Source organism: Streptomyces sp. NPDC003456 (assembly GCF_042878735.1).
Lineage (GTDB): Bacteria > Actinomycetota > Actinomycetes > Streptomycetales > Streptomycetaceae > Streptomyces.
This window is the reverse complement of sequence record NZ_JBIAOK010000006.1, coordinates 451,190-508,038: the sequence shown is the minus strand read 5'-3', so window position 1 is coordinate 508,038 and position 56,849 is coordinate 451,190. Positions and strand designations below refer to the sequence as shown.

The window sequence follows — 56,849 nt, the reverse complement described above, 5'->3', positions numbered from 1 at the left end:
TCCGTCACCGGCTCGGGGCCCAGCGCCGTCGCGGCGATGGGACGGCTGCGGGCGTCACTGCGCGCCTACGCCGTGATGGAGGGGGAGGACCCGGTCGCGGTCCTGTCCGACCTGGAGCTGCTGCTGCGCCTGACCGAACCGGCCCGTACCGCCACCGCCCTGTTCGGCTACTGCGAACCGGCCGCCCGCAAGATCACGCTGGCCGGTGCCGGGCACAGCCCGCCGCTGCTCATCGGCCCGCACCGCACCGAGTTCGTCGAGACGTCGGTCTCCGCACCGCTGGGCATGCTCGCCTGCTGGGAGGCGCCGAGCGTGGAGATCCTCGCCGAGCCGGGCGAGACCGTGCTGCTCTACACCGACGGCCTGCTGCACCGCACCGGCGAGGCCACCGACCGTGCCTTCGCCCGGCTGCACGCGGCGGCCGCCGGAGTGCCCCGGGCGCTGCGCGGCGACCCCGGGGCGGTCGCCGACCACGTCCTGCGCAGCGTCCTGCCGGACGGCACGGACGCGCAGGAGGGCGCCGAGGACGTCGTGCTGCTGGCCGCGTACTTCGAGTAACGCTCCTCGTCACCGGCCCCGGGCCCTCTTCCACGCCGCCGTACAGTGGAGGGGGTCCAGTGCCGTACCGAGGAGGATGACCGTGGCCGAGGAGCTCACCCCGGAGACCCCGGAAGAGAGCGAAGAGCCGATCAAGCAGCGGAAGAACGGGCTGTACCCGGGCGTGTCCGACGAGCTGGCCGAGAACATGAAGAGCGGCTGGGCCGACACCGAGCTGCGCGACCTCGAGCCCGTCCCCCAGGCCGCCGAGACCGCGGCCCGCCGGGCCGCTCTGTCCGCGCGCTTCCCCGGCGAGCGCCTGGTGATCCCCGCGGGCAACCTGAAGACCCGCTCGAACGACACCGAGTACGCCTTCCGCGCCTCCGTCGAGTACGCCTACCTCACCGGCAACCAGACCGAGGACGGCGTCCTGGTCCTGGAGCCCAAGGGCGACGGCCACGAGGCGACGATCTACCTCCTGCCGCGCTCGAACCGCGAGAACGGCGAGTTCTGGCTGGACGGCCAGGGCGAGCTGTGGGTCGGCCGCCGCCACTCCCTCACCGAGGCCGAGAAGCTGTACGGCATCCCCGCCTCCGACGTGCGCGAGCTGCCCGACGCGCTGCGCGAGGCCACCGGCCCGGTCCGGGTCGTGCGCGGGTACGACGCCGCCGTCGAGGCCGCGCTGACCGACAAGGTCACCGCCGAGCGCGACGAGGAGCTGCGGGTCTTCCTGTCCGAGGCCCGGCTGGTCAAGGACGCGTTCGAGGTCGGCGAGCTGCAGAAGGCGGTCGACTCGACCGTGCGCGGCTTCGAGGACGTCGTGAAGGTCCTCGACAAGGCACAGGCGACCTCCGAGCGCTACATCGAGGGCACCTTCTTCCTCCGCGCGCGCGTGGAGGGCAACGACGTCGGCTACGGCACCATCGCCGCGGCCGGACCGCACGCCTGCACGCTCCACTGGGTGCGCAACGACGGCCCCGTGCGCGCGGGCGACCTGCTGCTGCTCGACGCGGGTGTGGAGACGCACACCTACTACACGGCCGACGTGACGCGCACGCTGCCGATCGACGGCCGCTTCACCGACATCCAGCGCAAGATCTACGACGCCGTGTACGAGGCCCAGGAGGCCGGGATCGCGGCCGTGAAGCCCGGCGCCAAGTACCGCGACTTCCACGACGCGGCGCAGCGGGTGCTGGCCGAGAAGCTCGTCGAGTGGGGTCTGGTCGAGGGACCGGTGGAGCGGGTGCTGGAGCTGGGTCTCCAGCGGCGCTGGACGCTACACGGTACCGGGCACATGCTCGGCATGGACGTGCACGACTGCGCGGCGGCCCGGGTCGAGGCCTACGTCGACGGCACGCTGGAGCCGGGGATGTGCCTCACCGTCGAGCCCGGACTGTACTTCCAGGCCGACGACCTGACCGTGCCGGAGGAGTACCGCGGCATCGGTGTCCGCATCGAGGACGACATCCTCGTGACCGAGGACGGCAACCGGAACCTCAGTGCCGCGCTGCCCCGGCGCTCCGACGAGGTCGAGGCGTGGATGGCCGCCGTCCAGGGCTGACGACGCCCCGGTGTGCGGGGGAGCCGGCCGCGTGGCTCCCCCGCCTGCCGCAGTGCCTCCGCGCCCGTTCCGGCAGGTCACGAAAGAGCAGGTCAGCGCTGGTTGACGTGTGAGATCATGGCCGACCTTGCCGGGCCGACTCGGGGAACGGGCGCGATCACCATGAAGAACGTTCAGACGGCACTGACCATGCAGGACGCCATCCTCACCCTGCAGAAGTACTGGAGCGACAACGGCTGCATGATCACGCAGCCGCTGAACACCGAGGTCGGAGCCGGTACGGCCAATCCCTCCACCGCCCTGCGCGTGCTCGGCCCCGAGCCGTGGAGCGTGGCCTACGTCGAGCCCAGCGTGCGGCCGGACGACTCGCGCTACGGCGAGAACCCCAACCGGCTGCAGACCCACACCCAGTTCCAGGTGATCCTCAAGCCCGACCCGGGCAACCCGCAGGAGCTGTACCTCGGCAGCCTGCGCGCCCTCGGCGTCGACCTCAACGCCCACGACGTGCGGTTCGTCGAGGACAACTGGGCCTCACCCGCGCTCGGCGCCTGGGGCCTGGGCTGGGAAGTGTGGCTCGACGGCATGGAGATCACCCAGTTCACCTACTTCCAGCAGGTCGGCGGAGTCGCGCTGGACCCGGTGTCGGTGGAGATCACCTACGGTCTCGAACGCATCCTGATGAACCTTCAGGGTGTGGCCCACTTCAAGGACATCGCGTACGCGCCGGGCATCACCTACGGCGAGGTGTTCGGGCAGAACGAGTACGAGATGAGCCGCTACTACCTCGACGACGCGGACATCGACACCAACCACCGGCTGTTCGAGTCGTACGCCGCAGAGGCCCGGCGCCTGCTCGACCTGGAACTGCCCGTCCCCGCCTACCTGTACGTGCTCAAGTGCAGCCACACCTTCAACGTGCTCGACGCGCGCGGCGCCATCAGCACCACCGAGCGGGCCAAGGCGTTCTCCCTCATGCGCGGGCTGACGCACGAGACCGCGAAGCTGTGGGAGCAGCGCCGGGCGGCGCTGGAGCACCCGCTGGGCGTGGCGGCCGCGCCGGCCCCGGCCGCGCGGGCGCCGCTGCCCAAGGTGCCCGGCGCCGAGACCCTGCTGTTCGAGATCGGCGTGGAGGAACTGCCGTACGCGGACGTGCCCGCCACCACCGAGGCCGTGCGGGAGTCGGTCACCGCGAAGCTGGCCGAGACGCGGCTGGGGCACGGGACGATCACCGTGATGGCGACGCCCCGCCGCATCGTGATCACGATCGACGGTGTGCAGCCCCGCGAGCGCGACACCATGCGGACCGTGCGCGGACCCAAGGTCGCCGCCGCCTACAAGGAGGGTGCCCCCACCCCCGCGCTGCTCGGCTTCGCCCGCAGCCAGGGCGCCGAGCCCGCCGATGTGCGCACGGTCGAGGTCAACGGCACCGAGTACGTGGCGGTCACCCGGCACGAGGAGGGCCGCCCGGCCGTCGAGGTGCTCAGCGATCTGCTGGCCGAGGTGGTCGCCGGGCTGCGGGCCGGGCGCAACATGCGCTGGAGCGACCCCGGCCTGTCGTTCTCCCGGCCGGTGCGCTGGCTGCTGGCACTGCTGGGCCGCACTCCCCTGCCCGTGGTGGTCTCCTCGCTGTCCTCGGGCGACACCACGCGGGTCCAGCGCCAGGCCCCCTACCCGGAGGTCCGGGTGACCTCCGCCGAGGGCTACCCGCACTTCCTGCACATGCACGGCATCCTGCTCGACCGGGAGGCCCGGCGCGGTGCCGTCGTGCGGGGTGCCGTGGAGGCGGCCGCCGAGGTGGGCGGGCGGATCGACGTGGAGGGCCAGGCCGGGCTGATCGACGAGATCACGGACATCCTGGAGTTCCCCTACGCCGTGCGCGGGTCCTTCGACGAGCGCTACCTCGACCTGCCCGCGAGCGTCCTGACCACCGTGATGCGCAAGCACCAGCGCTATTTGCCCGTGCTGGACGGCGACCGCCTGATGCCGCACTTCGTCACCTTCGCCAACGCCCTGTGCGACGACGACGTGGTGCGGGCGGGCAACGAGGCCGTGCTGCGGGCCCGCTACGAGGACGCCGCGTTCTTCTGGCGGGCGGACCTGAAGGTGGCGCCGGAGGAGTTCCGGCGGCGCCTGGACAAGCTGACCTTCGAGGACCGGCTGGGCACGGTCGCCGACCGCTCCGACCGGCTGGCCAAGCTCGCCCTGGACCTGGCCGGGCGGGCCGGGCTTCAGGAGGAGGCCGTGGCGGTGGTCCGGCGGGCGGGTGCGCTCGCCAAGTTCGACCTGGCCTCGCAGATGGTGATCGAGTTCTCCGGGCTGGCCGGTGTGATGGCCGAGGAGTACGCCCGCCACGCCGGGGAGTCCGCCGAGGTCGCCCGGGCCCTCGCAGAGATGGAGCTGCCGCGTTCGGCCGGCGGGGAGCTGCCCGCCTCGGACGCGGGTGCCGTCCTGTCGCTGGCCGACCGGTTCGACCTGGTGACGGGCATGTTCATCATCGGTGCCGCACCGACCGGCAGCTCCGATCCGTACGGGGTGCGCCGGGCCGCGATCGGGCTGCTCAACGTGTTGCGCAGCCTGCCCGCCGTGGCCGGAGTCCGGGTGCGCGAGGGGCTGCGCGCGGCGGCCGTGCGCTACGCCGCACAGGGCGTCGAAGTGCCCGCCGAGCGGGTCGCCGAGGCCGCGGAGCTGATCACCCGGCGCTACGAGCAGCAGCTCACGGACGCCGGGCACGAGCACCGGCTGGTCCAAGCCGTGCTGGTGTGGGCCGACCGGCCGGCCCACGGCGACCGCACGCTGGCGACGCTGGAGCGGCATGTCGGCAGCGAGGCGTTCGATGCCCTGGTGGCCGCGTTCCAGCGGGTCGTGCGCATCCTGCCCGAGGGCGGTGTCGAGGGGGCCGACCTCTCCCTGCTGACCGCCCCCGCCGAACTGCGCCTCGCCGAGAGCGCCCGGGCCGTGCGGGAGGCCCTGCAGGGCCGGGAGGACGACCTCGGCGCGCTGATCGAGGTCTCCGCCCCGCTGGTCGAGGCGATCAGCGCCTTCTTCGAGGAGGTGCTGGTGATGGATCCGGACCCGGCGGTCCGGGCGGCGCGGCTGGCGCTGCTCACCGAGGTGGCGGGGCTGGCGCGGACGACCCTGGACTGGGGAGCGCTTTAGGGCGACGCCGTGGCAGGGCAGAGGAGCGGTGTTTCACGTGAAACACCGCTCTGCCGCTCGGTCAGGCGCGGTCAGACCGCCATCAGCGGCGCGTTCTCGCGCCACTTCAGCACCTTGTCGAAGCTCACCACGGCTCCGCCCCGGCCCGGCTTGTTGCCGATGTGCACGTGGTCGGCCAGCTCCTCGATCAGGCACAGGCCCCGGCCGTGCTCGGCGTCGGAACAGGCCGGCCTGATCTGCGGCCGGGACCGTTCGGGGGAGGCTCCCGGAAAGCCCGGGCCCGCGTCCGCCACCTCGATCCGGCAGGTCTCTCCGTCGAGGTAGGCGGTGACCCGGTAGGCCTCCGATCCCGGGCCGCACCCGTGCTCCCCGCCGTGCTCGACGGCGTTCGCGCAGGCCTCGGTGAGGGCCACGGACAGGTCGTAGGAGATGTCGGGGTCGACGCCCGCGGTCTCCATCGTGCCGATCAGCAGGCGCCGGGCGAGGGGCACGCTCGCGGCGTCGCGCCGCAGATGGAGTGACCACCAGATGCTCATGCTCCAGCCTCCTGGCTGTGCCTCGACATACCGTTACGTATTGCCCTCAGTCCCCGGGTGTAAGCGTGAAGTTGGGGTGAGGCCGCCCATTTGGCGGATGCGGGCTGGTCCTGATCGGTGTATGTGGGGGCGGTCGGGGCCAGAGGGTGACGTTCCGGTCGTACGGCATCTTGTGGACCTGCCGTACGGGGCCCACGGGGCCAGTGCGATGATGAGCCCGCCATGACTGCCCCCCACGCGCGCGTGAAACGCTCCGGAGATCCGCTCCGGATCCTGCGGGCCGCGGTGTTCGCCGCGGTCTGCGTCGTGCTGGCCGGGGCAGGTCACACGCTCGCCTCCTGCGACGGGGTCCCGCTGTGGACGCTGGGCGCCGGATTCCTCGGAGTGGCCCTCGTGGCGGTTCCGTTCGCCGGGCGGGTGCGCTCGCTGGCGGCGGTAGCGGCCCTGCTCGCGACCGGTCAGACGGTGCTGCACACCCTGTTCGGCCTCGGCCAGCACGGTACGGCCGCCGTCACGGCCTCCGCCCCGGCGGGTGGGAGCGATGCGGCACTGGTGGAGCAGGCGGCACGCCTCGTCTGCGGCACGACGGCCGCGGCGATCAGCCCGGCCCAGGCGCAGAAGATCCTCACCGACGCCCGGATCGACCCGGTCGCCGGTACGCACACGCACCTGGCCGGGGAGGTCGCGTCCGGGTCGTCGGCCTCACTGTGGCCGTCCCTGCCGATGCTGCTCGGCCACGTCCTCGCGGCCCTCGCGTCCGGGTGGCTGCTGCGCCGCGGCGACCTGGCGCTGCTGCGGCTGACCGAACTGTCGGCGCAGGGCGTCGCCGAAGGGGCGCTGATGCGCTCGCTGCGAGGTGCGCTCGCCCTGGTGCGCGCCCTGCGCGCCGGTCTTCCGGGCGCCCCCGAGGCCGGCCTCCGCCCGGTGCACACCGAGCGGCCCGCCGCGTCGATGCCGGGTGCGCTCGCCCTGCAGCACTCGGTGATCCGGCGTGGCCCGCCGGCCGGTGCGGCTTCCCTGTCCGCACTCGCCCTGGCCGCCTGACGACGCGACCACCCCTCCACTGCTCCGCTCCCGCGCACCCGCGTGCACCGGACGGCCCGGAGAGGCTGCCGCCGTCGTGCGGCACGCGCGCGTGCGCGTATCCCTCTTCCACAGTCGTACCGACTCTCACAGCGGAGTGCTTCCTTCCATGAAGGTTTCCCGTATCGCCGCGGCCGGTGCCGCCGCCGGTGTCACCGTTCTCGCCCTGTCCGCCCCCGCCTTCGCGCACGTCACCGTGCAGCCCGAGGGCACGGCCGCCAAGGGCGGCTACGCGGTGGTGGACTTCAAGGTCCCCAACGAGCGCGACGACGCCTCGACCACCAAGCTCGAGGTCAACTTCCCGACCGACCACCCGCTGGCCTCCGTCATGCCGCAGCCGGTCCCGGGCTGGAAGGTCGAGGTCACCAAGTCCAAGCTCGACAAGCCGCTGGAGCTGCACGGCGAGAAGATCTCCGAGGCCGTCTCCAAGGTCACCTGGACCGCCGAGGGCAAGGGCATCCAGCCCGGGTACTTCCAGAAGTTCCCCGTCTCCCTGGGCCAGCTGCCCGAGGACACCGACACCCTCGCCTTCAAGGCCCTGCAGACGTACTCCAACAAGGAGGTCGTCCGCTGGATCGAGGTGCCGCAGGAGGGCAAGGAGGAGCCCGACAACCCGGCTCCGGTGCTGGAACTGTCCGCCGCCGCCGAGGACGGGCACCACGGCTCGTCGGCCGGGTCGGACTCCGGCAAGGAGACGGCCGAGAAGGCCTCCGCCCACACCGCCGCCGACTCCGGCTCCTCCGACGGCACCGACACCACCGCCCGCGTCCTCGGCATCGTGGGCATCGTGGTCGGCGCCGCCGGCGTCGCCTACGGCGTGCTCGCCGGGCGCCGGCGCACCACCGCCTGAGGCTGCTTCCGTACGGCACGCACCGGGGCACCGCCCCCCACCCGCGGGGGCACCCCCGGTGCGTGCCGGGACACCGACATCTGGGACATTTTTCTATGCGCACCACAACCTTCGCCGCGGCCGCCCTGTTCGCCGCCGCTTCCCTGACCCTGACCGCGTGCGGCAGCGGCGACGACAACGGCAAGCCCGTGTCCGTGGTCTCCGAGGAGGCCGGCACCAAGAGGGCCGCCACCGTCCTCGACAAGCCCTTCGAGAAGCCGGACCTGGTCCTGACCGACACGCAGGGCAAGAAGTACGACCTCCGCGAGGAGACCGCGGGCAAGCCCACGCTGATCTACTTCGGCTACACCCACTGCCCCGACGTGTGCCCGCTGACGATGAACAACATCGCCGTCGCCAAGAAGCAGCTGCCCAAGGCCGAACAGGACGAGCTGCGCGTGGTGTTCGTCACCACCGACCCGCAGCGCGACACCTCGGCCGAACTCGGCACCTGGCTGAAGGGCATCGACCCGTCCTTCGTCGGCCTCACCGGTGACTTCTCCACCATCCAGGCCGGCGCGCGCACCCTGGGCATCAGCATCGAGCCGACGCGCAAGGACAAGAACGGCAAGCTCGTCTCGGAACACGGCACCCAGGTCATCGCGTTCTCGCCGAAGACCGACAGCGGTTACGTGCTCTACGGCGAGGACGCCACCGTCGACGACTACACCAAGGACCTTCCCGCCCTCGTCGAGGGGGCGAAGCCGTGAGGCGTACCGGTCCGGCGGCCCTCGCCATAGCCGGGGCGCTCGCGCTGGCCGGCTGCGGCGGCGGCGAGTCCGGCTCCGACTCCGGCTCCGGAAAGGCGGACCTCTCCGTGGGGTCGGCCTACATCCCGCAGCCGATGTCCGGCGACATGGCGGCCGGCTTCCTCACCGTCACCAACGAGGGCGGCGCCGACGACGAACTGACCGGGGTCACCAGCGACATCGGCCGGGTCACCGTGCACCGGACCGTCGACGGGGCGATGCGGGAGGTCGAGAGCCTGGAGATCCCCGCGGGCGGCCGGCTGGAGCTGCGCAGCGGAGGCGACCACCTGATGTTCGAGCAGTTGAAGCGCAAGCCGAAGGAAGGCCAGACGGTCTCCGTCGAACTGCGTTTCGCCCGTTCCGCACCCGTCACGGTGCGGATGCCGGTGAAGCCCGCGACCTACACCCCGAAGACCGGACACTGAGGGAGGGACCCCTGTGACGCAGACCATCGCCCCCCGCCGCGTCCGGATCCTGGTGCTGCTGCTCCTGGCCGCCGTCTGCGCCCTGCTCGCCGGGGCCGGGCCGGCCTCCGCGCACGCCGCGGTGACCGGCAGCGACCCCGGGCAGGGGGCGGTGGTCGACCAGGCCCCCGCCCGGATCTCGCTCACCTTCTCCGAGCAGGTCGCGGTGTCCGACGACTCGCTGCGCGTCCTCGATCCCGAGGGCAAGCGCGTCGACACGGGCGAGCCGTCCGACGTCGGCGGCACCACGTACGCCGTGCGGCTGCACTCGGGCCTGCCCGACGGCACCTACACCGTGGCGTACCAGGTCGTGTCGGCCGACAGCCACCCCGTCGCGGGCGCCTACACCTTCTCCATCGGCGCCCCCTCCAAGACGTCCGTGTCCGTCTCCGGGCAGACCACCGACGACGGGGTGGTGGGCTGGCTCTACGGCTTCGGCCGGTACGTGTCCTACGCCGGGTTCCTCGTGATGGCGGGCGGTGCCGCCTTCGTGCTGGCCTGCTGGCCGCGCGGCTCCGGGGTGCGGCCGGTGCAGCGTTTCGTCGTCTCCGGGTGGGTCGCCCTCACCGCGGCGACCCTGGCCCTGCTGCTCCTGCGCGGGTCCTTCACCGGCTCCGGGAAGGTCGCCGACGTCTTCGACCTCTCCCTGCTCGGGCAGGTGCTCCAGACCAAGACCGGCGCGGCCCTGGTCTCCCGGCTGCTGCTGCTCGCCGCGGCGGCGCTGTTCATCGCCGTGCTGTTCGGGGCGTACGACAAGCGGGAGGACCCGCAGGAGCGGCGGGACCTCACCTTCGGGCTCTCGATCGGCGGTGCCGTCGTGGCGGCCGGGCTCGCGGCGAGCTGGGCGATGTCCGAGCACGCCTCGGTCGGGCTGCAGGCAGGGATCTCCATGCCGGTGGACGTGCTGCACCTGCTGGCCGCCGCTGCCTGGCTCGGTGGCCTGGGCGCGCTGCTGGTCGCTTTGTACCGGGCGCCCGCCGGCACACCCGTCGACGCCCGGCCCGTCCACCGGTTCTCCCGGCTGGCGTTCGGCAGCGTGCTGGCCCTGATCGCCACCGGCACCTACCAGTCGTGGCGCCAGCTCGGCTCCTGGACGGCCTTCACCGGCACCCGGTACGGCCAGCTCCTGCTGGCCAAGATCGCGCTCGTCGTGGTGCTCGTCGGGGTCGCGTGGATCTCCCGTCGGTGGACGGGCCGGCTGGCGCAGGCGGTGCCGGCCTCTCCGGATACGCGAGAGCGAGAGACGGTGCGGGTGGGCGCGGGTCCGGAGGTCTCGGCGGCCGCGGACGGCTCGGCCGGCCGGAACAAGGAGCCGGCCACCGAGGGCGCCTCGGTCGCCGGCGAGCACGCGGACTCCGCCGGTGCCTCGGACACCGCTGACGCCTCGGAGTCCGCCGACGCGACGGACTCCCGCGCCGGGGACACCGTCGGCGCCCCGGATTCCGGGGACGCGGGCGGCTCCGCGCCCGCCGACGCCGAGCGGGCCGCCCAGCTCGCCCGGCAGCGGGCCGCGCGGGACACCGCCCGGCAGAAGAAGATCCGGGACGCCGACCCGAACCGCTTCGGCCTGCGCCGCTCCGTGCTGGCCGAGGCCGGCGTCGCCGTCGTCCTGCTCGCCGTGACCACCGTGCTGACGCAGACCGAGCCGGGACGCACGGAGGAGGAGGCCAAGGCGGCCACGCAGTCCTCCGCGGCCGCCTCCGCCGAGGACGGCTCGGCCGGGGCGCTCACCCTGAACATGCCGTTCGACACCGGCGGCGAGGACGGCAAGGGCGTCGTCACGATCGACCTCGACCCCGCACGCGTGGGCGACAACGAGATGCACGTCTACGTGGAGCGGCCCAACGGCCGGGCGTTCGACATCCCCGAGGTCAAGGTCGACTTCACCCTCAAGGCCAAGGACATCGGGCCGCTGCCCGTCGTCCCGGACCACATCGCTACCGGACACTGGTCGGCGAACGGAGTACAGATCCCCATGGCCGGCGACTGGCAGGTCGACGTGACCGTGCGGACCTCCGACATCGACGAGGTGACCGTCACCAAGAACGCGCAGATCGGCTGAACCAGCATGGCTGACCACTCCATCCCGCAGGCCCGCACTCCCGGCACCGCACCGGGGGAGAACGCGGCGGCCCCGGCCGGTGAGGGCATCTCCCGGCGGCGTCTGCTCGGCACCGCCGGTGCCACCGGGCTCGTGCTCGGCACCGCGGGCGCCGGCGTGGGCTACGCCGCCGCCCCGTCCGAAGCGGCCGCACCCCTCACCGCGCTCGGCACCGGCCGGGCGATGTTTCACGGGAAACATCAGCCCGGCATCACCGACGGACTGCAGGCCCGCGGCCACCTCGTCGCCTTCGACCTGGCCGCGGGCGCGGGCCGCAAGGAGGCCGCGGCCCTGCTGCGCCGCTGGTCGGAGACGGCCCGGCGGCTGATGGCGGGCGAGCCGAGCGCGGAGGGCGACACGGATGTGGCCCGCGACGCGGGCCCGTCCTCGCTGACGGTCACCTTCGGGTTCGGGCACAGCTTCTTCGCGCGGACCGGACTGGCGGAGCAGCGGCCCGTCGCCCTGGACCCGCTGCCCGAGTTCTCCTCCGACCGCCTCGACAAGAACCGCAGCAACGGCGACCTGTGGGTGCAGATCGGCGCGAATGACGCGCTGGTCGCCTTCCACGCCCTGCGCGCGATCCAGAAGGACGCGGGCCGGGCCGCCAAGGTGCGCTGGCAGATGAACGGCTTCAACCGCTCGCCCGGCGCCACCGCCCACCCCATGACGGCCCGCAACCTGATGGGCCAGGTCGACGGCACGCGGAACCCGAAGCCGGACGAACCCGACTTCGACCGGCGGATCTTCGTCCCCGAAACGGGTGATCCCGCCTGGATGGCGAACGGCTCCTACGCCGTCGTCCGCCGGATCCGGATGCTCCTCGACGACTGGGAGAAGCTCTCGCTGAAGGCCCAGGAGGACGTCATCGGGCGCCGCAAGTCCGACGGGGCGGCGCTGTCCGGGGGGACCGAGACGACCGCGATGGACCTGGAGAAGACCGACGACCAGGGCAATCTCGTGGTGCCGATCAACGCCCACGCCCGGATCACCCGGCCCGACCAGAACGGCGGTGCCGCCATGCTGCGCCGCCCGTTCTCCTTCCACGACGGCATCGATCCCGACGGGACGCCCGACGCGGGCCTGCTCTTCATCTGCTGGCAGGCCGATCCCCTGCGCGGCTTCGTGCCGGTGCAGCGCAAGCTCGACCGGGGCGACGCCCTGTCGCAGTTCGTCCGGCACGAGTCGAGCGGGCTGTTCGCGGTGCCGGGCGGCGCCGCGGAAGGCGAGTACGTGGGGCAGCGGCTGCTGGAGGGGTGAGGGCCGGACGGACTGCTCGTTCGGGGAGAAGGCGCTTCCGCGGGCCCATTAGGGTGAGGTCATGCCAGCGAGCTATGCGTATCTCGGCCCCGAGGGCACCTTCACCGAAGTCGCCCTGCGCACGCTTCCCGAGGCCGCCACCCGGGAGCTCATCCCGTACGTGTCCGTCCAGTCCGCGCTCGACGCGGTGCGGGCCGGCGAGGCCGAGGCCGCGTTCGTGCCCATCGAGAACTCGGTCGAGGGCGGCATCACCACCACCCTCGACGAGCTGGTCGCCGGCGCCCCGCTGATGATCTACCGCGAGGTGCTGCTGTCCATCACCTTCGCGCTGCTCGTCCGTCCGGGCACCGGGCTGACGGACATCAAGACGGTCTCCGCGCACCCGGCCGCCCAGCCCCAGGTGCGCAACTGGCTGCGCAAGCACCTGCCGGACGCCCACTGGGAATCGGCCGCCTCCAACGCCGACGCCGCCCGGCTGGTCCAGGAGGGTCAGTACGACGCCGCCTTCGCCGGTGAGTTCGCGGCCGCCCGCTACGGCCTGGAAGCCCTGGAGACCGGCATCCACGACGCCGAGAACGCCCAGACGCGGTTCGTGCTGGTCGGCCGTCCCGCCCGGCCCGCGGCACCGACCGGCGCGGACAAGACCTCCGTCGTGCTGTGGCAGCGCGACGACCACCCCGGCGGCCTGCGCGACCTGCTGGGCGAGTTCGCCACCCGCGGCATCAACCTGATGCTGCTCCAGTCCCGGCCCACCGGTGCGGGCATCGGCAACTACTGCTTCTGCATCGACGCCGAGGGGCACATCTCCGACCGCCGGGTCGCCGAGGCGCTGATGGGCCTGAAGCGCATCTGCCTGCAGGTGCGCTACCTCGGCTCCTACCCGCGTGCGGACGTGCGCCCGGGAGACCTGCACCCACCGCGGCCGGGCACCTCGGACGACGAGTTCGGAGCGGCGGCCGACTGGGTGGCGCGCTGCCAGGACGGCCGCTTCTAGGTTCCGGTCGTACCTGTTCCAGGTTCCGCTCGTCCTGTTCCAGGTTCCGGTCGTACCTGCAGACCGTCGTTGTCCACAGAAGTTATCCACAGGTCCGCTTCTCGACCTGGGGACAAGTCGACAACGATCTGTGCGTCAGTCGACAAATCGCCCTCCGAGCCCTCGATGCGGTCATCGCCGGGCAGGTCACCCTTCGTCCACCGTTTCCCCATGCGTCACTCTTCGAGGTGACCTCTTTCCACCCGAAAGTGAGGGTAGGGAGGGTTTGTCTTGGGCATTTCCCGGAGGGGCGCGCGCTTGCGGAGTGATCCATTCCGAAGTCCACAGATCTTGCACACACCCTGTGGATAACTTTTCCGACCGCGTGGACCGCTGTGGACAACCAGGCCCCAAGTCCCGTTCCCCGCAAGGAAATCGAGTCAATACGGCGGGTGCGGGTTGCCTCGTTCCGGGGGGCGGCGCCGCCCATATTGACACGCCGCGCAAATCGTCCATAACCGGTCGTAAAGGGCGCGCTGCATAGTGAGTCGTAGGTGGTCACCCCACACCGGTAGCCTTGGGCGCGTGATTGACCTTCGCCTGCTCCGTGAGGACCCCGACCGTGTGCGCGCGTCGCAGCGTGCCCGTGGAGAGGACGTCGCGCTCGTCGACTCCCTCCTGTCTGCCGACGAGCGGCGCAGGTCGTCCGGCGTCCGCTTCGACGAGCTGCGCGCCGAGCAGAAGGCGCTCGGCAAGCTCATCCCCAAGGCGAGCGGGGACGAGAAGGCCGAACTGCTGAAGAAGGCAGGTCAGCTGGCCGCGGACGTCAAGGCCGCCGACGCCGACCGGGACGCGGCAGCCGCCGAGACCCAGGAACTCCTCCTCCGCCTCGGCAACCTCGTCCACCCGGACGTGCCGGTGGGCGGCGAGGAGGACTTCGTCACCCTGGAGACGCACGGCACGATCCGCGACTTCGCCGCCGAGGGCTTCGAGCCCAAGGACCACCTGCAGCTCGGGCAGATCCTCGGCGCGATCGACGTCGAGCGCGGCGCCAAGGTCTCCGGCTCGCGCTTCTACTTCCTGACGGGCGTCGGCGCCCTGCTGGAGCTCGCCCTGGTGAACGCGGCGATCGCGCAGGCCACCGCGGCCGGCTTCACCCCGATGCTGACCCCGGCCCTGGTCCGCCCCCAGTCCATGGCGGGCACGGGCTTCCTCGGCCAGGCGGCCCAGGACGTGTACCACCTCGCCGACGACGACCTCTACCTGGTCGGCACCTCCGAGGTGCCGCTCGCGGCGTACCACATGGACGAGATCCTCGACGCCGACCGCCTCCCCCTGCGCTACGCGGGCTTCTCGCCCTGCTTCCGCCGCGAGGCCGGTTCGCACGGCAAGGACACCCGGGGCATCTTCCGCGTGCACCAGTTCGACAAGGTCGAGATGTTCTCCTACGTCTCCCCCGAGGACTCCCAGGCCGAGCACCAGCGCCTGCTGGAGTGGGAGAAGCAGTGGCTGACCTCGCTGGAGCTGCCGTACCGCGTGATCGACGTGGCGAGCGCCGACCTCGGTGCCTCGGCCGCCCGCAAGTTCGACTGCGAGGCGTGGATCCCGACGCAGGGCAAGTACCGCGAGCTGACCTCCACCTCGGACTGCACCGAGTTCCAGTCCCGCCGGCTGTCGATCCGCGTCCGTGACGGCAAGCAGGTCAAGCCGCTGGCCACGCTCAACGGCACGCTCTGCGCCGTCCCGCGCACGATCGTGGCGCTCCTGGAGAACCACCAGCAGGCCGACGGTTCGGTGCGCGTCCCGGAGGTGCTGCGCCCGTACCTCGGCGGCCGGGAGGTCCTGGAGCCGGTGGCGAAGTGACCACCGCCCTTCCGTACAGGCTGGTCGCGACCGACCTCGACGGGACGCTGCTGCGCTCCGACGACTCGGTCTCCCGGCGTACCCGTGACGCGCTCGCCGCCGCCACCGCGGCGGGCGCCGCGCACATCGTCGTCACCGGCCGCGCGGTCCCCTGGACCCGGCACATCCTCGACGACCTCGGCTACCAGGGGCTGGCCGTCTGCGGCCAGGGCGCGCAGGTCTACGACGCCGGCGCGCACCGCCTGCTGACGTCGGTCACGCTGGACCGGCAGCTCGCCGGGGTGGCGCTCGCCAAGATCGAGGCGGAGGTCGGCCCGCTGCACATCGCGGCGAGCCGCGACGGCCTGGACGGCGAGGTGCTGGTCGGGCCCGGCTACGCGGTGCAGGGCACCCTGCCGGCCACGCCGTTCACGGACGCCTCCGATCTGTGGAGCGCGCCCCTGAACAAGCTGTACATCCAGCACCCGACGCTCTCGGACGACGAACTGTGCGAGGTCGCCACGCGTACGGCCGGCGGCTTCGTCACCGTCGTCGTGGCGGGCGAGGGGATCGTCGAGCTCCTGCCGCTCGGGCTGTCCAAGGCGACCGGGCTGTCGCTGGCGGCCCGCCGGCTCGGGGTGAAGGCGGCCGACACGATCGCCTTCGGCGACATGCCCAACGACATACCGATGTTCGGGTGGGCCGCCTACGGCGTCGCGATGGCGGACGCCCACGACGACCTCAAGGCGGTCGCCGACGAGGTGACGTCCTCCAACGACGAGGACGGCATCGCGGTGGTGCTGGAGCGGATGCTGGGCTGAGCACCGGGCCGGGCGCGAGGCGCGCGGCCGGTCGCCGCGTTGCATGCTCTGGGTGCGTTCGGCGCGTTCGGCGCGTTCGGTGCGTTCGGTGCGTTCGGTGCGTTCGGTGCGTTCGGTGCGTTCGGTGCGTTCGGCGGAGGATGCACGGATCGAACGTGCGCGGGCCTTCCGGCCCGACCATGGCTCAGCGAGCCAGTGCCTTCCCACTCGGCCAATCCTCCGGGTGGGCGGCCCACGCGACGTGCGGATCGCGTGCTCGAAGCGGCCGCCCCGGGCAGCTCCCCGTGCGGTGCGGGCTCCACGGAGGGGTGGTGCCTACTCCGGAACCGGCCGCGGGCTGCCCTGAAGGGAGCTGGACGTACTGCCGTGCATGGGCATCGTCCCGCTCCTCTCCCGGACCACGACGCCGGGCATCTCGCCCGGCGGGGACACGACCACTGTGCCCGCCGGGCGAATCGGGCGCCACTGAATAAACCGGCGGTCGCCCGGCTCAGCGCCGGCGCCACCTCCGCCGGCGGACCTTGCTGAAGAACCAGCCCGCGGGCGGCTCGTCGGAGCGCCAGGGCTGGGGCTCCGGTTCCTCGCGGCGCCAGCGCGCGGCGAGCATCCGGGCCCGGGCCGAGGGCTCGGAGGCCCCGGCGGCACGGACGAAGTCCTCGTCCAGCACGACGTCGTCGATGTGGTCGATGCCGACGCTCTCGTCCTTCTCGTCCTGTTCGTCCCTCTTTCCCGCCATCTCCGCCTCCCCGGCCGTCAGAACTCCCGTGCTTCCCCGCCGCGCGTCCGTCAGTGTGCCTCGACGGGGGTGAGGCCCCCGTCAAGGCACGGGCACGTCACTCCTCGCCGGCGAGGGTGAGGGAGCGCAGCTTCTGGCCCGCGTACCAGGTGGCCAGCACGGTGACGGCCACCAGCAGCACCGTCGCCGTGGTCAGGCCGACGTCGGAGGAGACCAGGTCCCCGCCGGACACCTTCTGGGCGACGGCCAGCGACCACTGCTGGACGCTGAGCGTGCGCGCCCCCGGCACCAGGGAGCCGAAGAGGGCCTCCCAGACCAGGGCGTAGACAAGGCCGAACACCACCGCGTGCCGGGAGACCGTGCCCAGCAGCAGGAACAGGGCCGCGTAGGCGATGGACGCGACCAGCGCCGCCACCGTGTAGGCGACCGCGACCTGCTGGCCGTTGCCGTTCAGGATGAACCCGGCGACGAGTGTCGGCACCGCGGAGAACACCATGGTCACCGCGACGGCCACGATCAGTTTGGTGAAGATGATCGTCGGCCGCTTGATCGGCTTGGACAGCAGGTACACCACCGAGCCGTCGTCGATCTCCGGGCCGATCGCTCCGGTGCCCGCGATGACGCCGATGATCGGCACCATCGTGGCGAGCGCGAGCCCGCCCAGCAGGTCGGCCGCGGTCTGGTCGTCCGCTCCGGCCAGAGCGCGCACCGCCACGGCGATCACGATCAGCAGCAGCGGCAAGGCGCCCAGGATGAGGGCCCGGCGCCGGCCGAGCAGGGCCCGGTAGGTGAGCCGGGCGACTGTGGGGTCGTACATCAGGGCCTCCTACGCCGCGACCAGGTACGAGAAGACGGACTCGAGGGACTCGTCGGACGGCGAGACCGTGAGCAGCCGGATGCCGTGGTCCCTGGCGACCTTGGGCAGCAGCGCGGTGAAGCGGCCGAAGTCGACGGCCTGGATGCGCAGGGCGCCCTCGGCGTGGTCGACCTCGATGCCGGACGTCGACGGGTCGGCGATGAGCGCGGCCGCGAGGGCGCGGTCGTCGCTGGAGCGCACCAGGTAGCGGTGCGGCCGGTCGGTCATCAGGCGGCGGATCTTGCGGAAGTCGCCGCTGGCGGCGTGCCGGCCGGCGACGACGACCTCGATGTGCCAGGCGAGCTGTTCGACCTCTTCGAGGATGTGGGACGAGAACAGCACCGTGCGGCCCTCGTCGCCCATGCGCCGCAGCAGGTCCATCAGCTGCATGCGCTGACGCGGGTCCATGCCGTTGAAGGGCTCGTCGAGCAGCAGCAGCGAGGGGTCGTGGACGAGGGCGCTCGCCATCTTCACGCGCTGGCGCATGCCTTTGGAGTACGTCTGGATCTTGCGGTCCTGCGCGTACTCCATCTCCACGGTGGCCAGGGCCTTCTGGGCCGCCTTGGCGCCCAGCCCGTGCAGTTCCGCGTTGGCGAGGACGAACTCCTTGCCGGTGAGGAAGTCGTACATGGCCTCGCGCTCGGGGACGACGCCGATGTGCTTGTAGATCTCCTCGTTGCGCCAGACCGGCTTCCCGTCGAGGGTGACCGTGCCGGTGGAGGGGGCGAGGAAGCCGCCCATCATGTTGATGAGGGTGGACTTCCCGGCGCCGTTGGGACCGAGCAGGCCCGTGACGCCGGGGCCGATGGTCATGGTGATGTCGTTGACGGCGACCACGTTGCCGAACCAGCGGGAGACGTGGTCGATGCTGAGCGTGGTCACAGTCCCACCTTCTTGTAGCGGCGCATCAGGAGGGCATGGCTCGCCGCGATCAGGCCGAGGGCGACGAGCAGGAAGACGGCGCCCTCGCCGGTGCTCGGGCCCACCCCGCCGGGGAAGGCGGAGGTCGCGCCGAGGAACGCGGACTGCACACCGTCGATCAGAGTGATCGGCGAGAAGAGCCCGATCCACGGCACGGCGTCGCTGCTGCCCTGCGCGTCGGCGATGGCCTGGAGGGTGGAGACGGCGCCGTAGGTGATGGTCAGCACGGCGATCACCGCCGCGATGCCGAAGCCGCGGCGCGGCGTGAAGGACGCGATGACCAGGCCGATGCCGGCGAAGAGCAGTGAGAGCAGTGCCACGGACACCAGTCCCTGTCCGAATCCCTTGGTCTGGTCGGCGAAATCGAGCTTGGCCAGCAGCGCACCCACGTACAGCACCAGCAGCGGGGCGGCGGTCAGGATGAACAGCGCCGAGGCCAGGGCCGCGAACTTGGCGCGGACGTAGTCGGCGGTCTCGATGGGCCGCGAGAAGTACAGCGGTACGGTCCTGAAGCGCAGGTCGCGCGAGACCGACTGGGGTGCCTGCGAGGCGACGTACAGGCTGATGACCGCCTGCATGACGATCGCGTAGCGCGTGTAGTCCAGCGGCAGTTCCTTGGCCTTGGTGGCGACCGCGACGGCGACCATGATGGCCGCGGGCACGCACATCACCACGAACAGCAGCATGGGCAGCACCTTGGACTTCACCGAGCGGCCGAGGCCGTAGGAGCCGCGCAGGGACTGCGAGTACAGCGAGCGGCGGGCGTAGGCGCGGCCGAGGCGCGGCCCGTCGTAGCTGCGGTAGCCGATGTTGTGGATGCGGGTCTGGTCACCCGGTGCCGGGGTGGACGCCCCCGTGGAGTGCTCAACCGCCATGGCCGACCGCCTCCTTCCGCTGCTCGTTCCGGTCGCCGGTCGTGAAGACCTCGGAGATGTGGTGCCGGCGCTGCTCCATGCGCACCAGGCCCAGTCCGAGATCGGCGATCACGTCCCTGACCAGGTCGTACGTCTCCTCGCCCTGCGCGGTGAGCAACAGGATGTGGCCGGCGCCCGGCAGGCCGCTGCCGTCCTCGACGCTCACCCCGCGCGCGTGCAGCGCCTCACGGACCGCGCGGGTGCCGTCCGGGTGCTCGTCGGTGTCGGTGACCTCGATGGCCAGGGTGGTCGTGGTCTGGGTGAAGTCCCGGGTGGAGCTGGAGCGCAGGAGCTTGCCGCCGTCCACCACGACGACGTGGTCGCAGGTGCGCTCCAGTTCGCCCAGCAGGTGCGAGGTGACCAGCACCGAGATGCCGAAGTCGGTGTGGATCCGGCGGATCAGGCCGAGCATCTCGTCGCGGCCGACCGGGTCGAGGCCGTTGGTCGGCTCGTCCAGGAACACCAGCTGCGGATCGTGCACCAGGGCCTGCGCGAGCTTCACGCGCTGCTTCATGCCGGTGGAGTAGCCGCCGATGGGGCGGTAGCGCTCCTCGTACAGGCCGACGTGGCGCAGGGTGTCGGCGGTGCGCTCGCGCGCGGCCGTGGGCGGCAGGCCGGACATGCGCGCCATGTGGACGACGAACTCGGTGGCCGAGACGTCCGGCGGCAGGCAGTCGTGCTCGGGCATGTACCCGACGCGTTCGCGGATGGCGGCGCCCTGGGTGGCGACGTCGAGGCCGAGCACCTCGGCGCGGCCCTCCGTGGCGGGGGACAGACCCAGCAGGATCTTGATCAGTGTGGACTTGCCGGCCCCGTTGGCTCCGACGAGTCCGGTCACACCGGGCCCGACGTCCACGGAGAGCCGGTCAAGCGCGGTCACCCGGGGGAACCGCTTGCTCAGGCTTTCGGTCGCGATCACAGTCACGCTTCGACGGTAGGGGCCGTGCGCGTGGCGGTCGTCACTCCGCAGGTCTGTCTTGGGTCAGCCTGGAGTATTAGGGGCCCTTAGGGGACCTGGTTCTCCAGGGGTAGCGGGGCCCGGGAGGTCCTATTGACGAACTCTCTAACAACTGCCAGATTCGCCGGATGACGTTGCTCAGGGGCGCGCGCGAGCGCAGGGTGCGGACCGGCGGAGTCGAACTGTGCGTGGCCGAGCTGGGGGACCCGGGGCGGCCCACGGTCGTCCTGGTGCACGGCTACCCCGACACCAAGGAGGTGTGGTCGGAGGTCGCCGCACGGCTCGCCGGCGACTTCCACGTGGTGGCGTACGACGTCCGCGGCCACGGCCGGTCGACGGCGCCGCGGCCGCTGCGGGGAGGATTCACGCTGGAGAAGCTGACGGACGACTTCCTCGCCGTCGCGGACGCGGTGAGCCCCGATCGGCCGGTGCATCTGGTCGGGCACGACTGGGGGTCGGTGCAGGCCTGGGAGTTCACCACCGTGCGGCGCACGGAGGGGCGCATCGCCTCGTTCACGTCGATCTCCGGTCCCTCCCTCGATCACTTCGGCCACTGGATCGGCAGGCGCCTGCAACGGCCCACCCCGCGCCGGATCGGCCAGCTGCTCGGGCAGGGCGCCCGGTCCTGGTACGTCTACCTGCTGCAGACGCCCCTGCTGCCGGAGCTGGCCTGGCGCGGTCCGCTCGGCAGGCGCTGGCCGAAGGTCCTGGAGCGCGTCGAGAAGGTGCCCGTGGGCGACTACCCGCGGCCCTCCCTGCCCTCGGACGCGGCGCACGGCGCCTGGCTGTACCGGGACAACGTCCGGTCCCGGCTGCGGGTTCCCCGCCCCGACGCCCACGCCCACGCGCCCGTGCAGCTCGTGACACCGCTGGAGGACCGGTTCCTCTCGGAGCGGCTCAACGATGACCTGGAGCAGTGGGTTCCGCGGCTGACGCGCCGCACCGTGCAGGCGGGGCACTGGCTCCCGCGGACCCGTCCGGAGCAGCTCGCCGCGTGGATCGGGGAGTTCGCGACCTCCGTCGAGGCGGGGCGCTCACCGGCGCCGGCGAGCGGGGAGCACGCCGAGCGCTTCGCGGGGCAGCTCGTCCTGGTCACCGGTGCGGGCAGCGGCATCGGGCGCGCCACGGCGCTCGCGTTCGCCGCAGCGGGAGCGCGGGTGGTGGCGGTCGACCGGAACGCACAGGCGGCCCTCCGCACGGCCGAGTCGGCCCGCCTGGCGGGCGCGGCCGGAGCCTGGGCGGAGACGGCCGACGTCTCGGACGAGCAGGCCATGGAGAAGCTCGCCGAGAAGGTCGACGCCGACCACGGTGTGGTGGACGTGCTGGTGAACAACGCCGGGATCGGACTGTCCGGTTCCTTCTTCGACACCACGCCGGAGGACTGGAGGAAGGTCCTCGACGTCAACCTGTGGGGTGTCATCCACGGGTGCCGGGTCTTCGGGCGGCGGATGGCCGAGCGCGGGCAGGGCGGCCACATCGTGAACGTGGCGTCGGCCGCCGCCTACCAGCCCTCCCGCGCGCTTCCCGCGTACAGCACCTCGAAGGCGGCCGTGCTCATGCTGAGCGAGTGCCTGCGGGCGGAACTCGCCGGGCAGGGGATCGGCGTGACGGCGGTCTGCCCCGGTTTCGTCAACACGTCCATCACGTCCACGGCGCACTTCGCCGGGGTCGACGCCCGGGAGGAGCAGCGGCTCCAGCAGCGCGCGGCCCGCCTGTACGGACTGCGCAACTATCCCCCGGAGAAGGTGGCCCGCGCGATCCTGCGGGCGGTGGCACGCGACCTGGCCGTGGCGCCGGTGACGCCGGAGGCGCGGGTCGCCCGGCTGCTCTCGCGGGTCGCCCCGGGACTGCTGCGCGGCATCGCCCGGATCAAGCCGCCTGTGTGAGAAGCGGCCAACGTCCGCACGGGCCACGCCAGTTGTCCACAGTGGAACCCCTTCTTCCTGTGGATAACACCCCTTGGCTGTGGACCAAACCCGAAGTGTGAAACTCGATCGCGTGATTCACGTCTCTTGCAGCACCCTGGGGGGATGGACGAAAGACGCACCGTGAAGGTGTCGAAGTACCTCTCCAAGCACCTGCGCCACCAGCCCGAGCGCATCGGTCTCACACTCGACGATGCCGGCTGGGTGGAGATCGACACCCTGATCGCCGCGGCCGCCGCACACGGCTTCCGGTTCAGCCGGGACGAGTTGGATCAGGTCGTGGCCACCAACGACAAGCGGCGCTTCGCCGTGGAGGGCAGCCGGATCCGCGCCAGCCAGGGGCACAGCGTCGAGGTCGACCTCGGACTGCCCTCGGCGACCCCGCCCGCCCACCTCTACCACGGCACCGTCGCCCGCAACCTGGAGGCGATCCGGGCCGAAGGGCTCCGGCCGATGAACCGGCACGCCGTCCACCTGTCGCCCGACCGCGAGACGGCCACCCGTGTGGGCGCCCGCCGTGGGCAGCCTGTCGTGCTGGGCGTGGACGCGGCCGCCATGCACCGCGACGGGCACGTCTTCCGGGTGAGCGAGAACGGCGTGTGGCTGACCGAGGCGGTGCCGCCGGGTTATCTCCGGTACCCGGGATCCCGTTGACGGACTGTGCGCGGTCCGGCACGGCAGGTGCCTGTTTCACGTGAAACATGGCTGCCCCGCCCGTCTCCTTTAGGCTCGACGGCATGAGTCTGCGTCTGAGCACCGTGATCCTCCCCTACCGCCGCTGGCACGAAGGCGGCGGTGCGGCCTGGACCCGGGCGGAGCAGCTCGGCTTCCACGCCGCCTACACCTATGACCACCTGTCCTGGCGCACCTTCCGGGACGGGCCCTGGTTCGGTGCCCTGCCGACCCTCACCGCCGCCGCGGCCGTCACCGACCGGATGCGGCTGGGCACCCTGGTGACCTCCCCGAACTTCCGGCATCCGGTCACCCTCGCCAAGGAGCTGATCTCCCTCGACGACATCTCCGGAGGGCGGATCACCCTGGGGATCGGCGCGGGCGGCTCCGGCTTCGACGCCACCGCCCTCGGCCAGGAGCCCTGGACGCCGCGCGAGCGCGCCGACCGCTTCGCCGAGTTCGTCCCGCTGCTCGACCGGCTGCTCAACGAGGCCGCCGTGTCGTACGAGGGCGACTTCTACTCGGCCCACGAGGCGCGGAACATTCCCGGCTGCGTGCAGCGCCCCCGGCTGCCGTTCGCGGTGGCCGCGACCGGTCCGCGCGGGCTGCGGCTCGCCGCCCGGCACGGGCAGGCCTGGGTGACGACGGGCGACCCCAAGCTGTTCGAGAACGGCACTCCCGAGCAGTCGCTTCAGGCCATTCGCGGGCAGGTCGAGAAGCTGACCGACATCTGCGCCGAGACCGGCCGGGACGTGAGCGGCCTCGACAAGATCCTGCTCACCGGGTTCACCCCGGACCGCCAGGGCCCGCTGCAGTCCCTGGACGCCTTCGTCGACTTCGCCGGCCGGCACGCGGAGCTGGGCTTCACGGAGCTCGTGATCCACTGGCCGATCCCCGACTCGCAGTTCGCGGCGGAGGACAAGGTCTTCGAGGAGATCGCGATGGAGGCACCGGCGCAGTTGCGCTGAGCCGGAAGGACTCCTGGTGGGAGCGGTATCCACTCACCTGTGCACGCACCCGCCCGTCCGTGCAGGCATATGCGGGACAATGGCCGGGTGACTTCAGCGACCCGACAGCCCGAGATCGCGGCCGAGACCGTCCCGCCGCGACTGATCGCCACCGACCTCGACGGCACCCTGCTGCGCGACGACAAGTCGGTCTCCCCGCGTACGGTCGCGGCCCTGGCCGCCGCCGAGGAGGCGGGCATCGAGGTCTTCTTCGTCACCGGCCGCCCGGCCCGCTGGATGGACGTCGTCAGCGAGCACGTGCACGGCCACGGCCTGGCGATCTGCGGGAACGGCGCCGCCGTGGTCGACCTGCACGGCGGCCCCGGCGCCCACCGCTTCGTGAAGGTCCGCGAGCTGGCCCGGGACAACGCCCTGGACGCCGTCCGGCTGCTGCGCGACGCCGCGCCCGGCACGGTCTACGCGGTAGAGCAGACCTACGGCTTCTACCAGGAGCCGGCCTATCCGAAGCTGCACATGGAGATACCGGACAGCCTCGCCCCCGCGGAGGAGCTGCTCTCGGCGGACCACCGCGCCGCCGCCGAGCCGGTGCTGAAGATCCTGGCCTACCACCCCGAGATCGACCCCGACGCCTTTCTGACCCTGGCCCGCCTCGCCATCGGCGACCGCGCCAACGTCACCCGCTCCAGCCCCAGCGCCCTGCTGGAGATCAGCGGCCCCGAGGTGTCCAAGGCCAGCACGCTCGCCCTGTGCTGCGCCGAGCGCGGCATCTCCCACGAGGAGGTCGTCGCCTTCGGCGACATGCCGAACGACGTGGAGATGCTGACCTGGGCCGGCCGGTCCTACGCGATGGGCAACGCCCACCCGGATGTGGTCGCCGCCGCCTCCGGCCGCACGGTCGCGAACAACGAGGACGGCGTCGCGGTCGTGATCGAGCGCCTGCTGGCCGAACGGCTGTAGCCGACACAGCAGCCGCGCGGCGGCCCGGGCGGGCGGGCCAGAGGCGTCCCGGAGCCGTGCGCGTGCTCCGGCGGACGCCCCCCTGCGGGTCACAGTGACACGCCGCGGGCGTCCAGCCAGGAGACCGGGTTCACCGCCGAGCCCGTCTCGGGTGTGACCCGGGCCTCGAAGTGCAGGTGGGGGCCCGTGGAGTTGCCGGTGGTGCCGGACTGCCCGATCCACTGGCCGGGTTCGACCAGCTCGCCCTGGTCGACGGCGACGGCCGAGAGGTGGGCGTACTGCGTGTAGTAGCCGCCCGCGTGCTTCAGCACGACCTGGATGCCGAAGGCCCCGCCGCAGGACACGCTCACCACCCGGCCCGCACCCACGGCCCGCACGGGCGTCCCGATCGGGACGGCGAAGTCCTGCCCGGTGTGCCGGTTCGACCACCGCGCCCCACCGCTGCCGTAGGACGCGGACAGCTCGTACGTCTCGACGGGCGCGACCCAGGCGCTGGTGAAGCCCGTCGCCGGCTGGTCGAGCCGGACCGCTCCCGGGCAGGACCCCGCGGCGACGGCGGCGTCCGCCTGCCCCTGGAGCTGCTCGCGGGCCGACGCGAGCTTCTCCTCGATGCCCGCTTTGAGGGCGGCGAGCTGGGCATTGCGCTTCTCCAGCCTCTCCCACAGTGCCGCCGCCCTGGCCTCGTCCGCCGCGAGTCGTGCCTCGGCGCGGCTGCTCTTGTCGATGGCGTTGTTCAGGGCCAGGTCCGCCTGGGAGAAGGCGTGCTGACCGCGCATCAGGGCGTCCGGGCTGTCGGCGAGGATCATCTGCGCGGCCACGGGCAGCCCTCCGCTGCCCCGGTACTGGGCCCGGGCGATCCGGCCCAGGTCCTCGTGCAGCGCCGCGATGTGCTGCCGCTGGGCGTCCAGCAGTGCCTCCGCCCGGCGGGCCTTGGCCCGCTGCTCCTCGGCCTCGGCGCGTCCCGTCTCGTACTGCCGGGTCGCGAAAGCGGCTTCCTCGTACAGCCGGACCACCTCGGCGCTGAGCCCGCCCGAGGCCGATTCCGCACCGCCGGTGCCGATGCCGGGGCCGGTGCCGTACTCCTCGTCGGCCGAGCCGGGCCGGGCCGCGAGGACGGCCAGCCCGCACAGCAGGACCGGAACCAGCAGGCGATGGCGGCGATATGAGCGCATGTCAGCGATCGTGACCCGCGCCGGCCGCCCGGTCCTGTTCTCGTCGTACGGCCGGGGGACCGGCTGCCCCGAACGGCCCAGGACGGGCCCGCCGGGAGCCCCTTCGACGGTGCGAGGGAGCTACCCCACGGCGACGAGCGACTCCACCGCCGCCTCCCGCTCCGCCATCCTCCGCAACGGACCCTCCACGGCCATGAGTTCGGCGTACGTGCCGCGCTGCACGACCTGTCCCGCGTCGAGCACGATGACCTCGTCCACGGCGTCCAGTCCGGCTAGCCGGTGCGTGATGAGCAGCGTCGTACGGCCCTCGGTGGCCGCCAGCAGGTCGGCCGTGAGCGCGTCGGCGGTCGGCAGGTCGAGGTGCTCGGCCGGCTCGTCCAGCACCAGGACGGGGAAGTCCGCGAGCAGGGCCCGCGCGAGCGCCAGCCGCTGCCGCTGCCCACCCGACAGCCGCGCCCCGTGCTCACCGACCAGCGTGTCGAGCCCGTCCGGCAGGGAGCCGGCCCAGTCCAGCAGCCGGACCCGCGCCAGTACCGCGCGCAGGTCCTCCTCGTCGGCGTCCCTCCTGGCGAGCAGCAGGTTCTCGCGCAGCGAGCTGTCGAAGAGGTGCGCGTCCTGTGCGCACAGCCCGACCATCGCCCGCACGTCGTCCCCGGCCAGGCCGTAAGCGTCGGCACCCGCCAGCATGTACGCGCCGGCCCGCGCGTCGAGGAACCGCAGCAGCACCTGCGCCAGGGTCGTCTTGCCCGAACCGGAGGGCCCGACCACAGCGATCCGGCGGCCTTCCTCCAGGGTCAGGTCCACCCCGTCGACGGCGTCCCGGTCCTGGCCCGCGTGCCGTGCCACCAGTCCCCTGACGACGACCGGGAAGGGGGATGCGGGCGCCTGCCCGGGCTGCTCCGGTTCCCGCACGGGGTCCGGGGCGTCCAGGACCTCGTGGACCCGCTCGGCGCTGCGGTGGACCCGCTGCCGGTACTGCACGGCGAGCGGCAGCCCGAGCACGGCCTCGAAGGCGGCCAGCGGGGTGAGGACGACCACGGCCAGGGCCACGCCGTCCAGCCGTCCGGCCGCGACCGCCTGCACACCGGCCAGGGCGGCCGCCGTGACGGTCAGGCCCGACACCAGCGCGGTGAGCCCGTCTCCGAGGGCCGTGGCGGTGGCGGCGCGCGAGGCGATCCGCGTCAGCGTCCGGTCGGCCTCGCGCGCCCGGCCGAGCCGCGCCGGGAGGGCGCCTGCGACGGTGAGCTCGGCGGTACCGGTCAGCAGGTCGGTCACCCGCGTGGCGAGCACCCCACGGGCCGGGGCCAGCCGGTGCTCGGCCCGCCGGGCGACCGCCCCGGTGACCAGCGGCACGCCCACACCCGCGGCGAGCAGCCCGGCCGCGAGCACCGCCCCGGCCTCGGGCAGCAGCCACGCCGTGAAGCCGACGGACACGGCCGAGACGACGAGCGCCGCCCCGGCCGGCAGCAGCCAGCGCAGCCAGTAGTCCTGCAACGCGTCCACGTCGGCGACCAGCCGGGAGAGCAGGTCGCCCCGGCGGAGGCGGTACAGCCCGGCCGGCGCCAGCCGTTCCAGCCTGCGGAACACCGCGACCCTGGTGTCCGCCAGCATCCGCAGCACGGCGTCGTGCGACACCAGCCGCTCGGCGTACCGGAACACGGCCCGCCCGATGCCGAACGCGCGCGTCGCCGTCACGGCCATCATCAGATACAGCACGGGCGGCTGCTGCGACGCCCGCGAGATCAGCCATCCCGACGTGGCCATGAGCCCGACGGCGCTGCCCAGCGCGAGCGAGCCGAGCAGCAGCGCGAGCCCCAGCCGGCCGCGCCGGGCCCCGGACATGGCACGGACCCGGGCGAGGACCCCGCCCGACGCGGGCCGGACGGACGTGTCCGGGGCAGCGGGCGGCTGCGCGCCGTCGACCACAGCCGTCCCGCCCTGCCTGAGAGCGGGGCGAACCGCGGGCACGGCGGCCGTCTCCGGCTCCCCCAGGCGCACCACCCGGTCCGCCACCTCCAGCAGCGCGGGCCGGTGCACCACGAGCAGCACCGTCCGCCCGGCCGCCAACCGCCGCACCGCCGACACGACCTCGGCCTCGGTGGCCCCGTCGAGCGCCGCGGTCGGCTCGTCGAGCAGCAGCACGGGCCGGTCCGCGAGGAACGCCCGCGCCAGGGCCAGCCGCTGCCGCTGTCCGGCGGACAGTCCGGCCCCGCCTTCCCCGAGCACCGTGCCGGCCCCCTCGGGCAGCGCGCTGACGAACTCCAGCGCCCCGGCGTCCCGCAGCGCCCGCCGTACGGCGTCGTCGTCCGCGTCGGGCCGCGCGAGCCGCACGTTCTCGGCGATCGTCCCGGCGTACAGGTGCGGCCGCTGCGGGACCCAGGCGATCTGGGAGCGCCACTGCTCCAGGTCGGCGTCCGCGAGGTCGGTTCCGCCGACCGTGACCCGTCCCCCGGCGGGCCGGACGAACCCCAGGAGCGCGTCCAGCAGGGTCGACTTGCCCGCACCGCTGGGTCCGACCAGCGCGACGGTCTCCCCGGGCTCGACGGTGAAGCAGACGCGTGAGACGGCGTCCGCGGAGCGGCCCGGGTACCGGACGGTCACGTCCTCGAAGGACAGCGTGCCGCCCTCGGGCACGCTCGCGGAACCCGTCGCCGGCGAAGGCGTCTCCAGGACCTCGAAGATCTCCTCGGCAGCCGCCAGCCCCTCAGCGGCCGCGTGGTACTGCGCGCCGACCTGCCGCAGCGGGAGATACGCCTCGGGCGCCAGGATCAGGATGACCAGGCCGATGTAGAGGTCCATCTCGCCGTGCACGAGACGCATGCCGATCGTCACGGCGACCAGCGCGACGGAGATCGTCGCGAGGAGTTCGAGCGCGAAGGAGGAGATGAAGGCGATCCGCAGCGTCCGCATGGTCGCCCGCCGGTACTCGCCGGTGATCCGGCGGATCGACTCGGCCTGTGCCTTGGCCCGGCCGAAGACCTTCAGCGTGGGCAGTCCGGCGACGACGTCGAGGAAGTGCCCCGACAGCCGCGACAGCAGCCGCCATTGACGGTCCATCCGGGACTGGGTGGCCCAGCCGATCAGCACCATGAAGACCGGGATGAGCGGCAGCGTCCCCACGATGATCGCGGCGGAGACCCAGTCCTCGGTGACGATCCGCGCCAGCACGGCCACCGGCACGACCACCGCGAGGCCCAGTTGCGGCAGGTACCGCGAGAAGTAGTCGTCCAGGGCGTCGACACCCCGGGTGGCCAGGGCGACCAGCGAACCGGTCCGCTGCCCGCCCAGCCAGCCCGGTCCCAGGGAGGTCGACCGCTCCAGCAGCCGCCCCCGCAGCTCCGACTTCACGGCGGCACTCGCCCGGTGGGCGGCGAGTTCCGTCAGCCAGCCGACCAGTGCCCGCCCGGCCGCCACCGCGGCCAGCAGCACCAGGGGAGTGGCGAGGTCGGACACCGCCATGCGGTGCTGGAACGCGCCGACCACCACTTCGGCGATGAGCATGGCCTGGGCGATGACCAGCCCCGCCCCCAGCGCGCCGAGGGCGATGACGGCCACCAGGAACACCCGGGTGGCACGGGCGTACCGGAGCAGACGCGGATCGATCGGTTTCACGTGAAACACACCTCAGTGCACGGGATCGGCGATGTGCTGCGTGCCGATCCGCTTGCGGAAGACCCAGTACGTCCAGCCCTGGTAGAGCAGGACCACCGGGGTGGCGACCCCGGCGCACCAGGTCATGATCTTCAGCGTGTAGGGGCTGGACGAGGCGTTGGTGACCGTCAGGCTCCAGTCCGGGTTCAGCGTGGAGGGCATGACGTTCGGGAACAGCGTCAGGAACAGCATCGCCACCGTGGCGACGATGGTGATGCCCGACAGCGCGAACGCCCAGCCCTCACGCCCGGCACGCGCGGCACCCAGCGCCGCGACCAGTGCCGCCACGGCCGCGACCAGCGCGACCAGCGACGCCCCGTCACCGCGATCGGCCTGTGTCCACAGCAGGAAGACCAGCGCCAGCACGGCCGTGACCGCACCGACCCGCAGCGCCAGCGTCCGCGCCCGCTCCCGGATCTCCCCCACGGTCTTGAGGCCGACGAACACGGTCCCGTGGAAGGTGAACAGCGCCAGCGTGACCAGACCGCCCAGCAGCGCGTAGGGGTTGAGCAGGTCCAGGAGCCCCCCGGCGTAGTTGAAGTCCCGGTCGATCTTCACGCCCCGCACGATGTTGCCGAAGGCCACGCCCCACAGGAAGGCCGGGAGGAGCGAGGTCCAGAAGATCGCCGTCTCCCAGTTGCGCTGCCAGTTCTCCTCGGGCCGCTTCACCCGGTACTCGAAGGCCACGCCCCGGACGATCAGGCAGACCAGGATCAGCAGCAGGGGCAGGTAGAAACCGGAGAACAGCGTGGCGTACCACTCGGGGAAGGCGGCGAACGTCGCGCCGCCCGCCGAGAGCAGCCACACCTCGTTGCCGTCCCAGACGGGTCCGATGGTGTTGATCAGCACGCGCTTCTCGGGCCGGTTGCGGGCGAGCAGCCGTGTGAGCACACCGACCCCGAAGTCGAAGCCCTCCAGGAAGAAGTAGCCGGTCCACAGGACAGCGATCAGGACGAACCAGACGTCGTGCAGTTCCATGACTGTGCAGCTCCCTCGGCCTAGTACGAGAAGGCCATCGGCTTGTCGGCGTCACGGGTGTCGCCGCCGATCTTCGTGGGCGGGTTGAGGTCGGCCTCGGTGAGCTCGGGCGGTCCGGCCTTGACGTACTTCACGAGCAGCTTGACCTCGATCACGGCGAGGATCGCGTACAGCGTCGTGAAGACGAGCATCGAGGTGAGGACCTCGGCCTGGGAGACGCCGGGGGAGACCGCGTCACGCGTCTGGAAGAGGCCGTAGACGACCCACGGCTGCCGGCCCATCTCGGTGAAGATCCAGCCCCAGGCGTTGGCGATCAGCGGGAAGGCCATCGTCCAGACCGCCACCAGCCAGTACAGGCGGGTCAGACGCGGCTGCAGCGGCTTCCGGAACAGCACCAGATGCGGCACCTCGTCGTCGCCGGTGCGCCAGGCGGCCGGCAGCATGAACTTCTTGCGGGTGAGCCACAGTCCGAGCAGACCCACGGAGAACGACGCCATGCCGAAGCCGATCATCCAGCGGAAACCCCAGTAGGCGACCGGGACGATGGGCTTGTAGTCGCCGGGGCCGAACTGCTCCTGGAGCGCCTTGTTGGTGTCGTTGATGCCCGGCACGTAGGACTCGAAGTCGCTGTGGGCCAGGAAGGAGAGCAGCCCGGGGATCTCCAGGGCGACCTTGTTGTGGCCCTCGTCGACGTCCCCGTACGCGAAGACCGAGAAGGGCGCCGGCTTCTCGCCGTCCCACAGCGCCTCGGCGGCGGCCATCTTCATCGGCTGCTGCTCGTACATGACCTTGCCCAGCGTGTCCCCGCTGACCGCGGTGAGCAGACCGCCGACGGCGACGGTGACGAGGCCGAGCCGCAGCGAGGTCCGCATGACGGGGATGTGCTTCTTGCGCAGCAGGTGGAAGGCGGCGATGCCCACCATGAAGGCGCCGCCGGTGAGGAAGGCCGCCGCGAAGCTGTGGAAGACCTGGTTGAGCGCGGTGTTCTGGGTCAGCACCAGCCAGAAGTCGGTGAGCTCGGCCCGGCCCTTGGTCTCGTTGATCCGGTAGCCGACCGGGTGCTGCATCCAGGAGTTGGCGGCCAGGATGAAGTACGCCGAGAGCAGGGTGCCGATCGAGACCATCCAGATGCAGGCCAGGTGGATCTTCTTCGGCAGCTTGTCCCAGCCGAAGATCCACAGGCCGATGAAGGTCGACTCGAAGAAGAACGCGATGAGGGCCTCGAAGGCCAGGGGAGCACCGAAGACGTCACCGACGAAGCGCGAGTAGTCGGACCAGTTCATGCCGAACTGGAACTCCTGCACGATGCCCGTCACCACGCCCATCGCGATGTTGATCAGGAAAAGCTTCCCCCAGAACTTGGTCGCCCGGAGGTACTTCTCCTTCTCCGTCCGCACCCATGCGGTCTGCAGACCGGCCGTCAGAGCGGCCAGCGAGATCGTCAGGGGAACGAACAGGAAGTGGTAGACGGTGGTGATGCCGAACTGCCATCGCGCCAGGGTCTCCGGCGCCAGAGCCAGGTCCACGTCGCCGCTCCTTACCTACGCTTGTGAAAGCGTTCACATTCACAAGCCATTATGCAGCACGCACATTCGAGGGTTGGAGGGGGTCCGGTGTGACGCTCGTCAACCCTTGGCTCGACCTTCAACATAATGTTGAATCTGCCGCATGCAGACGCAGACAGCGACCCGGATCCGCATCTCTTGGCCCTCCGGGCACCTCACCGCGACCCTCGACGACACCCCGACCACGCAGGCCCTCATCAAGGCACTGCCCCTGGTCTCCACCGCCCGGACCTGGGGCGAGGAGGTGTACTTCGACACAGGAGTGTCGGTTTCACGTGAAACCGGCGCCCGTGAGGTGGTCGCCCCGGGCACGGTCGCCTTCTGGATGGACGGCGACGCCCTGGCACTCCCCTACGGGCCCACGCCGATCTCCCGGGGCGGCGAATGCCGCCTCGCCGGCCCCTGCAATGTCCTCGGCCATGTCGACGGCGATCCCCGGCTGCTCGCCACCGTCCGGGACGGCGACCCCATACGCGTGGAGCCGGTCGACGACTGACGCCGACCGGCTCCCACCACGAGGGTCCTTCTCGGACCCTTCAGCCTCCTCGGCCCGCAGGTCCTCGGCGCGCGTTCGACGCAGCGCCCGAAGGCTCTCGAAGCCCGGGTCTCAGAGCTCCTTGCGGAACCCTTCCGCCACCTTCAGGAAGATGTCGTTCCCCTCGGCCTCGCCGACCGTCACCCGCACACCCTCGCCCGGGAACGGCCGGACCACCACGCCCGCCTGCTCACAGGCCTCCGCGAAGCCGACGGTGCGCTCCCCCAGCCGCAGCCACACGAAGTTGGCCTGGGTCTCCGGCACGGTCCAGCCCTGGGCGCGCAGCCCGTCGACCACGCGCGTGCGCTCGCACACCAGCGAACCGACCCGGCCGAACAGCTCGTCCTCGGCCCGCAGCGAGGCGATCGCCGCCTCCTGCGCGAGCTGGCTGACGCCGAACGGCACCGCCGTCTTGCGCAGCGCCGCCGCCACCGGCTCGTGGGCGACGGCGAACCCGACCCGCAGCCCGGCCAGGCCGTACGCCTTGGAGAAGGTCCGCAGGACGCAGACGTTGGGGCGGTTCCGGTACAGCTCGATGCCGTCCGGTACCTCGGGGTCGCGGATGAACTCGCGGTAGGCCTCGTCGAGCACCACCAGCACGTCACCGGGGACCCGGTCGAGGAAGCGCTCCAGCTCCGCCCGCCGCACGACCGTGCCGGTCGGGTTGTTGGGGTTGCAGACGAAGATCAGCCGGGTCCGGTCGGTGACGGCGTCCGCCATCGCGTCGAGGTCGTGCACATCGCCCGAGGTCAGCGGTACCTGCACCGAGGTCGCGCCGCTGATCCGGGTGATGATCGGGTACGCCTCGAAGGAGCGCCAGGCGTAGATCACCTCGTCGCCCGGGCCGGAGGTGGCCTGGATCAGCTGCTGCGCGACGCCGACCGATCCGGTGCCGGTGGCCAGGTGGGACAGGGGCACGCCGAACCGCTCGGACAGCTCGTTCATCAGCGCCGTGCAGGCCATGTCCGGGTAGCGGTTGAAGTTGCAGGCCGCCGCCGTCACGGACTCCATCACGCCCGGCAGCGGCGGGTAGGGGTTCTCGTTGGAGGACAGCTTGTAGGCCACGGGTCCGCCGGCCGCCGCGGGCTTGCCCGGCTTGTAGGTGGGGATCCCCTCCAGCTCGGCGCGCAGCTTGGGGCTCGTCTCGCTCACCGCAGTCCTCCTCGTGAAGACCGGCGGCCCATGACCGCCGCCGACATCCAATACTCCTCACCTTATGAGGATTCGGCGCCGCTGCGTATAGCCGCGGCGAAGCGACCGCCGCCGGTACCACGCGCCCCACCGGCAACAGGGGCATCGGCGCATGAAGGCGTACGAATCCGGGGGCGCGCTGCACATATATCTACGCGCCGGTGGTGCACGCCCTGGCGCGCATCACCCGTGCAGGTGAGTTGAGACCTCTTCGCAACATCCGCCTCGGGGCAGGTGGGCACGCGCCACCGCACCACGTACTGCCATGGGAACGCCCAACACCCTCTGTTTCACAGGCAATTGACACTCGATGATCATGCAGAAACGTGTCTGTCAATGCGTGCATATGCGTCCGCCCTACCCCACCGCATGAGCCCTACTATCGGCTCGCCATGACAGCAGCAGGGAAGCACCAGGTGAGCCGCGCGGAAACCTCACGGCGAGGCAGCCGGCCGGGTCGGGCGGGCATCAGAGACGTGGCCGCCGCCGCCGGAGTCTCCATCACGACCGTCTCCGACGCCCTCAACGGCAAGGGCCGGCTCCCGGACGCCACCCGGCGCCACGTCCGCGAGGTCGCCGACCGGCTGGGCTACCGGCCCTCGGCCGCCGCCCGGACCCTCCGCACCGGCAAGTCGGGGCTCATCGGCCTGACGGTGACCACGTACGGGGATGAACCTTTCACCTTCACCGAGTTCGCGTACTTCGCCGAGATGGCGCGGGCCGCCACCTCCGCCGCGCTGGCCCGCGGCTACGCCCTCGTCATCCTGCCCGCGACCTCCCGGCACGACGTGTGGTCGAACGTCGCCCTGGACGGCACGGTCGTCATCGACCCCTCCGACCAGGACCCCGTCGTCAGCGAGCTCGTCCGGCAGGGCCTTCCCGTCGTCTCCGACGGCCGTCCCGCCGGCGCGCTGCCCGTCACGGCCTGGGTCGACAACGACCACGAGGCCGCCGTCCTCGGCATCCTCGACCACCTGGCCGACGCCGGCGCCCGCCGCATCGGCCTGCTGACCGGCACGAGCACGGACACCTACACCCACCTGTCGACCACCGCGTACCTGCGCTGGTGCGAGCGCGTCGGCCAGGACCCGGTCTACGAGGCCTACCCGGCGCACGACCCGTGCGCCGGGGCCGTCGCCGCCGACCGGTTGCTCGCCCGGCCCGACCGGCCCGACGCGGTCTACGGACTGTTCGACCCCAACGGCACCGACCTGCTCGCCGCCGCCCGGCGCTACGGCCTGCGCGTCCCCGAGGACCTGCTGCTCGTCTGCTGCAGCGAGTCCACCGTCTATGCGAACACCGAGCCGCCGATCACGACGCTCTCCCTCAAGCCGCGGCGCATCGGCACGGCGGTCGTGCAGCTCCTCATCGACGCCATCGAGGGCGTCGAGTCGGAACACCCGGTCGAGCAGGTGATACCGACGGAGCTGATCGTGCGCACGTCGTCCCAGCGGCGGCCCCCGCGCACGACGGTCAGCCCGCCGCGGTCACCCGAGAAGACGTAGGAGCGCGCTCCCACGTGACGAAGGCCGGCCTCCTGGGGAGAAACGGGGCCGGTCCCCCGGAGGGAAAGGATCGTTCTCGCGAAGAGAACAAGCGCGAGGACGGTCGCACGGTGGTCGAAGCCCGGCGCAATCGGGGCGAAAGCCGCGGCGAACCGAAGTCTTGCTCTGATTCAGCACCCCTGGGTCATCACATGGCGCGATCCGCATTCCTATGATGGGCCCACGACACCGGCGGACCGCTACGACCAGGCAGTCCGATGCGGTGCAGATGCGGCGCGATGGTGGAGGGGTCGATGACTCAGGGGGCCGGTCAGGGACCCGCGGTGGAGCGGACGGCGACGTTGCGCGACTTCCGGGTGCCCGCGTACGTCCACGAGACCGGTCCGTACGTCCACAGCGTCCACCCCGGCGAGGTCGCCCCGCCGCCCGCGGAGACCTATCCCGAGGGCTACACGCCGACCCAGCGCGACCTTCCCGTCGTGAACCGGGGCGACACTGTCCAGGTGACCGTCGAACCCGAAACCGCCCCCGCCCCGCAGTCCGCCACCGGGCAGGGCCCGCTGTACGTCGTGGGCGACGTCCACGGCTACCTCGACCAGCTGGTGGCCGCCCTTCAGGAGAAGGGCCTGCTCGACGCCGCCGGCAACTGGTGCGCGGGCACCGCCCGGCTGTGGTTCCTGGGCGACTTCACCGACCGCGGCCCGGACGGCATCGGCGTGATCGACCTGGTCATGCGGCTGTCCGCCGAGGCCGCCGCGGCCGGCGGCTACTGCAAGGCGCTCATGGGCAACCACGAGCTGCTGCTGCTCGGCGCGAAGCGCTTCGGCGACACCCCCGTCAACTCCGGCGCGGGCACCGCCACCTTCCAGGCGGCCTGGCTGCTCAACGGCGGCCAGAAGACCGACATGGACCGCCTCCAGGACCACCACCTGCAGTGGATGGCCCGGCTCGACGCCGTCGAGGAGGTGGACGGACACCTGCTCGTGCACTCCGACACCACCGCCTACCTCGACTACGGCCGCTCCATCGAAGAGGTCAACGACACCGTCCGCGAGACGCTCACGCGCAACGACGCGGACGAGGTCTGGGACCTGTTCCGCAAGTTCACCAAGCGGTTCTCCTTCCGCGACGAGGGCGGGGCCGACGCCGTGCGCTCCCTGCTCGACACGTACGGCGGCACCCGCATCGTCCACGGCCACAGCCCGATCCCGTACCTGCTGGGCGAGGCGGGCTCCGAGGAGGACGACGAGGCCACCGACCCCGTCGTCGAGGGTCCGCACGTCTACGCCGACGGGCTGGCCATTGCGATGGACGGCGGCGTGACGATGGCCGGGAAACTGCTGGTCCAGCAACTCCCCCTGGCCACCTGACCGTTCACCGGGGCGGCGACGGCCGCTCCGGGGCCCTTGCCGCCGAGGGGCCAATTTCGGTAAACCCCCTGTCACCGCACACCGTCACCGCTCTACCATCGGCTTATCCGTAGCAGGCTCCCCTCCGTTTCTGCCCGACGGCTCGTCAGCATGCCGAGCCCCAAGCCCTACGGAGCATCGGGGGATGCACATGAACAGCGTTCCGCAGCACCTGCTGAGCGAGGACCGCCAGGAGTACGAGCGGATCCTCGATGAGGCGCTGCGCTCCGCCCCACACCGTCCGGAACTGTCCGCCGTCGGACGGCGGCTCAACTCCGAGCAGCTGCGCACCATGGCGCTGAACGCCACCGCGCTCATCACGGCCGCCGCGTCGGCCGAGTACCAGCACTACGTCAAGCTCCGCGACGAACTGCGCCAGCCGGCGCCGTCCCCCACCTCGTCCGTGCGCGACTCCGGGTCGTCCGAACCGGGCACGGGCGGGGCCGGACTCGCCGCCACCGTGGGTGAGGTCGCCGCCGAGACCGCCGGCGCGGGTGCCGTCGCCGTCGTCGCCGTCCTCGCACCGGTCCTGGCCGGCACCGCCGCCGCGATCTTCCTGCTCGTCGGCTACATCCTGCGGATGATCGACCCCGAGCAGGGATTCGCCCGGACCATGCTCACCACCGGCTGGGTCTTCGGCGCCGTGACGGCCGTCGCCATCCTGGTCGCGGCGGTGGGCCTGCTGCTCACCGCCCTGCGCAACAAGCCGACCGCCGAGACGGGCCCGTACGGGGCGCTCCGCGCAGAGGTCGACCGGGCCAAGGAGGAATGGCGCGAAGCCCTGCTGGAGCGGGGCATCCTGCCGTTCCTGCGGGAGGCGCTCGCCGACCCTGGATCGGCAGCCGCGCTGCACCACCCCGCGCCCTCGGCGCCGGTCAGCCGCATGCCGCACCTCGGCTACGACCGTCCGGGCTTCTCCAGCCCGGACGACGGCAGCCGCGGCTCACGGCCGAGCTTCAGCAGTCCGGACTACACGAGCCCGGACTTCGGGGGCCCGGAGCACCAGCCGGACTAGCGCGTCGCCGAGGGCCTTCCCGGTGCGGCGCAGCAGCGTCCCGTGTCGGGCGCCCGCCCCCCGACGGGCGCCCGACGGCGCGCACTCCCCGGCCGCGAGGCCACGGGGAAGCGCGAACCGGGCACCCGGCCGGGCGGACGCGTCCGCCCGGGCACCCGGTCGAGCCGCAGGTCAGTCGGCGATCGGCAGGTACACCCTGTTCCCGCTCGCCGCGAACTCCTTCGACTTCTGGGCCATGCCCTCCTCGATCTCGTTCCGGCTGCCGCCGTGCTCCCGGCGGATGTCCTGCGAGATCTTCATGCTGCAGAACTTCGGACCGCACATCGAGCAGAAGTGGGCCGTCTTGGCCGGCTCCGCGGGGAGCGTCTCGTCGTGGAACTCCCGTGCCGTGTCCGGGTCGAGAGCCAGGTTGAACTGGTCCTCCCACCGGAACTCGAAGCGGGCGTCGGACAGGGCGTCGTCCCACTCCTGCGCGCCCGGGTGCCCCTTGGCCAGGTCCGCGGCGTGCGCGGCGATCTTGTACGTGATCACGCCGGTCTTCACGTCGTCCCGGTTCGGCAGGCCCAGGTGCTCCTTGGGCGTGACGTAACAGAGCATCGCCGTGCCCCACCAGGCGATCATCGCGGCGCCGATGCCCGAGGTGATGTGGTCGTATGCGGGCGCGACGTCGGTGGTCAGCGGGCCGAGCGTATAGAACGGGGCTTCATCGCAGATCTCCTGCTGAAGGTCGATGTTCTCCTTGATCTTGTGCATCGGGACGTGGCCCGGGCCCTCGATCATGGTCTGTACGTGGAAACGCTTCGCGATCCGGTTGAGTTCCCCGAGCGTCCTCAACTCCGCGAACTGCGCCTCGTCGTTGGCGTCGGCGATGGAGCCGGGCCGGAGGCCGTCGCCGAGCGAGTAAGTGACGTCGTACGCGGCGAGGATCTCGCAGAGCTCCTCGAAGTTCTCGTACAGGAACGATTCCTTGTGGTGCGCCAGGCACCAGGCCGCCATGATCGAGCCTCCACGGGAGACGATGCCCGTCTTGCGGTTCGCGGTGAGCGGCACGTAGGCGAGGCGCACGCCCGCGTGCACGGTCATGTAGTCCACGCCCTGCTCGGCCTGTTCGATGACCGTGTCCTTGTAGATCTCCCAGGTCAGCTCCTCGGCCCGGCCGTCGACCTTCTCGAGGGCCTGGTAGAGGGGCACCGTGCCGATGGGGACGGGGGAGTTGCGCAGCACCCACTCGCGCGTGGTGTGGATGTTGCGGCCGGTGGACAGGTCCATGACCGTGTCGGCGCCCCAGCGGGTCGCCCAGGTCATCTTCTCGACCTCCTCCTCGATGGAGGACGTCACGGCCGAGTTGCCGATGTTGGCGTTGACCTTCACCAGGAACCTCTTGCCGATGATCATCGGCTCGATCTCCGGGTGGTTGACGTTGGCCGGCAGCACCGCGCGGCCCGCCGCGATCTCGTCCCGCACGACCTCGGGAGAGACGTTCTCCCGGAGGGCCACGTACTCCATCTCCGGGGTGATCTCGCCTCGCCGCGCGTACGCGAGCTGGGTGACCGCCTTGCCGTCCCGGCTGCGGCGCGGCTGGCGCGGGCGTCCGGGGAAGACGGCGTCGAGGTTGCGGAGACCGCCGCGCGGTGAGGTGTGCTTGATGCCGTCGTCCTCGGGACGGACGGGGCGGCCCGCGTACTCCTCGGTGTCGCCGCGGGCAACGATCCAGTTCTCACGCAGCGGCGCCAAGCCCCTGCGGACATCGGTCTCGACGAGCGGATCGGTGTATGGCCCGGAGGTGTCGTACAGCGTGACCGACCGCCCGTTGGTGAGGTGCACCTGACGGACCGGCACGCGCAGGTCGGGGCGGCTGCCCTCGATGTACGCCTTGTGCCAGCCGATGGACTTCCCGGCCTCGTCGGACTGTGCGTCCCGAACGGAGGCAGGCGTGCGTGCGTCCTTGTTGGTCATGAGACCTACTCCCTACGCCGGCATTACCCGGTAACAGGTTCGGCGGTCGACGCAGCGGCTTCCGTCCTCCGACGTTCCGTGGGAAACATCACTCGACTTCGGTGATGTTTCATGTGAAACATCGCTGGGACGAAGGTCAGCGCCCTCTCAGCCCGGTGCTCCGAGCTCCCGCGTGTACAAAAGGTGACTCCACGCTAGCGGCAATTCTGGCGCGGTGACCAGAGGGCCCCTCTCGTTCTTGCGATGATCGGTCGGTGACCACCTCGCATCGCTCCCCCTATTCACCGCCCGAGCCGCCCCGCGGCCCCGGCGTCGGCGCCGGCAACGGCAACGGCAACGGCAACGGCCGGGGAGATGACCACGGCTTCGCCTCCGGCACCGGACACGGGCCGGTCGTGGGGCAAGGGCGCGGTTCCGCCCCGGCTCAGCGGCCGGGGCCCGCCCGGGGTGACTGGCAGAACCAGGGTCCGTCCAGCGCCTTCGGGCAGGGGCCGCGCGATGAGCGGGGGTCAGGCGCGGAACCCAGCGGCGGACGGGCTCCGGGCTTCCGCCACGGCTTCGGGAACGGTCCCGGGGACGGCCGCGGTTCCGGCAGCGGCCACGATCACGGCGCAGGCCACAACGGCGGGCACGACCACGGTGGCGGGCACGGTGGCGGGTACGGCAGTGGACACGACGGCGGGCCCGGCAGCGGACAGGGTCGCGGACGTGACGGTGGACCCGGCAGCGGACAAGGCGCAGGCCGCGACCAGAATGGCGGGCAGGGCAGCGGACATGGCCACGGGGGCGGTCACGGCGGTCACGGCGACGGTCCCGTTCCGGGAGGCGGACACGGGCACTCGCACAGCCACGGTCCGGCCGCACCCGTCTCGCAGCACCTGCGCAAGGTCATCGCCGCGGTCCTGATCCCCTTCGCCGCGGCCGTCCTGGTCGGACTGGCCGTTCTCTGGCCGGGCGGTGCGCCGCCGCACGAGCGCACGGGAGTCGGGTTCGACCGGCAGACCCAGCAGGCCACGGTCACCGAGGTCGTGGAGGTGAGCTGCAAGGAGGCCGGGGCGCAGGGTGTCCCGCCGACCGGCGACACCTCCACCGCCGAGGGGTCCTCCGCGGTGCAGCAGGAGGCGGGCACCTGCAAGAAGGCGACGATCCGGATCGACACCGGCCAGGACAAGGGCCGCACGTTCACGGAGATCGTCCAGCCCGACCAGTCCCGCCAGTTGAGCGAGGGCCAGGGGGTCGTGGTCGCCTACGAGCCCTCCGCACCGAAGGACCTGCAGTACTCGGTCACGGACGTCGACCGCCGGCTGCCTCTGAGCCTGCTCGCCGGCATCTTCGCGGTCGCCGTGGTGGTCGTCGGGCGCCTGCGGGGGCTGATGGCCCTCATCTCGCTGGCCATCAGCTTCATGGTGCTGAACTTCTTCATCCTGCCCGCGATCCTGCAGGGCTCGAACCCGCTGCTGGTGGCGGTGGTGGGTTCGAGCGCGATCATGCTCATCGCCCTGTACCTGTGCCACGGCCTGTCCGCGCGGACCTCGGTGGCGGTGCTCGGCACCCTCATCTCGCTGCTGCTGATCGGCTTCCTGGGCTCGGTGTTCATCGACTGGGCGGCCCTCACCGGCAACACCGACGACAACACCGGCCTCATCCACGGCCTCTACCCGACGATCGACATGAGCGGTCTGCTGCTCGCCGGCATCATCATCGGCTCGCTCGGCGTGCTCGACGACGTGACGGTCACCCAGACCTCGGCGGTATGGGAGCTGCACGAGGCCAACCCGACGATGGGCTGGCGCGGGCTGTACCGCGCGGGCATCCGGATCGGCCGCGACCACATCGCGTCGGTCGTCAACACGCTCGTCCTCGCCTACGCGGGTGCCGCGCTGCCGTTGCTGCTGCTGTTCTCCATCGCGCAGAGCAGTGTGGGGACGGTCGCGAACAGCGAACTGGTCGCCGAGGAGATCGTGCGCACGCTGGTCGGCTCGATCGGCCTGGTCGCCTCGGTGCCGGTCACCACGGCCTTGGCAGCCCTCGTGGTCTCCGCGGACCGCCCGGAACCACAACCCGCCACGGAGGCCGCGACCGCACCGGCGCGCGGAGGCAGGGGCCGACGCCGCAAGCGCTGACGGTGCCCTTCAGGGGCAGGGACCGAAGACGCGAGCGCTGACGCAGGCGCGGCTTGGGGCGCTTCGCCGACGGCAGTCCGGCCTCTTGCCGCGTGGCGCCACCGAGTCGCCCGTCACCACGGCACCGGGCAACAGCGTTCCCGCTTCGCCGGCGGCCCCCGGCGAAGCGTTACTCCACCGTGCCGCGCGGACGCTCGGTCAGCCGGCGCCCTGCTCGGCGAGGATGCGGTCCAGCGCCTCGTCGAGATGCGCGTCGAAGTCGGCGAGCGAGCCCTCCTGCCCCAGCGGCACCAGCTTGTCGGTGCGGTCGAGGAAGGCCACCAGCGGGGCTGTCGAGGAGCGGAAGAGGGCCTGATCGCCGCCGACCTGAAGCCGGATCAGCACCTCGCCCAGCGCGTCGGGTTCGACGGGCGTGACCCGTACGTCGCCCTCCCCGCACGGCCGGCCGACCCCGTCGATCAGCAGTTCCCGCCCGAAAGCCCAGGTGACCGGGGCATCGCCCGGCAAGTGGAACGTCAACCGGACGGCATAGGGATCACTGGTCTCATAGCGCAATTCCACCGGAATGCGGAACGAGAGCTCCTCGGACACGAGAAAGCTCATCATGACCTCTGCCTGCACGGACTCGCGCATGGATAACCCCGTCATTCGCCGTCGACTGGCCGGGTACAAACCTCTGACACTGGAGGAATCTTGCTGAACGTACACAGCAGATCACAAGGAGTGAGTTTTCACATACTGATAGAGAGCGCCAGCGAGCCGAGCATCCGGCCGATCTCGGCCTGCAACTGCCGGGCCGCGGGCAGCAGCCGGTGCTCTTGGTGAGCGGGCAGTGAAATGGCGATGGTCGCGGCCGTGCTGCCCAGCGTGAGGGGGATCGCCGCGCACACCGCGCCCAGCGCGTACTCCTGGCGCTCCGTCACCGGCTCCATCCGGCGGATCCGCTCCAGCCGCCTCAGCAGGCTGTGGCTGTCCCGCACCGTGTACGGCGTGAGCGCCTGCACGGGGTAGCGGTCGAGGTGGTCCCGGCGGGCCTCCTCGTCGAGCTGGGACAGCAGACACTGCCCGATGGCGTGCGCGTGGCCCGTCTCGCGGAAGCCGGCCCACTCCTCCACCGCCGGAGTGCCGGGGGAGTCGGAGACGCACATGACCTCGATCTCGCCCTCGCGGTAGACCGCGTAGTACACCGGCACGCCGAGGGTGTCCCGCCAGTGTCCGAGCGCGTCCACCACCGTGCTGCGACGTTTCTGCCGCGCCCCGCTGCTGCTCAGCCGGTCGGCAGCCTCGCCGAGGAAGAACAACCCCTTGTCCCGCCGCAGGTAGCCCTCGTGCACCAGGGTGCGCAGCAGGTGGTACGTCGTGGGCAGGGCGAGCCCTGTCTCGCGGGCCAGTTGCTTGGCCGGGGCACCGTACTCGTGCCGGGCGACGGTCTCCAGCAGACGCATCGCGCGCTGCACGGACCCGATGAGCGTGGCCGGCGCCGCGGCGGGCGGCAGCGGCGGGACGGACGCCGCCGAGCGTGGTTGGGCGGGGACCGCGTGCAGGTGGACGGTTGCGGTGTCGGCGGGGACCAAGGGTCACTCCCGGAGCGCGAGGGGGAGACCGTGCGGGGTACACGGGTGGGGGCCGCTCGCGGGGTTGTCCCCGCGTCGAGTTCCGGACTCTATTCGCCCGCCGCCGCGCACCGACGGCCCAGCCGGGAAACTTCCCCCGCCCGAGGGAACCCGTGGTTCGAGCCGTTTCCTCCTACCCCCACCGGTGTCCCAACGGTCTCACCAGTCGCTGCGGGACGACGAGCTCGCGGTGAACTTCCGTACGACCCAGATCAGTCCGCCGACCAGCGCCACGAAGACCAGCAGCTTGAAGAGCAGTCCGATGACGAAGCCGACCACGCTGGCGATCAGTCCGCCGAACACGACCAGGGCGATGACCGGCACCGCGACCCACTTCACCCACCACGGCAGTCCCGCGAAGATCTCTCGCATCGCCCTCGTCCTTACCTCTCCGCCCGTTCGCGTGCCGGGTCCTGTCGGTTGTGCGGATCTCTGCTGTCCTGCACTCGATGCTAGGTCCGCGAAGGGGCCCGGCGGGGGCCTCGCACCCCCCGTCTGCCCCTGAGCGAACCCTGAGGGAACCCCGAGGCGCCGCGTCAGCTCTCGGGCGGAGAGAAGACCACCAGGACCCTCAGGTCCTCGGTGATGTGGTGGAACCTGTGGGTCACACCAGCCGGTACGTAGACGATGCTCCCGCGCGCCACCTGGGTCGTCTCCACGCCGACCGTGATCGAGGCACGGCCGCTCACGATGAAGTAGACCTCGTCCTGGTGGTGCGGCTTCTGTGGATCCTGCTGACCCGCGTCGAGCGCGTACAGGCCGACCGACATGTTCTGCTCGCGGAGGAACTGCAGGTAGGCGCCCTCGTTGGCGGCGCGCTCCGCCTCCAGTTCGTCCAGCCGGAATGCCTTCATCGCCTTGTCCGCCCCTGCCTCTCGTGCCCGTGTCCGATCAGGTCTGCCACGATCAGACACATGAAGAATTTCCTAGTCAAGACGATCGCCAACGCGGGCGCCCTGGCCGTCGCGGTGTGGTTGCTCGACAAGATCACCCTGACCGGCGACAGCACGGCCAAGGAGATCGGCACGCTGATCGTCGTGGCGCTGCTGTTCGGCCTGGTCAACTTCCTGGTCAAGCCGGTCGTCAACCTGTTGAGCCTGCCCCTGCTGATCCTGACGCTGGGCCTGTTCACGCTGGTCGTCAACGCGCTGATGCTGCTGCTGACCTCGTGGCTGGCCGGCCTGTTCGACCTCAGCTTCCACGTGGAGGGCTTCTGGACCGCCGTTCTGGGCGGCCTGATCATCTCGGTCGTCTCCTGGGCGCTCAACGTCGTCCTGCCGGACGGGGACTGAGCGGCATGAAGTACCGCGTCTGCTTCGTCTGCACGGGCAACATCTGCCGCTCCCCGATGGCGGAGATCGTCTTCCGCGCGCGGGTGGCGGAGGCCGGGCTGGACGGTGAGGTGGTGGTCGACAGCGCCGGCACGGGCGGCTGGCACGAGGGCGACGCCGCCGACCCGCGCACCGCGGCCGTCCTGGCGGAGAACGGTTACGCCACCGGCCACACGGCCCGGCAGTTCCAGCCGTCGTGGTTCTCCCGCCTCGACCTGGTGATCGCGCTCGACTCCGGTCACCTGGCGGCGCTGCGCCGGCTGGCGCCGACGGAGCAGGACGCGGGGAAGGTGCGGCTGCTGCGCTCGTACGACCCCGCCGCCGGCGACGACCTCGACGTTCCGGACCCTTACTACGGGGGCGCGGAAGGCTTCGAGGAGTGCCTTGAGAGGGTGGAGGCGGCGAGCGACGGTCTGCTCGCCGCAGTGCGCGAGGACATGGAAGGAAGAGCGGCATGAGCGAATCCGCTGCGGGACACCCGGGCGCCGGGGACGGCACGCGCGCGGTGAGGGCCGGGCTGCCCGAGCCGGTGAAGCACGAGCCCACCCTGCCCGGTCCCGTCTTCGCCGCCCACTTCCACCTGCCGGGCGACCCCACCGGCCCCTACACCTACGGCCGGGACGAGAACCCGACCTGGACGCTGCTGGAACGAGCCATCGGTGAGCTGGAGGCGCCCGGGACCGGCGACGTCGAGACGCTCGTGTTCGCCTCGGGCATGGCCGCGATCTCCGCGGTGCTCTTCTCCCAGCTGCGCACCGGGGACGCGTGCGTCCTGCCCGACGACGGGTACCAGGCCCTGCCCCTGGTGCGCGCCCAGCTGGAGGCGTACGGCATCGAGGTGCGCACCGCCCCGACCGGCGGTGACGCCCAGCTCGGTGTGCTGGACGGCGCGAAGCTGCTGTGGATCGAGACTCCTTCGAACCCCGGCCTCGACGTGTGCGACGTCAGGCGGCTCGCCGAGGCGGCACACGCGCGGGGCGCCCTCGTGGCCGTCGACAACACCTTGGCGACGCCGCTCGGCCAGCGGCCGCTGGAACTGGGCGCCGACTTCGCGGTGGCCAGCGGCACCAAGCAGCTCACCGGGCACGGCGACGTCCTGCTGGGCTACGTCGTCGGCCGCGACCCGGAGGCCATGGCGGCGGTGCGCCGCTGGCGCAAGATCGTCGGCGCGATCCCCGGCCCGATGGAGGCCTGGCTCGCCCACCGGTCGATCTCCACCCTGCAGATGCGGGTCGACCGGCAGTGCGCGACGGCCCTCACGGTCGCGCAAGCGCTCCGCGACCGCCCCGAGGTGACCGGGCTGCGCCACCCCGGCCTGCCCGACGACCCCTCGCACAAGATCGCCGCTCAGCAGATGCGGCGCTTCGGCTCCGTGGTGTCCTTCACCCTGCCCTCGCGCGAGCGGGCCGACCGCTTCCTCGAGGCGCTGCGGATCGTGGACGACGCGACGAGCTTCGGCGGGGTGCGCTCCTCGGCGGAGCGGCGCGGGCGCTGGGGTGGGGACGCGGTGCCGGAGGGCTTCGTCCGTCTGTCGGTGGGTGCCGAGGACCCGGAGGACCTGGTGGCGGACCTGCTGCGCGCCTTGGACGCGTCGGCGTCCTGAGGCCCCAGGACGGTCCGAGCCTCCCCCCTCGTGGCTCGGACCGCCCCCGGTTCCGCGCGCGAGAACCGCGCCACACAGGCTAGTTGACTGTCTGTCAGTGTCCAATCACCCTAGCGACAGGCCCCTATCGACTTATTTATAGTTGGGCGCGGCCAGGGGTGGACACGGGGCCTGGAAAGGGAGCGTGGCAGTGGATCTGGCCTTGCTGCGGACCTTCGTCACCGTGCACCGGGCCGGCTCCTTCACCCGCGCCGCCGCCCTGCTCGGGTTGTCCCAGCCCGCCGTCACCTCGCAGATCCGGACCCTGGAGCGGCAGCTGGGCCGTCCCCTGTTCCTGCGCCAGGCGCGCGGCGTCACGCCGACCAGCATCGGCGACGAACTCGCCCACAAGGCCGCCCCGCACCTCGACGCCCTGGTGGAGATCGCGGAGACCGGCCTCGACGACGACTCCTCCTTACGGACGCTGCACCTCGCCGGACCGCCGGAGTTCACCGGGGAGCGGGTCCTGCCCGCCCTCACCGAACTGACCGGGGACGACGGACAGGGCTTCGCCTTGCGCGTCTCCTTCGGCAACGCCGAAGAGGTCCTGGAAGGGCTCGCCGCAGGGCACCACGATCTGGCCGTCAGCACCGCCCGACCGCGTGGCGCCCTGCTCTCCGCGACCGCTCTGTGCGACGAGGAGCACGTCCTGGTCGCCGCCCCGCGCTGGGCGGACCGGCTGGGTACCGAGCGGCCCGATGCCAGGCCGGAGCAGGTCCTGGGGCGGGTGCCCGTGGTCGAGGTGCATGAGTCACTGCCCTTCGTCTCCCGCTACTGGGCCTCCGTTTTCGACGCGTGCCCGGCAGCCCCGGGCACGGTGATCGTGCCCGACCTGCGTGCCGTGCTGGCGTGCACCGTCGCAGGCGCCGGGCTCAGTGTGCTGCCCCGGTATCTGTGCGCGGACGCCTTGGATGGCGGGGACGTCGTCCCCCTGCACGAGCCGGCCGTACCGCCACTGCGGACATACTTCCTGGTGGTGCGCACCGGAACCCTGGCGATGCCCCACGTCGCGCGGGCGCACGAATGGCTGCTGAAGGCGGCGGACGACTGGTGCTGAGGCACACGGGACGCCGCCTCACCGTGGAAGTCCATGTGGTCACATCGCTCGATGTTTCACGTGGAACCAGCCGGGCCACATTTCCCCCATGACCGTCCGACCCGTGGTCAAGCGCACCGCCCGCGCAGTTCTGCTGGACGGTGACGACCTGATCCTGATCAAGCGCACCAAGCCGGGTGTGGACCCGTACTGGGTCACGCCCGGTGGCGGGGTGGAACCCGACGACCCGACCGTCGTCGACGCCCTGCACCGCGAGGTGTACGAGGAGCTCGGCGCGAAGATCACCGATGTGGTGCCCTGCTTCGTCGACACCGTGGAGCACATCGGTGACGACGGCGGCGCCACCGGGGTGAAGGTGCAGCATTTCTTCGTCTGCCACCTGGAGTCCATGGACGCCTCGCTCCGCCACGGCCCCGAGGTGGAGGAACCCATCGGCGAGTACGAGATCGTGCGCGTCCCCTTCACCCGCGTCGGCATCGCCTCGGTGCATCTCGTTCCGCTGTCACTGCGGCACTACCTGGACGGCAACATCGAGGGCGTGCGAGCCATGCACGCCCCTGACCTGGGGTGAACCGCTGGCCCCTACCCGGCCGTGAGCGCGACCTCGGCAGAGGCCCGTCACGGCGATGCTCTGCCGTGTTTCACGTGAAACAACCGCACCTGACCGTGAGCTGTGCGAACGGCTACAACTGGCCAAAAGCTCGCACCTCTCCACCGAAACAGGTGGACGCAAGGGGCCTTTGTCGGACAGCCTGACCTGCGTGCCGACTCCTTCCCTTGCCACTCTGCCCGTTCGCCGTCTGACGCTCCGCGACCTCAACGCCTGCGCCGACTTGTCCGAAGATCGGGGGTGGCCCCGGGAGGAGCACAAGTGGCAGTTCCTCCTCACCGCCGGGAAGGCCTACGGCATCGACGACCCCGACGGCGGCCTGGTCAGCGCCTGCGTCGTGACCGAGTACGGACCGCAGGACCGGCCCTCGCTCGCCGCCATCGGCATGGTTCTCGTGGCCGATCGGCACGCCCGGAAGGGTGTCGGCCGCCGCCTGATGCAGCACGTCGTGGCCGCCATGGGCACCACGCCCCTCACGCTGCACGCCACCCCGAACGGCCGCCCCCTCTACGAAGAACTCGGCTTCAAGGTCACCGGACGGGCCGAGATGGTGACCGGGCACTTCGTTCCTGGCGGACCGGAACCCGAGGTCGCCACTCGTGCGGCCACGGCCGAGGACGTGGCGGCGATCCTCCGGCTCGACGAACCCGTCTTCGGGGCGGACCGTACGCACATCGTCACGCGGTTGCCCGCCTTCGCCGACCAGCTGCGTGTCGCCGAGGAGGGCGGGCGCATCATCGGTTACGCGGCCGCCTGGCCGAACATGGCCACCCATGTCGTCGGTCCTCTCATCGCCCGGGACACCTCGGTGGCCCAGGCCCTCATCGCCTCCCTCGCCGCCCGCACCGACCGCCCCCTGCGCACCGACATCGACGTGCGCCACGAAGAGCTCCTGGCCTGGGTGAAGGAACGCGGCCTGGGTACCGTCGCCTTCAATGCGGTCATGACGTACGGGATCACCGAGCTGCCCGGGGACTGGAGCCGGCGTTTCGCCCCGGTCACGGTGGCGGCGGGCTGACGTCCCGACACGACGAACGCCGGCTCCCCCTGGTGTACGGAGGGGCCGGCGTTCGCGCTGCCGGGAGCCGGGTCAGACCAAGGACTCCACAGCCGCCGTGGCGAAAGCGTGGTCCTGCTCCGGAGCACCGCCACCCACGCCGATCGCACCGATCAGGCGGCCGTCGCGGTGCACGGGTACGCCTCCCGCGATGAACAGCAGCGGTCGGTCGAGCGCCGTCGGCAGCGTGTGGAAGAGACCGCCGGGCTGCACGGCGTCCACGAGGTCGGCGGTCGGCGCGTTCAGCTGGAAAGAGGTGTAGGCCTTGCGGGTGCTGGTCTCACCGGAAATCAGCACGGCCCGGTCGTCGCGCCGGAAGGCGAGCAGGTGCCCGCCCGCGTCGAGGACGGTGACGCTGACGGTGACCCCTGCGGCCTCCGCGGCCCGGACGGCGGCGGTGACGAGGGCCTCGGCGTCCTGCGTGGACAGCGGGGCGACAGCGGTGGTGGTGCTCATAGGTGGTTCTCCTGAGGGTTCATCGACGGGTGAGGAGGGATGAGGGCGGACCCGGTGGCCGGGTGCTCACTGGTGGACGGTGACCCGCTGTGCGGCCGGAGCGGAGCCCGCGACGGCGGCGGTGGGGGTGGTGCCTCGGCGCTCCAGGGCGGCCGAGAGGACGGCCAGGACCAGGGCGGCGGCGGCGAGGACGGCGCCGACCCAGTTGGGGGCGGTGTAGCCGAGGCCGGCGGCGATCACGATCCCACCGAGCCAGGCGGACAGGGCGTTGCCGAGGTTGAAGGCGCCGATGTTCACGGCTGAGGCCAGCGTCGGTGCTCCGTGCGCCTGGTCGAGGACCCGCTTCTGCAGCGGCGGCACGGTGGCGAAGCCCAGGGCGCCGATCAGCGTGATGGTGACGGCGGAGAGCACCTTGTCGTGGGCGGTGAGCGTGAAGAGCGCCAGGACGACGGCCAGGGCGCCCAGGGAGACGTACAGCATGGGCATGAGGGCGCGGTCCGCGAACTTGCCGCCGAGCAGGTTGCCGCCGACCATGCCGAGACCGAAGAGGACGAGCAGCCAGGTGACGGAGCCGTCGGCGAAACCGGCGACGTGGGTCATCATCGGCGCGATGTAGGTGATGGCCGCGAAGACCCCGCCGAAGCCGAGGACGGTCATGGCCATCGCCAGCAGCACCTGCACGTTCTTGAAGGCGGCCAGCTCGTGCCGCAGGCGCACGCCCTCCGGCTTGGGCATGTCGGGGACCAGCCGGGCGATGCCTGCGAGGCCGACGACGCCGAGGGCGGCGACGATGCCGAAGGTGACCCGCCAGCCGATGGACTGGCCGACGAGCGTGCCCAGGGGGACGCCGACCACGTTGGCGACGGTCAGGCCGGTGAACATCATCGCGATGGCCCCGGCTTTCTTGTGGGGGGCGACGAGGTCGGCCGCGACGACCGAGCCGATGCCGAAGAAGGCGCCGTGGGCGAGTGAGGCGACGATCCGGCCGATCAGCATGACGGAGAAGGCCGGGGCGAAGGCGGAGAGCAGGTTGCCGGCGATGAACAGGCCCATCAGCAGCATGAGCATCCGCTTGCGGGAGACCTTGGTGCCCAGCACGGTCATCAGCGGGGCGCCGAACATCACACCGAGCGCGTAGCCGGTCACCAAGTAGCCGGCGGTGGGGATGGAGACCCCGTAGTCGGCGGCGACCTCGGGCAGCAGGCCCATGATCACGAACTCTGTCGTTCCGATCCCGAAGGCCCCGATCGCGAGGGCCAGAAGCGCGAGAGGCATGGAGGGGTTACCTTCCAGAAGATTGCAGGAGCGCTTTGCGTGCGTCCACAATAGTTGCAGACGCGGGCTATATGCAACCGCCGTCTATTGCGGCGCTGCCCTATCCTGGGAGACAGCCGCTCGGGACGGAGGAAACGCCAATGACAGCGACGGACCCCGCGCTCACCGCCCTCGCCCAGGGCTGGTGCGCCCTCTCCCTGCTCCACGGGAGGATCGAGGCCCAGATCGAGCGCGCCCTGCAGGGCCGGCACGACCTGAGTGCGCGCGAGTACTCCCTGCTGGACGTACTCAGCCGGCAGCACGACGGCGAGGGAGGCCATCTGCAGATGAAGCAGGTGGCCGACGCGGTCGTTCTCAGCCAGAGCGCCACCACCCGCCTGGTCACCCGGCTCGAGGACCGGGGCCTGCTGGAGCGCTACCTCTGCCCCACCGACCGCCGGGGTATCTACACCAACGTCACCGAGGCGGGCCTGGCGCTGCTGGAGGCGGCACGGCCCACCAACGACGCCGCACTGCGCGAGGCGCTTGACGAGGCGGCGAAGAACCCCGAGCTGGCGCCTCTGGTCCGGGTCGTCGAGACACTGAAGGCACCCGTACCGGCCTGAACCTGTGGCCGGAAAGCAGGACTCGCGCGTAAGACTCCTGCATAGGGTGGCGCCATGGGAGATCTTGAAATACGTCCTGTCGTCGCCGACGACGTGCCGGCGATCGTCGCGATGCTCGCTGACGACCCCCTGGGCGCCCAGCGCGAGTCGCCGGACGACCTGGCGCCGTACCTGGAGGCACTGGAGCGGCTGCGCTCGGATCCGAACCAGCATGTGGTCGTGGCGGTCCGGGAGAACCGAATCGTCGGCACCCTTCAGCTGACGATCATCCCCGGTCTGTCCCGGCGCGGCGCCACCAGGTCGATCATCGAAGGTGTCCGCATCCATGCCGACGAGCGCGGCAGCGGCCTCGGTACGCAGCTCATCGAATGGGCGATCGACACCTCCCGCGAGCAGGGTTGCCAGTTGGTCCAGCTCACCTCCGACAAGACCCGTCTCGACGCCCACCGCTTCTACGAGCGGCTCGGCTTCGAGGCCTCGCACACGGGCTTCAAGCTCCAGCTCTGATCACACCAGGGCTCTGGCTTCGACTCTGACCGCATGATGAGGGGGCCGCTGTTTCACGTGAAACAGCGGCCCCCTCGGGCTTGTGGCCCGCTAGCCGATACCGCGCCACCCGTCGGGGTCGACCCCACCCGGCACCTCGGCTGCCCCTTCGTACGGCTGCCGCGTGAACACGAACGACCCCAGGTCCAGGTGGTCCACGCTCCCGTCGTCCTTCCGGACGACCTTCAGCAGTTCGCCGGCGTAGTAGCCCTCCAGTCCGGTCCACGAACCGTCGCCGTTCGGGCGGAAGCGTGAACGGCGTCCGTTGCCGGACAGCGGCTCCAGCGAGGCGAGCCCGTCGGCCGTGAAGCGCAGGGCGAAGGCGTACGTCCCCCAGTACCACTGTCCGGCCAGCTCCAGCACCGACGGATCGATCCGGCGCAGCGGCGTCCACGGGGCAGGGATCCGTGGTTCGGCCTCGGCCGTGATGCGGACCAGATCGGCGGCGACCGTGGACACCAGGGGGCCGGAGGTGCAGTTGGCCAGAACGACCGCGGCGGCATCGTCCTCCACGCTGATGGTCACGGTGGCCAGGAAGCCCGGCAGGGAGCCGGTGTGCCCGACGAGGAGCCGCCCGTGACGCCGCTGGATCTGCATGCCAAGGCCATAGGTGTCCCCGGACATCACATCCGCCGCCTCCGCGGGAGCTGCCGGTGTCCGCATCTCCCGCAGTGACGCGGCGCTCAGCACGCGTGCGTCGCCCCGCACCAGGAAGGAGGCGAACCGGGCCAGGTCCCCCGTCGTCGACCAGAGCTGCCCTGCGGGTGCCATCCGCCCGAGATCCTCGACCGGCTCGGGCAGCAGCACGTCCGCCCAGGGATGGACGGCCCAGCCCCCCGCGTGGGGAGCTTCCGGCCGCACGCCGGTTCGGTGCAGGCCCAGCGGCTCGAGCACTTCCCGCCGCAGGGCCTCCTCCCAGGACGTTCCCCGCACCTCTTCCACCAGCGCGCCCAGAAGCGTGTAACCCGGGTTGGAGTAGTGGTGCCGCCGGCCGACGGGGTGCAGCAGAGGCTGCTCGCCGAGAACGTCGGAGAGTTCGGGCCGCAGGGACCCCGGCGTGCGCTCCCACCACGGTGCGGGGGACTCGGCCGCCAGCCCGCCGGTGTGCGCCAGCAGGTGGGCGATCGTCGCCTCCCCGGCGCCGGTGCCCGGGAGGTACTTCTCCAGGGGATCATCGAGTCCGAACAGTCCTTCGTCCCGCAGGCGCATCACCAGAACGGCCGTGAAGGTCTTGGTGATCGAGCCGATGCGGTACTGGGTGTTCTCGTCGGGCGCGTGCCCCTCCACCGAGCTCCGGCTCCCGTGCCACACAGCCCGCCCGTCGCGCACGACGGCCGCGACCAGCGAGGGCGCCCGGCCCTCGGCCTGGGCCACGGCGATCCGGTGCAGCAATGCACGCCGCGTCGCGGGGAGCAGCTCTTCCTGAGGTGTCGTCATGCCCCCAGTCCACCCGCCGTCGGCGCATGAGTCGACTTCATTTCACGGCCGGCGCAGCGGTTCTCTCGATTGCGGAGCCTTCTCCATCGGCGAGGCGGGTACAGCCGGGCCGACGGTGGCCTCGGTGGGGGCCGCCCTGCCGGAGGAGCGCGGCGCGGCGGTCGCGGGCACCGCAGGAGATCAGGTCTGCGCCATGTCCACGAAGCGGGAGTAGTGGCCCTGGAAGGCGACCGTGATCGTCGCCGTCGGGCCGTTTCGGTGCTTGGCCACGATCAGGTCGGCCTCACCGGCACGCGGGGACTCCTTCTCGTAGGCGTCCTCGCGGTGCAGCAGGATGACCATGTCCGCGTCCTGCTCGATGGAGCCGGACTCACGCAGGTCCGAGACCATCGGCTTCTTGTCCGTGCGCTGCTCGGGACCACGGTTCAGCTGCGACAGCGCGATGACCGGGATCTCCAGCTCCTTGGCGAGCAGCTTGAGGTTACGGGACATGTCCGAGACCTCCTGCTGGCGGCTCTCGGCCCGCTTGGAGCCACCGGACTGCATCAGCTGGAGGTAGTCGATGACGACCAGCCGCAGGTCGTTGCGCTGCTTGAGGCGCCGGCACTTGGCGCGGATCTCCATCATCGACAGGTTCGGCGAGTCGTCGATGTAGAGAGGCGCGGCCGAGACGTCCGGCATCCGCCGGGCCAGACGCGTCCAGTCCTCGTCCGTCATCGTGCCGGACCGCATGTGGTGCAGGGCGACGCGGGCCTCTGCGGACAGCAGGCGCATCGCGATCTCGTTGCGCCCCATCTCGAGGGAGAAGATCACGCTCGGCAGGTTGTTCTTGATCGAGGCCGCGCGGGCGAAGTCCAGCGCGAGCGTCGACTTGCCCATGGCGGGACGCGCGGCAATGACGATCATCTGGCCGGGATGCAGGCCGTTGGTGAGGGAGTCGAAGTCGGTGAAGCCGGTGGGCACGCCGGTCATCTCGCCGCTGCGCGAGCCGATCGCCTCGATCTCGTCGAGCGCGCCCTCCATGATGTCGCCGAGCGGGAGGTAGTCCTCGCTGGTGCGCTGCTCGGTGACCGCGTAGACCTCGGCCTGGGCTCGGTTGACGATCTCGTCGACGTCGTCGTCGGCCGCGTATCCCATCTGCGTGATGCGCGTGCCCGCCTCGACGAGGCGGCGCAGCACCGCCCGCTCGTGCACGATCTCCGCGTAGTAGGCCGCGTTCGCCGCCGTGGGCACCGTCTGGACGAGGGTGTGCAGATAGGAGGCCCCGCCGACCTTGTTGATCTCGCCGCGCTTGGTCAGCTCGGCGGCGATGGTGATGGGGTCGGCCGGCTCGCCCTTGGCGTAGATGTCGAGGACGGCCTGATAGATCGTCTCGTGCGCCGGCTTGTAGAAGTCGTGTCCCTTGAGGATCTCGACGACGTCGGCGATGGCGTCCTTGGAGAGCAGCATGCCGCCGAGGACGGACTGCTCCGCCTCGATGTCCTGGGGCGGCACCCGCTCGAACGACGGGGCCGAGCCACCGTCCCACCCGGTGTCCCTGCCGCGCTCGTGCTGCTCGTCGCGGCCCCGGGCTCCGTCGCCGCGTCGGCGGGAGGCGGGCAGACGATCACTGGGCCCGCTGTCGGCCCACGGGTCGTCCAAGGGCTCGGAAATGCTCACCGAGCCACCTCCTCACGTCCGCCGCAGCAGACCTCGCCGTGCCCGTTCTTTCTACGGCACGGCACTGACAAATGAGAGGCCCAACTCCGTTTGACGGAGGCCGGTTTTGTGGCGTTTCGAGAACCGGCGGACGGAGCGGGCGCCGGACTACCGTAGGCCCGTCGGCACCGTCAGCCAATCTGGTTATCCACAGGCCATGTGGACGACGGCCCAGATGCTGTGGAGAACTCCGCGAAACCTGTGCACGACCCGGTGGACAGCCCTGTGAACAAGCTCCCCCTCCTCCTATACCCAACCCTCTGACGTGCACTTTTGCCGTCCACTGGTTGTGCAGAAGAAAAACTTTCCCGTGCGGAGCAAGATCGCTTCGAATGGTGCACAGCAGTACGCACACCCGGACCCAGAGTAAGGGTCGAAGAACCTTTGCATCTCTTACCTGTGGACGATTAGATTGGTGCACATGACACAGGCCCCCGTGCGCCGCCGAAGCGGCCGGAGACAGCACGACCGAGAGATCGTCGCGCTGGCCGTGCCGGCGTTCGGCGCACTCGTCGCCGAGCCGCTCTTCCTCCTGGCCGACACCGCCATCGTGGGCCATCTGGGCACCGCGCAACTCGCCGGACTCGGCGTCGCCTCGGCCCTGCTGATGACCGCGGTCAGCGTCTTCGTCTTCCTCGCCTACGCCACGACGGCCGCCGTGGCCCGGCGTGTGGGTGCCGGCGACCTCCCAGCCGCCATCCGGCAGGGTATGGACGGCATCTGGCTGGCCCTCCTCCTCGGCGCCGCCGTCGTCGCCGCTGCCCTGCCCACGGCACCGCACCTCGTGGCTCTCTTCGGCGCCTCCGACGCGGCCGCCCCGTACGCGACGACCTACCTGCGCATCTCCGTCCTCGGCATTCCCGCCATGCTCGTCGTCCTGGCCGCGACCGGTGTCCTGCGCGGTCTGCAGGACACCAAGACGCCGCTCTACGTGGCCGTGGCCGGCTTCGTCGCCAACGGCGCTCTCAACGCCGGCCTCGTCTATGGAGCCGACCTGGGCATCGCCGGTTCCGCGTGGGGCACGGTCATCGCCCAGTGCGGCATGGCCGGGGTCTACCTCGTGGTCGTCCTCCGCGGGGCACGGAAGCACGGTGCTTCCCTGCGCCCCGACGCGGCCGGGATCAGGGCATCGGCCCAGGCCGGTGTCCCCCTGCTGGTGCGCACCCTGTCCCTCCGAGCGATCCTGATGATCGCCACGGCGGTCGCCGCCCGGCTCGGAGACGCCGACATCGCCGCCCACCAGATCATCCTCTCCCTGTGGAGCCTGCTGGCCTTCGCTCTGGACGCCATCGCCATCGCCGGGCAGGCCATCATCGGGCGCTATCTGGGAGCCGGTGACGCCCAGGGCGCCCGGGATGTGTGCCGCCGCATGGTGGAGTGGGGCATCGCCGTCGGAGTCGTCCTCGGTGTGCTGGTGGTCGTCGCCCGGCCGGCCTTCCTCCCTCTGTTCACCAGTGACCCTGCGGTCAAGGACGTGGCGCTGCCCGCCCTGATCATCGTCGCCCTCTCCCAGCCGATATCCGGGATCGTCTTCGTCCTGGACGGG

Annotated in this window: 50 protein-coding genes, 1 tRNA gene and 1 riboswitch (2 of these 52 running past the window's edge); of the genes, 30 read left to right on the top strand and 21 right to left on the bottom strand. The window is 71.4% G+C overall.

All coding sequences use genetic code 11. The annotated features are described in order from the left end of the window. The 3 genes from ACFYWG_RS26645 to ACFYWG_RS26635 all read left to right on the top strand — a co-directional run. Positions 1-558, top strand: partial view of a PP2C family protein-serine/threonine phosphatase gene (locus tag ACFYWG_RS26645; protein WP_383499006.1) — the end only. 954 nt of this gene lie to the left of the window's left edge; only the last 558 of its 1,512 coding nucleotides appear in the window; the start codon falls outside the window, past its left edge; the stop codon is at positions 556-558. An 82-nt stretch (positions 559-640) separates the two neighbouring features. Continuing rightward, the gene (locus ACFYWG_RS26640; protein ID WP_376325809.1) at positions 641-2,098 is read left to right on the top strand and encodes an aminopeptidase P family protein; all 1,458 of its coding nucleotides are present in this window, start codon (positions 641-643) and stop codon (positions 2,096-2,098) included. A gap of 162 nt (positions 2,099-2,260) precedes the next feature. Beyond that, the gene (locus ACFYWG_RS26635; protein ID WP_389203927.1) at positions 2,261-5,254 is read left to right on the top strand and encodes a glycine--tRNA ligase; all 2,994 of its coding nucleotides are present in this window, start codon (positions 2,261-2,263) and stop codon (positions 5,252-5,254) included. A gap of 71 nt (positions 5,255-5,325) precedes the next feature. Here ACFYWG_RS26635 and ACFYWG_RS26630 read toward each other — a convergent pair whose 3' ends face one another. Then, complete coding sequence (locus ACFYWG_RS26630; RefSeq protein WP_383499000.1) at positions 5,326-5,790, bottom strand: ATP-binding protein; 465 nt, start codon at positions 5,788-5,790, stop codon at positions 5,326-5,328. A gap of 222 nt (positions 5,791-6,012) precedes the next feature. Between ACFYWG_RS26630 and ACFYWG_RS26625 the strand changes: the two genes are divergently transcribed. The 9 genes from ACFYWG_RS26625 (at position 6,013) to ACFYWG_RS26585 (ending at position 15,969) form a co-directional block, all read left to right on the top strand. Continuing rightward, positions 6,013-6,834 (top strand): hypothetical protein, encoded by an 822-nt coding sequence (locus ACFYWG_RS26625; protein ID WP_389203926.1) that lies wholly within the window; start codon positions 6,013-6,015, stop codon positions 6,832-6,834. A 148-nt stretch (positions 6,835-6,982) separates the two neighbouring features. After that, entirely contained in the window at positions 6,983-7,723 is a 741-nt protein-coding gene (locus ACFYWG_RS26620) for a YcnI family protein (protein ID WP_383498994.1), read from the top strand. A 95-nt stretch (positions 7,724-7,818) separates the two neighbouring features. After that, positions 7,819-8,472, top strand: a complete 654-nt coding sequence (locus ACFYWG_RS26615; protein ID WP_383498991.1) for an SCO family protein — start codon at positions 7,819-7,821, stop codon at positions 8,470-8,472. Then, positions 8,469-8,936, top strand: a complete 468-nt coding sequence (locus ACFYWG_RS26610; RefSeq protein WP_385411529.1) for a copper chaperone PCu(A)C — start codon at positions 8,469-8,471, stop codon at positions 8,934-8,936. The genes ACFYWG_RS26615 and ACFYWG_RS26610 overlap by 4 nt, the downstream gene beginning before the upstream one ends. Positions 8,937-8,949: 13 nt before the next feature. After that, positions 8,950-11,037, top strand: a complete 2,088-nt coding sequence (locus tag ACFYWG_RS26605; protein WP_389203925.1) for a copper resistance protein CopC — start codon at positions 8,950-8,952, stop codon at positions 11,035-11,037. 6 nt (positions 11,038-11,043) lie between these two features. After that, entirely contained in the window at positions 11,044-12,333 is a 1,290-nt protein-coding gene (gene efeB, locus ACFYWG_RS26600; RefSeq protein ID WP_389203924.1) for an iron uptake transporter deferrochelatase/peroxidase subunit, read from the top strand. 61 nt (positions 12,334-12,394) lie between these two features. Next, positions 12,395-13,327 carry a prephenate dehydratase gene (gene pheA, locus ACFYWG_RS26595; protein ID WP_383498979.1) on the top strand — a complete coding sequence of 311 codons (933 nt, stop codon included), beginning with the start codon at positions 12,395-12,397 and terminating at the stop codon, positions 13,325-13,327. Between the two features lie 564 nt (positions 13,328-13,891). Beyond that, positions 13,892-15,169 (top strand): serine--tRNA ligase, encoded by a 1,278-nt coding sequence (serS, locus tag ACFYWG_RS26590; RefSeq protein WP_389203923.1) that lies wholly within the window; start codon positions 13,892-13,894, stop codon positions 15,167-15,169. Next, positions 15,166-15,969 carry an HAD family hydrolase gene (locus tag ACFYWG_RS26585; protein WP_385411535.1) on the top strand — a complete coding sequence of 268 codons (804 nt, stop codon included), beginning with the start codon at positions 15,166-15,168 and terminating at the stop codon, positions 15,967-15,969. Before serS ends, ACFYWG_RS26585 begins: the two co-directional genes overlap by 4 nt. A 134-nt stretch (positions 15,970-16,103) precedes the next feature. On the opposite strand, the gene ACFYWG_RS26580 is transcribed toward ACFYWG_RS26585, so the two are convergent. The 6 genes from ACFYWG_RS26580 to ACFYWG_RS26555 form a co-directional block, all read right to left on the bottom strand. Continuing rightward, a tRNA-Ser gene (locus tag ACFYWG_RS26580) sits at positions 16,104-16,190 on the bottom strand. A gap of 269 nt (positions 16,191-16,459) precedes the next feature. Next, positions 16,460-16,705 (bottom strand): hypothetical protein, encoded by a 246-nt coding sequence (locus ACFYWG_RS26575; RefSeq protein ID WP_389203922.1) that lies wholly within the window; start codon positions 16,703-16,705, stop codon positions 16,460-16,462. Between the two features lie 97 nt (positions 16,706-16,802). Continuing rightward, a complete protein-coding gene (locus ACFYWG_RS26570; protein ID WP_376325789.1) occupies positions 16,803-17,522 on the bottom strand; it encodes an ABC transporter permease subunit in 720 nt (239 codons plus the stop codon). Positions 17,523-17,531: 9 nt separating this feature from the next. After that, positions 17,532-18,443, bottom strand: a complete 912-nt coding sequence (locus tag ACFYWG_RS26565; protein WP_376325787.1) for an ABC transporter ATP-binding protein — start codon at positions 18,441-18,443, stop codon at positions 17,532-17,534. Further along, on the bottom strand, positions 18,440-19,357 hold the full coding sequence (locus ACFYWG_RS26560; protein WP_376325785.1) for an ABC transporter permease: 918 nt from the start codon (positions 19,355-19,357) through the stop codon (positions 18,440-18,442). The genes ACFYWG_RS26565 and ACFYWG_RS26560 overlap by 4 nt, the downstream gene beginning before the upstream one ends. Then, the gene (locus ACFYWG_RS26555; RefSeq protein WP_383499174.1) at positions 19,347-20,315 is read right to left on the bottom strand and encodes an ABC transporter ATP-binding protein; all 969 of its coding nucleotides are present in this window, start codon (positions 20,313-20,315) and stop codon (positions 19,347-19,349) included. Before ACFYWG_RS26555 ends, ACFYWG_RS26560 begins: the two co-directional genes overlap by 11 nt. A gap of 167 nt (positions 20,316-20,482) precedes the next feature. Here ACFYWG_RS26555 and ACFYWG_RS26550 point away from each other — a divergent pair, with 167 nt between their 5' ends. From ACFYWG_RS26550 to ACFYWG_RS26535, 4 genes are all read left to right on the top strand, one after another. Next, positions 20,483-22,240: an SDR family oxidoreductase gene (locus ACFYWG_RS26550; RefSeq protein ID WP_389203921.1), complete on the top strand. Its 1,758-nt coding sequence runs from the start codon at positions 20,483-20,485 to the stop codon at positions 22,238-22,240. Between the two features lie 144 nt (positions 22,241-22,384). Next, the gene (locus ACFYWG_RS26545) at positions 22,385-22,933 is read left to right on the top strand and encodes an RNA 2'-phosphotransferase (RefSeq protein ID WP_389203920.1); all 549 of its coding nucleotides are present in this window, start codon (positions 22,385-22,387) and stop codon (positions 22,931-22,933) included. An 83-nt stretch (positions 22,934-23,016) separates the two neighbouring features. Further along, a complete protein-coding gene (locus ACFYWG_RS26540; protein ID WP_385411546.1) occupies positions 23,017-23,919 on the top strand; it encodes an LLM class flavin-dependent oxidoreductase in 903 nt (300 codons plus the stop codon). 69 nt (positions 23,920-23,988) lie between these two features. Continuing rightward, a complete protein-coding gene (locus tag ACFYWG_RS26535; protein WP_389203919.1) occupies positions 23,989-24,876 on the top strand; it encodes an HAD-IIB family hydrolase in 888 nt (295 codons plus the stop codon). A gap of 89 nt (positions 24,877-24,965) precedes the next feature. On the opposite strand, the gene ACFYWG_RS26530 is transcribed toward ACFYWG_RS26535, so the two are convergent. The 4 genes from ACFYWG_RS26530 to ACFYWG_RS26515 all read right to left on the bottom strand — a co-directional run bounded on the left by ACFYWG_RS26530 (position 24,966) and on the right by ACFYWG_RS26515 (position 32,203). Then, on the bottom strand, positions 24,966-26,048 hold the full coding sequence (locus tag ACFYWG_RS26530) for a peptidoglycan DD-metalloendopeptidase family protein (RefSeq protein WP_383498956.1): 1,083 nt from the start codon (positions 26,046-26,048) through the stop codon (positions 24,966-24,968). A 120-nt stretch (positions 26,049-26,168) separates the two neighbouring features. Next, entirely contained in the window at positions 26,169-29,660 is a 3,492-nt protein-coding gene (gene cydD, locus ACFYWG_RS26525; RefSeq protein ID WP_389203918.1) for a thiol reductant ABC exporter subunit CydD, read from the bottom strand. Between the two features lie 12 nt (positions 29,661-29,672). Further along, a complete protein-coding gene (gene cydB, locus ACFYWG_RS26520) occupies positions 29,673-30,677 on the bottom strand; it encodes a cytochrome d ubiquinol oxidase subunit II (RefSeq protein WP_383498950.1) in 1,005 nt (334 codons plus the stop codon). 20 nt (positions 30,678-30,697) lie between these two features. After that, positions 30,698-32,203, bottom strand: a complete 1,506-nt coding sequence (locus ACFYWG_RS26515; RefSeq protein ID WP_383498947.1) for a cytochrome ubiquinol oxidase subunit I — start codon at positions 32,201-32,203, stop codon at positions 30,698-30,700. 142 nt (positions 32,204-32,345) lie between these two features. Between ACFYWG_RS26515 and ACFYWG_RS26510 the strand changes: the two genes are divergently transcribed. Then, on the top strand, positions 32,346-32,738 hold the full coding sequence (locus tag ACFYWG_RS26510; protein WP_389203917.1) for a cyclophilin-like fold protein: 393 nt from the start codon (positions 32,346-32,348) through the stop codon (positions 32,736-32,738). Between the two features lie 111 nt (positions 32,739-32,849). Here the strand turns inward: ACFYWG_RS26510 and hisC are convergent, their stop codons facing one another. Further along, positions 32,850-33,929, bottom strand: coding sequence for a histidinol-phosphate transaminase (gene hisC / locus ACFYWG_RS26505; RefSeq protein ID WP_376325765.1), 1,080 nt, complete (start codon positions 33,927-33,929; stop codon positions 32,850-32,852). A 431-nt stretch (positions 33,930-34,360) separates the two neighbouring features. Between hisC and ACFYWG_RS26500 the strand changes: the two genes are divergently transcribed. From ACFYWG_RS26500 to ACFYWG_RS26490, 3 genes are all read left to right on the top strand, one after another. Further along, a complete protein-coding gene (locus ACFYWG_RS26500) occupies positions 34,361-35,473 on the top strand; it encodes a LacI family DNA-binding transcriptional regulator (RefSeq protein WP_376325763.1) in 1,113 nt (370 codons plus the stop codon). A gap of 278 nt (positions 35,474-35,751) precedes the next feature. After that, on the top strand, positions 35,752-36,843 hold the full coding sequence (locus ACFYWG_RS26495) for a metallophosphoesterase family protein (protein WP_376325761.1): 1,092 nt from the start codon (positions 35,752-35,754) through the stop codon (positions 36,841-36,843). Positions 36,844-37,027: 184 nt separating this feature from the next. Further along, positions 37,028-37,897, top strand: coding sequence for a hypothetical protein (locus ACFYWG_RS26490; RefSeq protein ID WP_389203916.1), 870 nt, complete (start codon positions 37,028-37,030; stop codon positions 37,895-37,897). Positions 37,898-38,068: 171 nt separating this feature from the next. On the opposite strand, the gene thiC is transcribed toward ACFYWG_RS26490, so the two are convergent. Next, complete coding sequence (gene thiC, locus ACFYWG_RS26485) at positions 38,069-39,853, bottom strand: phosphomethylpyrimidine synthase ThiC (protein WP_383498937.1); 1,785 nt, start codon at positions 39,851-39,853, stop codon at positions 38,069-38,071. Beyond that, a riboswitch (TPP riboswitch) is annotated at positions 39,846-40,035 on the bottom strand. Its footprint overlaps the gene before it by 8 nt. Positions 40,036-40,107: 72 nt before the next feature. On the opposite strand from thiC, the gene ACFYWG_RS26480 reads away from it, so the two are divergent. Then, positions 40,108-41,976 (top strand): YibE/F family protein, encoded by a 1,869-nt coding sequence (locus ACFYWG_RS26480; protein ID WP_389203914.1) that lies wholly within the window; start codon positions 40,108-40,110, stop codon positions 41,974-41,976. Positions 41,977-42,174: 198 nt separating this feature from the next. On the opposite strand, the gene ACFYWG_RS26475 is transcribed toward ACFYWG_RS26480, so the two are convergent. The 4 genes from ACFYWG_RS26475 to ACFYWG_RS26460 form a co-directional block, all read right to left on the bottom strand. Continuing rightward, positions 42,175-42,609 carry an SsgA family sporulation/cell division regulator gene (locus ACFYWG_RS26475; protein WP_376325742.1) on the bottom strand — a complete coding sequence of 145 codons (435 nt, stop codon included), beginning with the start codon at positions 42,607-42,609 and terminating at the stop codon, positions 42,175-42,177. 98 nt (positions 42,610-42,707) lie between these two features. Then, the gene (locus tag ACFYWG_RS26470; RefSeq protein ID WP_383498929.1) at positions 42,708-43,550 is read right to left on the bottom strand and encodes an IclR family transcriptional regulator; all 843 of its coding nucleotides are present in this window, start codon (positions 43,548-43,550) and stop codon (positions 42,708-42,710) included. A gap of 198 nt (positions 43,551-43,748) precedes the next feature. After that, positions 43,749-43,961: a DUF5326 family protein gene (locus ACFYWG_RS26465; RefSeq protein WP_376325738.1), complete on the bottom strand. Its 213-nt coding sequence runs from the start codon at positions 43,959-43,961 to the stop codon at positions 43,749-43,751. 164 nt (positions 43,962-44,125) lie between these two features. Beyond that, positions 44,126-44,443: a cupin domain-containing protein gene (locus tag ACFYWG_RS26460; protein ID WP_385411564.1), complete on the bottom strand. Its 318-nt coding sequence runs from the start codon at positions 44,441-44,443 to the stop codon at positions 44,126-44,128. A 60-nt stretch (positions 44,444-44,503) separates the two neighbouring features. Here ACFYWG_RS26460 and ACFYWG_RS26455 point away from each other — a divergent pair, with 60 nt between their 5' ends. The 6 genes from ACFYWG_RS26455 (at position 44,504) to ACFYWG_RS26430 (ending at position 49,247) form a co-directional block, all read left to right on the top strand. After that, entirely contained in the window at positions 44,504-44,881 is a 378-nt protein-coding gene (locus ACFYWG_RS26455; protein WP_383498925.1) for a phage holin family protein, read from the top strand. 5 nt (positions 44,882-44,886) lie between these two features. Next, positions 44,887-45,378 carry a low molecular weight protein-tyrosine-phosphatase gene (locus ACFYWG_RS26450; protein WP_389203913.1) on the top strand — a complete coding sequence of 164 codons (492 nt, stop codon included), beginning with the start codon at positions 44,887-44,889 and terminating at the stop codon, positions 45,376-45,378. Next, on the top strand, positions 45,375-46,523 hold the full coding sequence (locus ACFYWG_RS26445; protein ID WP_389203912.1) for a cystathionine gamma-lyase: 1,149 nt from the start codon (positions 45,375-45,377) through the stop codon (positions 46,521-46,523). The genes ACFYWG_RS26450 and ACFYWG_RS26445 overlap by 4 nt, the downstream gene beginning before the upstream one ends. A 190-nt stretch (positions 46,524-46,713) precedes the next feature. Then, entirely contained in the window at positions 46,714-47,619 is a 906-nt protein-coding gene (locus ACFYWG_RS26440) for a LysR family transcriptional regulator (RefSeq protein WP_389203911.1), read from the top strand. Positions 47,620-47,707: 88 nt separating this feature from the next. Next, on the top strand, positions 47,708-48,190 hold the full coding sequence (locus ACFYWG_RS26435) for an NUDIX domain-containing protein (protein ID WP_376325730.1): 483 nt from the start codon (positions 47,708-47,710) through the stop codon (positions 48,188-48,190). 190 nt (positions 48,191-48,380) lie between these two features. Next, a complete protein-coding gene (locus ACFYWG_RS26430; RefSeq protein ID WP_389203910.1) occupies positions 48,381-49,247 on the top strand; it encodes a GNAT family N-acetyltransferase in 867 nt (288 codons plus the stop codon). A gap of 72 nt (positions 49,248-49,319) precedes the next feature. On the opposite strand, the gene ACFYWG_RS26425 is transcribed toward ACFYWG_RS26430, so the two are convergent. Next, positions 49,320-49,742 (bottom strand): heme-binding protein, encoded by a 423-nt coding sequence (locus tag ACFYWG_RS26425; protein WP_385411576.1) that lies wholly within the window; start codon positions 49,740-49,742, stop codon positions 49,320-49,322. A gap of 66 nt (positions 49,743-49,808) precedes the next feature. Continuing rightward, positions 49,809-51,017: an MFS transporter gene (locus ACFYWG_RS26420; protein WP_383498909.1), complete on the bottom strand. Its 1,209-nt coding sequence runs from the start codon at positions 51,015-51,017 to the stop codon at positions 49,809-49,811. A gap of 140 nt (positions 51,018-51,157) precedes the next feature. Here ACFYWG_RS26420 and ACFYWG_RS26415 point away from each other — a divergent pair, with 140 nt between their 5' ends. Together ACFYWG_RS26415 and ACFYWG_RS26410 are read left to right on the top strand one after the other, a co-directional pair. Beyond that, entirely contained in the window at positions 51,158-51,622 is a 465-nt protein-coding gene (locus ACFYWG_RS26415) for a MarR family winged helix-turn-helix transcriptional regulator (protein ID WP_389203909.1), read from the top strand. Between the two features lie 54 nt (positions 51,623-51,676). After that, positions 51,677-52,129: a GNAT family N-acetyltransferase gene (locus tag ACFYWG_RS26410; protein ID WP_389203908.1), complete on the top strand. Its 453-nt coding sequence runs from the start codon at positions 51,677-51,679 to the stop codon at positions 52,127-52,129. Positions 52,130-52,219: 90 nt separating this feature from the next. Here the strand turns inward: ACFYWG_RS26410 and ACFYWG_RS26405 are convergent, their stop codons facing one another. Together ACFYWG_RS26405 and dnaB are read right to left on the bottom strand one after the other, a co-directional pair. After that, positions 52,220-53,605 (bottom strand): serine hydrolase domain-containing protein, encoded by a 1,386-nt coding sequence (locus ACFYWG_RS26405; RefSeq protein ID WP_389203906.1) that lies wholly within the window; start codon positions 53,603-53,605, stop codon positions 52,220-52,222. Between the two features lie 180 nt (positions 53,606-53,785). Further along, complete coding sequence (gene dnaB / locus ACFYWG_RS26400; protein ID WP_376325717.1) at positions 53,786-55,264, bottom strand: replicative DNA helicase; 1,479 nt, start codon at positions 55,262-55,264, stop codon at positions 53,786-53,788. Positions 55,265-55,724: 460 nt separating this feature from the next. Here dnaB and ACFYWG_RS26395 point away from each other — a divergent pair, with 460 nt between their 5' ends. Continuing rightward, a protein-coding gene (locus ACFYWG_RS26395) for an MATE family efflux transporter (protein ID WP_383498899.1) crosses the window boundary here: on the top strand, positions 55,725-56,849 show its 5' portion. It continues 213 nt past the right edge of the window; the window shows 1,125 of its 1,338 coding nt (coding positions 1-1,125); its start codon is at positions 55,725-55,727; its stop codon lies beyond the right edge, outside the window.

Excerpts from the sequence above, each read along its gene's own strand:
- ACFYWG_RS26495 (WP_376325761.1), top strand. The coding sequence starts at position 35,752 with ATGGTGGAGGGGTCGATGACTCAGGGGGCCGGTCAGGGACCCGCGGTG.
- ACFYWG_RS26415 (WP_389203909.1), top strand. The coding sequence starts at position 51,158 with ATGACAGCGACGGACCCCGCGCTCACCGCCCTCGCCCAGGGCTGGTGC.
- pheA (WP_383498979.1), top strand. The coding sequence starts at position 12,395 with ATGCCAGCGAGCTATGCGTATCTCGGCCCCGAGGGCACCTTCACCGAA.
- ACFYWG_RS26435 (WP_376325730.1), top strand. The coding sequence starts at position 47,708 with ATGACCGTCCGACCCGTGGTCAAGCGCACCGCCCGCGCAGTTCTGCTG.
- ACFYWG_RS26630 (WP_383499000.1), bottom strand. The coding sequence starts at position 5,790 with ATGAGCATCTGGTGGTCACTCCATCTGCGGCGCGACGCCGCGAGCGTG.
- ACFYWG_RS26465 (WP_376325738.1), bottom strand. The coding sequence starts at position 43,961 with ATGCGAGAGATCTTCGCGGGACTGCCGTGGTGGGTGAAGTGGGTCGCG.
- ACFYWG_RS26560 (WP_376325785.1), bottom strand. The coding sequence starts at position 19,357 with ATGGCGGTTGAGCACTCCACGGGGGCGTCCACCCCGGCACCGGGTGAC.
- ACFYWG_RS26575 (WP_389203922.1), bottom strand. The coding sequence starts at position 16,705 with ATGGCGGGAAAGAGGGACGAACAGGACGAGAAGGACGAGAGCGTCGGC.
- ACFYWG_RS26490 (WP_389203916.1), top strand. The coding sequence starts at position 37,028 with ATGCACATGAACAGCGTTCCGCAGCACCTGCTGAGCGAGGACCGCCAG.
- ACFYWG_RS26460 (WP_385411564.1), bottom strand. The coding sequence starts at position 44,443 with ATGAAGGCATTCCGGCTGGACGAACTGGAGGCGGAGCGCGCCGCCAAC.
- ACFYWG_RS26530 (WP_383498956.1), bottom strand. The coding sequence starts at position 26,048 with ATGCGCTCATATCGCCGCCATCGCCTGCTGGTTCCGGTCCTGCTGTGC.
- ACFYWG_RS26450 (WP_389203913.1), top strand. The coding sequence starts at position 44,887 with ATGAAGTACCGCGTCTGCTTCGTCTGCACGGGCAACATCTGCCGCTCC.
- ACFYWG_RS26550 (WP_389203921.1), top strand. The coding sequence starts at position 20,483 with ATGACGTTGCTCAGGGGCGCGCGCGAGCGCAGGGTGCGGACCGGCGGA.
- ACFYWG_RS26635 (WP_389203927.1), top strand. The coding sequence starts at position 2,261 with ATGAAGAACGTTCAGACGGCACTGACCATGCAGGACGCCATCCTCACC.
- efeB (WP_389203924.1), top strand. The coding sequence starts at position 11,044 with ATGGCTGACCACTCCATCCCGCAGGCCCGCACTCCCGGCACCGCACCG.
- ACFYWG_RS26410 (WP_389203908.1), top strand. The coding sequence starts at position 51,677 with ATGGGAGATCTTGAAATACGTCCTGTCGTCGCCGACGACGTGCCGGCG.
- ACFYWG_RS26570 (WP_376325789.1), bottom strand. The coding sequence starts at position 17,522 with ATGTACGACCCCACAGTCGCCCGGCTCACCTACCGGGCCCTGCTCGGC.
- ACFYWG_RS26455 (WP_383498925.1), top strand. The coding sequence starts at position 44,504 with ATGAAGAATTTCCTAGTCAAGACGATCGCCAACGCGGGCGCCCTGGCC.
- ACFYWG_RS26425 (WP_385411576.1), bottom strand. The coding sequence starts at position 49,742 with ATGAGCACCACCACCGCTGTCGCCCCGCTGTCCACGCAGGACGCCGAG.
- ACFYWG_RS26545 (WP_389203920.1), top strand. The coding sequence starts at position 22,385 with ATGGACGAAAGACGCACCGTGAAGGTGTCGAAGTACCTCTCCAAGCAC.
- thiC (WP_383498937.1), bottom strand. The coding sequence starts at position 39,853 with ATGACCAACAAGGACGCACGCACGCCTGCCTCCGTTCGGGACGCACAG.
- ACFYWG_RS26535 (WP_389203919.1), top strand. The coding sequence starts at position 23,989 with ATGCGGGACAATGGCCGGGTGACTTCAGCGACCCGACAGCCCGAGATC.
- ACFYWG_RS26615 (WP_383498991.1), top strand. The coding sequence starts at position 7,819 with ATGCGCACCACAACCTTCGCCGCGGCCGCCCTGTTCGCCGCCGCTTCC.
- cydB (WP_383498950.1), bottom strand. The coding sequence starts at position 30,677 with ATGGAACTGCACGACGTCTGGTTCGTCCTGATCGCTGTCCTGTGGACC.
- ACFYWG_RS26540 (WP_385411546.1), top strand. The coding sequence starts at position 23,017 with ATGAGTCTGCGTCTGAGCACCGTGATCCTCCCCTACCGCCGCTGGCAC.
- ACFYWG_RS26445 (WP_389203912.1), top strand. The coding sequence starts at position 45,375 with ATGAGCGAATCCGCTGCGGGACACCCGGGCGCCGGGGACGGCACGCGC.
- ACFYWG_RS26405 (WP_389203906.1), bottom strand. The coding sequence starts at position 53,605 with ATGACGACACCTCAGGAAGAGCTGCTCCCCGCGACGCGGCGTGCATTG.
- ACFYWG_RS26510 (WP_389203917.1), top strand. The coding sequence starts at position 32,346 with ATGCAGACGCAGACAGCGACCCGGATCCGCATCTCTTGGCCCTCCGGG.
- ACFYWG_RS26475 (WP_376325742.1), bottom strand. The coding sequence starts at position 42,609 with ATGCGCGAGTCCGTGCAGGCAGAGGTCATGATGAGCTTTCTCGTGTCC.
- ACFYWG_RS26420 (WP_383498909.1), bottom strand. The coding sequence starts at position 51,017 with ATGCCTCTCGCGCTTCTGGCCCTCGCGATCGGGGCCTTCGGGATCGGA.
- ACFYWG_RS26620 (WP_383498994.1), top strand. The coding sequence starts at position 6,983 with ATGAAGGTTTCCCGTATCGCCGCGGCCGGTGCCGCCGCCGGTGTCACC.
- ACFYWG_RS26625 (WP_389203926.1), top strand. The coding sequence starts at position 6,013 with ATGACTGCCCCCCACGCGCGCGTGAAACGCTCCGGAGATCCGCTCCGG.
- ACFYWG_RS26500 (WP_376325763.1), top strand. The coding sequence starts at position 34,361 with ATGACAGCAGCAGGGAAGCACCAGGTGAGCCGCGCGGAAACCTCACGG.